Source organism: Flavobacterium sp. AC267 (genome assembly GCF_979258715.1).
In genome coordinates this window covers 634,002-691,672 of record NZ_OZ409875.1, presented here as the reverse complement: position 1 = coordinate 691,672, position 57,671 = coordinate 634,002, and the positions used below count along the sequence as shown (strand labels likewise).

Sequence of the window (57,671 nt, the reverse complement as noted above, 5' to 3'; positions counted from 1 at the left end):
TAAAAAGGAGAATACGATTCGACATAAAAAAGTCGGTTTTCTTCGGTCTCGAATTCAATTTGGTAAATAATACCACGAGGAATAATCAAATAATCACCATATTCAAATGGAATATTTCCTAACATGGTTCTTAACTTTCCTTTTCCTTTATGGATGAAAAGCATTTCATCGGCATCGGCATTTTTATAGAAATAGTTTCGAAGCGATTCTTTTGGAGCGGCCAAACCAATGATGCAGTCTTTATTGACCAGCATTGCTTTTCGGCTGTCCAAAAAGTCGTTTTCAGGTTTTAATTCAAAACCTTTAAATAATAATGATTTTATATTTTTTCCGATTGCAATTTTAGGCTCAACCGAATAAGAGTTTAAAATTTCTTTTACCTGCGTAGGTCTGTGTACGTGATAAGACAACGACGAATGTCCGTGAAAACCTTCGGTTCCAAACAATTGTTCGTAGTAAAAACCTCCGTTAGGTTTTTCAAATTGGGTGTGTCGCTTTTGCGGAAAGTCTCCGAGTTTGTGATATAATGGCATGGCTTTTCAATTAGATAATTTGTAAATTAGATAATTCGAAAATTTGAATTGTGTGAACAGATAATTTAATCATTTCTTTATTGAATGATTAAAATTATCTCAATTCGATAGCTTACTCAGGATTTCTCTTGATGAGGAATTGAAGATACTCTAATAAACCTGTCCATTTTGTTTTCATTATAACAAATGTCGTAATTTTTTCCGAGTAAAATTAAAAATTATATTAATTATAACTATAAGATATTTTAATTTTTTTGATATAATTTTTACATAGCAAAAAAATAGTACGATTTTATTGAATTATTCTTTGATAAAAGCCTAAAACAAAAATCCGATACTAAACCAAGTAAAGCTTTTTGACATTTCTGGAGACCACGATTGTTTTATTTCAATTGGGCCTATTATAGTTTCCAATCCGTAACCTACGGCATAACCTGTGTATTTTGGCATTGAGATCCAATCGACACCATTAAAAATGTCATTTCCTAAATTGGCAAAGTTGGCCGAAAGGTTAATATGATTTTTTCGGATTATTTCGTAATCCAGTGTAATTCCTGTTTTGATATAACTGTTTCCCGCAATACTTAAAAAGTCATAGCCATAGAAATAATTGAAATTATTTATTTTGCTGTAACCGTAACCTCCTAATATATAGTCAAAAAACGGAACACTGCTGTTTCCAAAAGTAAAACCTGCATCGGCATCAATTTTAAAAGTGGCTTTTGAAAATAATGTATTTACAAAAGAGATTTCAGCTTTTGCCATCGAAAATGGTTTGAAAGTATTCGTATAATCTGAAGATGCCAGATAGGTTTGTAAGTCTGTAGAGAAGTACAATCCTGAACTCGGATAATATTTATCATCAAAAGAGTCATATTTTAAATAAGCAAATGCACTAAAATAATTACTCTTGTCAATTATATTGTCTTCGTTAGAAAGTGTGGGCGAATTTATCTTTAGATATTTATATTCTAAACCACCGCCCATTAAGAACTTCTGTACAAAAATGGTTTGAAAATATGCTTGGTTATTGATATCCATAAAATCAACATTAATTAAATTAACAGTTGGATTATCATAAACGATATTGCTCAAACTTGTGGTTACATTTCGATTGAATTGATTTAATCTAGAACGGAAACCAAAACTGATATTAAAACCATTTTCTACATAATAGTTAAAATCATATCTGAAATTATCGCCAAGAATAATGTCCAGCGAAGTGACATCATTTTTTAAAAACGTTTTTTTATGAGTAAGATTTAATAAAATACCACTTTTATAAAGTCCGTCGTAATGAAGTCCCAGTTTCAAAAATGTTTGTGTTGGGTTTTCTTTTAAAACTAAATCTAAATCATCTTTTTCGCCGTCTGGTCGCAGGCAGTAGGAAATCGTACTAAAGTTTTGCGTAGCATTCAGGTTATTAATTCCGGTTTTTAGATCGCTATATGTAATCGTACTTCCTGGTTTAAAACGTAGTTTACCACGAATATATTCTTTAGTATAATTGTCTAATTTGTCGGTGTTTATTTTCTGAATTTCAAGTGTGTCTGTAGCAACTTTTAATTTTGGCTTTTTGTAAAAAGTAGTTTCATCTGTTAATGTTTTAATTTTTTCATAAACAGCAAAAGCGACTTCTTCACCTTTTCTAATTATCTCTTCGCCTTTATCAAATGAAATTACGCCATAATCACGAATGTCTGGTTTTATATAAACATCAGTGTCTTTTATTTTGTTTTTCATTTTGTCGATGGACTGCAGATTGGTGATTTGAACCAAAATACGAGTAGCATTTTTTAGACTTTTTCTTTTCATTAAATCGTCCTGAACGTCAACGCCAATAATAATATCTGCGCCAAGATTTCGAACTTCTTGTATCGGATAATTGTTTACAACGCCTCCGTCGACCAATAAATTTCCATCTATTTCTACAGGAGTAAATAGGGAAGGAAAAGCGACACTCGCCATCATAGCCTGAACAAGATTTCCTTTATTAAGTAAAACTTCTTCACCCGTTTCAATATTGGTTCCGATGCAAAGAAATGGAGTTGGCAGTTTATTGAAATCCCGAACATGACGCACGTTTCTAGTTAAACTGCTCAAAAGATTGTAGTTGTACATTCCTTTTGAAAGTGCTTCTGGAATGCCGACTCTAAAATTACTAAACGGTAAAATGATTGCATATAATTCGTCATTTTTTTTGCCGTAAAAGTTTTTTGACGAACGCGGAATATAATCGTTTATAAGTTCGTCGAAATTGGTTTTTTTGAAAATAGAATCAATTTGAGAAGCGTTGTAGCCAGACGCGTAAAGTCCGCCAATTACAGATCCCATACTGGTTCCGCCGATAAAATCAATTTTGATTCCGGCTTCTTCGAGAACTTTTAAAACACCAATGTGTGCAAAACCTTTGGCGCCGCCACCGCTTAAAACCAAACCAATTTTTGGTCTTTTCCCACTGTCTTTTTTAGTTTCTTGTGAAAATGATTTTTCTGGGAAAAGTAATAAAAGTGTAAAAAGTACCGATGCCACGCCCCAGATGGAAATGGAAAACCGCGAGAGGCAAAAGGTTATTTTTTCCTGCCAAAAAAGAGCGACCCAAGAAGCTCCTTTTTTTGGGATTGGAAAAAAATCCTTTTGACCGAGTGTTTGTAATGGACAGCTGGTTTAGGCGCATAAAAAATAACTAGTTGTTTTTGTAAAAGTCGGCATTTTTTTTGGCTTTTAATCGATTATCTTAATATGATTCTGATTTTGAAAGTACTAATTTTTTGTTGTGATTGTATTTCCAAATATCGGTATGTGTTCTCGCACCGCCTCTGCGACTTGAGCTTAGTGTTTTTTTAGTTTTGTCCACTTTTACATCGCAAAACATATCGCATTTCGGGTTGTAATTTGTGGGGAATTTTAACGGGTCAAATTGTTTGGTTTTTGGATTAAAAACAAAAATCTGATAAATCGTGTAAACTCCCATTCCGTCATCGGTATGGAAAGAAGCAAAATCGGTATAACCATCAAAGTTGTAATCGTTTATTTCTAAATGCGAATCTTTGCCGGTTATAGAAGCTTCGATATTGTTTATGATTTGAATTTTTCCCGTTTGGGTATTTTTTACTTCTAAACTTTCAAAATTATTAATGTGTTTTACCTCAAATCTGCTGTTGTCTTTCTGCGAAAAAGAAATCGTATTTTGACTATTTGAAATAGAAAAAACGAAGAACAAACAAATAGGTAAAAGATGCATTTTCAAGATCATAAGTTTTCTTTTGGATGATAGAAATTGACAATTTTTTTGGCTCTCGATAATCCAATAACGGCGACTATTTCAGTTTCTGATGCTAATTTCAATCTCTTAACACTTTTAAAATGCTGGATTAACGTAAGCATTGTTTTTTCGCCAATGCCGGGAATGCTTTCTACAGACGAATTGAGCGTCGCTTTGCTTCGTTTGTCTCGGTGAAAAGTAATACCAAAACGGTGCGCTTCGTTTCGCAACTGCTGAATCACTTTTAAAGTTTCGGATTTTTTATCGAGATATAACGGAATCGAATCGCCGGGATAAAAAAGTTCTTCGAGACGTTTTGCAATTCCGATAATGGCAATTTTACCACGTAAACCCAATTCGTCAATACTTTTTAATGCCGATGACAATTGTCCTTTTCCTCCGTCAATAATTATTAATTGCGGTAAAGGCTGGTTTTCATCCAATAATCTTTTGTAGCGTCGGTATACAATTTCGGTCATCGAAGCAAAATCGTCTGGACCTTCAACGGTTTTTACGTTAAAATGTCTGTAATCTTTTTTACTTGGTTTTCCATCTTTAAAAACTACGCAGGCCGCAACGGGATTTGTTCCCTGAATATTCGAGTTGTCAAAACATTCGATATGGCGAGGCTCAACAGGAAGACGCAAATCTTTCTGCATCTGTGCCATAATTCTTTTTACGTGACGATCTGGATCTACAATTTGTAATTGTTTCAATTGTTCAATGCGGTAGAATTTGGCATTTCGAATCGATAAATCTAAAATCTGTTTTTTATCTCCAAGTCGCGGAACGATTGTTTTAATGTTTTCGCCCAAATCCATTTCAAACGGAACAATGATTTCTTTTGATAATAAATTGAAACGTTCGCGAAGTTCTACAATCGCCAGTTCTAGTAGTTCTTCGTCGCTTTCGTCCAGTTTTTTCTTAATGTCTAAAGTATGCGAACGAATAATCGAACCGTGAGAAATCTGCAGGAAGTTAACGTAAGTCGCACTTTCATCGGAAACAATCGAGAAAACATCAATATTGGTAATTTTCGGATTGATGATCGTAGATTTCGATTGATAATTCTCTAAAACTTCAATTTTTTCTTTGATTTTCTGCGCTTCTTCAAATTGTAAATTCTGCGCATAAGTATTCATTAATTTCTTGAAATCCTTTAAACTTTCTTTAAAATTTCCTTTTAAGATTTCGCGAATGGCATTGACTTGTCTTTGGTATTCCTCGAGGGGTTCTAAACCTTCGCACGGCCCTTTGCAATTGCCAATATGATATTCCAGACAAACTTTAAATTTGCCAGAATCGATGTTTGATTTGCTTAAATCGTAATTACAGGTTCGAAGCGGGTACAATTCTTTGATTAAATCCAGAATTGTATACACCATTTTGAAATTGGTGTACGGGCCGTAATATTCAGATCCGTCCTTAACCATTCGTCGTGTTAAAAATATTCTCGAGAAAGGCTCTTTTTTGATGCAGATCCATGGATAGGTTTTATCATCGCGAAGCAGTACATTATAACGAGGCTGTAGCGTTTTAATTAAATTGTTTTCTAATAAAAGCGCATCGGTTTCTGTAGGAACAACAATGTGTTTTATCGTTACAATTTTTCGAACTAAAACATTTGTTTTCTTGGTATCGTGAACTTTATTAAAATAGGAGGAAACCCTTTTTTTTAAATTTTTGGCTTTTCCGACATACAAGATTTTTCCGTCTTTATCGTAATACTGATAAACACCCGGATTGTCTGGCAAAGTTAAAATTTGAAGATCTAAGGTCGGTTTTTGCATTCTATTGTTGTTTCTGGAGATGTTCGAGAAGCTTTTCAAAAACCATTCCGATTTCTAAATAAAGCTTAACATTGAATTAGTTTCAAATTTACGAAATCAAAAGAATAATTTCTATATTTAGATTTTATAATTCCAGATGAAAAATAGTACTCCATTGGTTATTTTTGGCGAATCGATTCTGCCGGGAGAACATAGAACCATAAACGTCGAAATTGCTCGATTACATACTACGACAAAACTGAATATCCCTGTTATTGTACGCCGTTCCAAGCTTGAAGGTCCAACGGTTTTGTTTTCGGCAGGAATTCACGGTGACGAAATAAACGGTGTAGAAGTTGTCCGCCAGCTTATCAGCAAAAAAATTAACAGGCCTACTCGAGGCACTATAATCTGCATTCCGGTAATTAATATGTATGGTTTTGTGAACAAATCGCGCGAGTTTCCAGACGGTCGTGACCTAAACCGCGTTTTTCCCGGAAGCAAAAAAAGGCTCGCTCGCCAGCCGATTTGCCTATCATATTGTTGAAGAAATTTTACCGATTTTAGATTATGCAGTCGATTTTCATGCCGGTGGCGCAAGCCGTTTCAACGCGCCTCAAATTAGAATTACCGAAAACAATCCCGATTTGAAAATTTTGGCAGATGTTTTTAATGCGCCATTTACTTTATATTCTAAAAATATAAATGGGTCTTTTAGAAATACTTCTGAAAAAGCCAATGTCAAAATGCTTCTCTTTGAAGGCGGAAAATCATTGGATATTAATAACGAAATTGCAAATGAAGGTGTTTTGGGTACAAAACGTTTACTGCATTATTTGAATATGCTTGATCCAAAACAATTGGTTGAGCCAGCGATGGAACCTTCTATTTATATCAAAAATTCGGTTTGGCTTCGCGCGAAGTGTTCGGGTTTGCTTTGCACGATTTTAATTTAGTCGGAAGATTTGTAACCAAAGGAACTATCTTGGCCATTATTACAGATCCGTTTGGTAAATTTGAACAAAAAGTAAAAGCACCTCATGATGGTTTTGTGATCAACGCCAATCATTCGCCCATTGTGTACGAAGGCGACGCAATTTATCATTTATCTAAAAGTAATCCTGAAAATGCCGACGAGTAAAAAAGAACTTCGAATTGAATATAAAAATTGCCGCAAAGCACTTTCTTTTGATGAAATAGAAGAAAAAAAGCCTGGTAATTGCAAACCAATTGATTCAGATGCCAATTTGGGATAAAATTTATTATCATGTTTTTCTTCCCATTGAAGAACATAAAGAAGTGAATACCGAATTTATCCTGCACTTACTTTCTGGAAAAGACAAAGAAATCCTAATTTCTAAAAGTGATTTTGACACCAGAAAAATGACACATTTTTTATTAACTGATAATACCAAAATCAAAAAAAACGAATACAATATTCCAGAACCTGTTGATGGAATTGAAGTGCCTTCTTCTAAAGTCGAAGTAGTTTTTGTGCCGCTTTTGGCTTTTGATGTTTTCGGAAACCGAATTGGTTACGGAAAAGGTTTTTACGATAAATTCCTTGCCGAATGTAAACCCGAAACCATCAAAATAGGTCTTTCGTTTTTTGAAGCCGTTAACCAGATTGATGATGTTTTTGAATCTGATATAAAATTAGATTTTTGCGTTACGCCTGATAAAATTTATCAATTTAAATAAAATTAATCCACAGATTAAAAGGATTAAAAAGATTCAAAAGATTAATCCATTTAATCTGTTATAATAAATCTTCATTAAAAACATTTAATAGTTTTTTTTAAATTGCAATACTGTAGAGACGCACAGCAGTGCGTCTACGCAACGTATGTTGACATGGTGAATGCGTTAAACATATTAATTTGAAGGAATGTATAAACGTTTGTGGATATGCTGGATGTTAGATGCACTGCAGTGCATCTCCACATTCAAACTGTTTGCAGAAAAAAACAAAAAAATATTTCCCCGCTGAATGCCTTTAAAATCAAGGTTTCTAATTTTATTTTCACGTAAGAAAAACATTTGTAAAATTCTTGGCATCGAATTTGAATGCTCGGAAATTGCAAATAATCAACTCTAGTACATCCGGAATGCTAGTTCTTATTTGAAAGCAAAAATCTATTACTAATTTTTAAAAAACTACTTTATGAGAAATCTTAATTTCTTTATGATGGCATTCCTTGTACTTACTATTTTCAGCTGTAAGAAAGCGTATGCACCAGACCAAAATTATGAAACAGTTGATTCTCTCTGCGACTGTCACAGATGCAGTTCAAGAGGAAATGTACATTGAACCAAACTCGGAAAGTTATGCCGGACTGGAAGAAAACCCTTTTGAATCTCCGCTTAAAGAACCACTTTCTACTTTTTCTATAGATGTTGATAATGCATCCTACACCAATATTCGAAGATTTATAAACGAAGCACAGAAAGTTCCTAAAGATGCCGTTCGTGTGGAGGAAATGATTAATTTCTTTAAATATAAATATCCAGAGCCTGACGGCCAGCATCCTTTTGCGATTAATACAGAATACAGCGATTGTCCGTGGAATACAAACAGCCGACTGCTAAAGATTGGTTTGCAGGGAAAGAACATTCCAATGGCAAATTTGCCGGCTACTAATCTTGTTTTCTTGGTAGATGTTTCGGGTTCGATGGATGAGCCAAATAAACTGCCTTTACTAAAAGAATCGATGAAGATTCTAGTAAATGAACTTCGCAGTACCGACAAAGTTTCTATTGTGGTCTATGCGGGTTCGGCGGGAGTTGTCTTAGAACCAACGTCAGGTGATAATAAAGACGAAATTATGGATGCTTTTGATGATTTGCATGCGGGCGGAAGCACGGCAGGAGGTGAAGGAATCGAATTGGCTTATAAATTAGCACAGCAAAATTTCATTAAAGAAGGAAATAATAGAATTGTGATAGCTACAGATGGTGACTTTAATGTGGGCTCTTCGACTGATGATGATATGATGAAACTAATTGAAGAGAAAAGAAAATCTGGTGTATTCTTAACAGTTTTAGGTTTCGGAATGGGCAACTACAAAGATTCTAAAATGGAAATTCTAGCTGATAAAGGAAATGGGAATTACGCGTACATCGATAATATTCAAGAAGCAAATCGTTTTTTGGGAAAAGAATTTAAAGGTTCCATGTTTGCGATTGCAAAAGATGTGAAAATTCAAATTGAGTTTAATCCAAAACACGTTCAAGCGTATCGATTGATTGGTTATGAAAACCGTAAACTAAATGCTGAAGATTTTAAAAACGATGCAATTGATGCGGGCGAATTAGGAAGCGGACATTCGGTTACAGCTTTGTATGAAATTATTCCTGCAGGGGTTGAAAGCAATTATGTTCCGTCGGATTTAAAATATACTAAAACCCAAAAAACAGATGCGAATTACAGCGACGAATTGGCAACAGTGAAATTTAGATATAAAAAACCTGATGGCGATAAAAGTCTTGAAATTGTAAATGTAATAGCAGATAGAAAAACAGATCTGCAGAATAGTTCTCCTGATTTCAAATTTGCCACGGCCGTTTCGTGGTTTGGATTAAAATTGCGCGATTCAAAATACATCAGCGAGCAGTTCGAGTTCAGACATCAAAAAATTAGCAAAGTCTGGTTTATATAACGATGAAGATGGTTATAGAGCTGAATTTGTCAGATTGGTTGATGCGGTAAATTAATTGAAATTCCAGTAATAAAAAAATCCCAAATTCCAAAACAATAATTGGAATTTGGGATTTTTTTATTTGCGGTTTTTTTAAAACTTTATTTCACTTCCTTAATTGTCGACGAATCAATCCAGCCTTGTGTTCCATCTGTTAATTCTACTTTTTTCCAGCCTCCAACAGTTTCAAGTACATAAACTTTTGCTCCTTCATGCAATAAAATAATACCGTTGGCAGATTTTTGAGGTTCGCCTCTAACTTGGCTTAACTCAGAAAAAACAATAGCGACACGATCGTTGTCAAAGTGATTTTTTTCAGACATCCCAGCAGAAATACTTAAACCCAAAGCAATCAAAAGGATAAACATTCCGACAAAATAGATTCTTTTTGAAAGCGTTGCCGTCGAAAAATAATAACCAATAAAACTCAGCAAAAACACAAATCCAATTGCAATAGCAATTTTTGCCCAAGTATTATAATCAAAAATAGAAGTGAAGTTCTGAATCAGTTTGGCAAAACCTACTTTAGGAACTTCTTTAATTTCGTCGATGGTCAGCTTTTTAGCAAACTTTAGATTGTTTAAAGTCTCAGGATCATTTGGTTTTAAAACCAGCGCTTTTTCATAATTATAAATCGAAGGCGCAACTTGATTTAGTTTATAATAACAGTTTCCAAGATTAAAATACAATTCAGCCGAATGTAATTTGTCTTCTTTGATGATGTTTTCGTACACCTGTGCGACTTCTTTATATTGTCCTTTTTGGTATAACGCATTTCCTGCTTCAAAACGGCCTTGCGCAAAGAAAACCTGCGATATGAATAAAAAGAGATATAGTATATTTTTCATTTTATTTCTTAAAAAGCCTAACAGGTTTTAATCCCGAGGCTTCGGGACTGTTAGGTTTGTTTTAAAGTTAAATTTAAACAATCTGTTTTTCTAATTCAGAAATAATCAAGACCGCTTTATCGTAATCCTGCTGAATCGAAGCGCTTGATGCTGGGGCATAACGTGCAAATTCGCAGTTTTCTGTCAAATCAATAAAATTCTGAACCGTTTCAGGATTTGCATTTCTCGAAAGCATGACTCTCTAATATTGTCTTTACTCATTTCGGAGGTTTCAATATGCAGTTTGGCTTTTAAGAAATTATGCATCGCTTTTTCTAAGGCAATATAGAAAGGCTCTTTGTTGTTAAGATGTTTTTTCGCCTGCGATAAATATTTCTTCGCCAGTTTATTATTCATTCTAATTCTGTTTCCAGTAACGTCACTATCCATAGCTTCTTTTTTCTTCTTAGCTAAGATAATAAGTGGAATGATGATAAATGGAGCGAATAATAAACCTAAATATAAATCAGATCCATAAAAATCGTTTTTAGCAATAGTAATTAAAGCTGTTTTAGATTTAATATTTTTGAATTGATCTGTTTGAGCAACTACATTTTTAGTCGCGGTTCCTGTATTTGCTTCAGCAGGAGTTGGTCCGTCTAAAACATCAACCATAATTTCTTTCGAAGTTATAGTTTTATAAGAACCTGTACTCAGGTCAAAATATGAAAACTGCATTGGTTTGATGGCATATTTTCCTTTGTACTGTGGAATGATAGTGTATTTATCTGTAATTCTTCCTGACATTCCAGTTAACGAAGTTGTTACTTTTTCGTCGTGAACAGGATCGTACATTTCTAATGCATTTGGCACAACTGGTTTTGGAAGTGTAAATAACTTCATATTTCCAGTTCCCTGTGCACTCACAATTAAATCAAGACTTTCGCCATTTTTAAGTGTTGTTTTTGAAGGCGTAACAGTAAAATTAAGTCTTCCAACAGCGCCCGTAAATCCTTCTGGTTTTGTGCTTTCAGGAAGCGGTCTTACATTTATTGTTTTAGCTCCTGCAGAAACTACTTTATTGTCCTCAGTAATAATCATCTGGCCAAACATATCACGACGATTTGTTGGTAATTGCACACCAATATCTAGTGAAAGGGGTTCAATTGTAAGTTTTCCAGCTTTTTGAGGATACAAAATAGCTTTCTTCAAAATAACAAAATAACATCTCTGACCTTGATAAGTTCCTTCTTCGATCGCTAATTGTTTTATGTCAATGTTCTGATTCCAGAAGTCATTGTATTTTGGTTTTGCCAATTCTTTAAAACCAGTTACACCAATGTTATTGAAATACAATTTATAAACAACCGTAATAGGTTCATTTAAGTACGGATTTGTTTTAGAAATTTCAGCAACCAAATTCAATAATTCATTTCCAGATCCAGGAGGTCTGTCATTAGGATCTCTTTCCTGAGCCACAGCATTTGTAACCGTAACTTTAATTGGAGATGTTTTATAAACTTGTCCGTTATATTCTATCGCGGCTTGTTTAATGAGAAGAGCACCTTTTCTTTCAGGTCGCAAGATATAAGAATAAATCTTTTGAAAAGAGCTTCGTCCATTTACCCAAGACTGACTGATTTGCTGACTTGGTCCGGCAACAAGTTTAAAACCATCAAAAGCAGGCTGTTCAAAGTTATCCCCATCAACATTCATGATGAAATCTATACGAACTCTTTCGTTTAGTCCAAGCGTGTTTTTGCTTACTCTGGCTTCAAATTGTACTTGAGCCATAAGTCCTTGAAAAGTGAGTAGAAATAGAATTAAATATCTTTTCATTAATTGTTTAGTCGTGTTTGCTGTTTAATCGTTTATTTACTTAACTGTTTAATCGTCTTATTTTTAATCATTAATTTGTTTAATCGACTATAATTGCATCAATTACACAAATTAACGATTAAACGATTGACCCAAAAAGCCTACCAGTCTTTTTTCTGTTTTCTTAGAGTCGCCTTTTACTTTCTGCGCGTTTACTTTATCTTGGATTTTCTTTTCTTCGTTGTTCACCGCATCTAATAAATTCTGGACACGTTCTTTTGAAATTCCTCCAGGTCGCGGTTTAGGTTCTCCTTTGTTGTCGGACTTATCGTCTTTCTTCGGATCATTTTTACCGTCTTTTTTGTCTTTGTCCTTATCGCCTTTGTCGTCTTTCTTATCCTTGTCTTTGTCTTTATTTTTATCCTTGTCCTTATCTTTATCTTTGTTTTTATCCTTGTCTTTATCTTTATTCTTGTCTTTGTTTTTATCGTTTTTAGGCGGATTTTCTTTTAGCTTTTGTTTTGCGTACGCATAGTTGTAACGCGTTTCTTCATCTGTCGGATCATTGCGTAATGCTTGTTTGTAAGCTTCTACAGCCTGAGTATAATCTTTCTCTTTCATAAAGACATTCCCAAGATTATGATACGCTTTGTGTTTTTCAGGTCTGGTTTTGGCGTTTTTTATCGCTTTCGCGTAAGCAAACTTCGCTTCTGAAATTTGATTTTGTCTGTAAATGGTGTTTCCTAAATTATATGGCGCTGTTGATTTTTTAGGAAATTTTGATTCCGAAATTCTATAGTTTGCCTCAGCATCAACAAATTTATTCTGTTTATATTCTTCATTGGCGACAGGCAATGATTTGTCTTTCTCTTGAGCAGAAACTGCAAAAGAAACCGTTAGTAAAATATAAAGAAGTAAATTTTTCATTCTTGTTTTTTATTTTTGTTTGCCACGAATCTCACTAATTGACACTAATTAGTTTTGTTTTTTTGTTTGAATTTCACAAAATAGCAATTTGTTTTTCATGTAAATTCGAGCAATTAGTGGCTGACTTTTTTTATTTCTTTTCGTTAAATAAATCCAATTCTTTGATCCAGCTTGTTTTTCTTTCTAATAAGAAAATATCCAGAAACAGTAGTAAAAATGCAAATCCGATAAACCACTGAAACTGCGATTGAAATTCGGCCATCTGTGTAGCTTCAAATTCCGTTTTTTGGATGTTGTTCAAAGCATTTTTTACATATTCTAAAACTTCTTTGGTGCTTCCGCCGTAAACGTAACCGCCTTTAGTAGCTTTTGCAATTGTTTTTAAACCTTCCTGATTTAATTTGGTTGTTACAGTTTGTCCGTTTTGATCTTTTTGGTAGCCTCGAACTACGCCATTTTCTTTTAATGGAATTGTTCCGCCTCGCTCTGTTCCAACACCAACCGTAATAATCTTCATTCCTAATTTATTAGCTTCTTCTGCGCCAGCAGTTGCGCCTTCAGAATGATCTTCTCCATCAGAAATCAGAATTAGTAATTTGCTGGTTTTGCTTTTTTCATCAAAATAAGTTGCAGATAATCGAATAGCTTCGTCTAAAGATGTTCCTTGTGACGAAACCATATCTGGACTCATACTCTGCAGAAACATTTTGGCAACGCTGTAGTCTGATGTTATTGGTAAAACGGGAAATGCACTTCCTGCGTATGCCACAATTCCGATTCGGTCACTTCCTAATTGGTTAATGATTTGAGAAACCAATTGTTTACTCTTATCCAAACGGCTTGGTGCAACGTCTTCGGCAAGCATACTTTTAGAAACATCGACTGCAAAAACAATATCTATACCTTCTCGTTTTACAGTTTCCATTTTAGTTCCGATCTTCGGATTAACCAGACCAATAATTAAGCAGGTAAGCGCCAAAAGAATCACCACTATTTTTAAAACAGGTTTAAAAACTGATTTCTCTGGGCTTAATCTTTTAACCATTTCCAGATCACCAAATTCGCGTTGTTTTCTTCTTTTCCAATACATATTGAAAAGGAAAACACACACCACAATTGGGAGTAAGAATAAAAGGTATAAATATTTTTTTTCGTCTAATTCCATATAATTTTTTAAATTCCAAAAACTAAATTCCAAATTCCAATTTTAGTGTTGTCTGAAATCTTAATTTTTAAATTTCAATATTTTTAATTTTAAATTCCAATCCCAATTGTTGTGGGATAAATTCCAAATTCCATTTTTTTTTTTAAATTTTACTATTCCGTTTTGGATTTTGGAATTTAAAAATTTGGAATTTTTTAATTTTGAAAAAATTAAATAAAGCTTCTGTAAACCGTATTTCTTAAACCAACTTCCAGTAATAATAAAAAGCCGGCAAATAAAACAAAAACTCTGTATTTTTCGTCGTAATCGTAGAATTTTAATTCCTCAATTTCTGTCGTTTCTAATTTGTTGATTGATTTGTATATTTCAGCTAATCTATCGTTACTTGTTGCTCTAAAATATGTTCCATCTGTTTTTTTGGCAATGCTTTTCATCAATCTTTCATCGATTTCAACTTTTTGCATTTTGAATAAAAAACCTCCGTTTGGTGCGTATGCGTATGGAGATTCTGCCATTCCGTTTGTTCCAAGACCAATCGTATAAACTTTGATTCCGTATTGTTTTGCAATATCTGCGGCAGTTTCCGGCTCGATAAATCCGGCATTGTTAACACCATCGGTAAGTAAAATAATCACACGGCTTTTTGCTTTGCTGTCTTTTAAACGATTTACTGCAGTTGCCAATCCCATTCCAATTCCTGTTCCGTCTTGCAGTACAGTATCATATTTAATGCCTTTAATAGCTTCAAGTATAATTGCTTTATCACTGGTAACTGGAGTTTTGGTATACGCTTCAGAAGCATATAAAACCAATCCGATTCTGTCGTTTGGCCTTTCTTCAACGAAGTCGCCTGCAACTCTTTTCAAAGCTTCCATACGGTTTGGCTTTAAATCTTTTGCCAGCATAGACCCAGAAACGTCAATTGCCATTACGATATCAATTCCTTTCGTTGTCTTAGTTTGATTGCTTATATCTACCGTTCTTGGTCGCGCCAATGCAATAATTAAAGAGCTTAGTGCTAAAGCTCTAAAAACATATAAGCATGGTCTTAATTTTATTAATAAAGATTCGCTGTTTTGAAAACCTGCGGTCGAGCTCATTTTTAAGGTAGCCGACTGTTGGTTGCGTTTCAATAAAAACCAAATTACAGCAATCGGAATTAAAAGAAACAACCAAAGAAATTCTGGATTTAAAAAAGTGATCTTACTCATTAGTTGTTTGCTCTTTGAAGTTCAACAGAATTTAATACTCGGGTTGTGATTTCATTAGCATAGGTATCGCCTTCTTCATGTAAAATCATGATTTGCTTGCAAACCTTGATCTTGTTTGAAAAGTAACAATTCATAATATGCTTTTGTACTCGTTTTAGTTGTTGGATTAAGGATAGACATTGTTCCGTAACCTTTAACTCCCTGAATACCTTCGTTTGTTTGAAAATCTTCTTGTTTTACAATAATATTTTGCGCTCCTTGAGCTTCCATTACTTTTAAAGATCCTTCCAGAGCTTTTGCTAAATCTATATCAGTTGGCTGTTTAAATTTGGCAGTAGAAACGGTGATATAGAAGTTGTCAATCATACTTCCGTATACAAAAAGTCGCATTTCTTTAATTAATGCCATCGTTTCTTTTGGAAGTACTTTTTCAGTATCCATTCTTTTTAAAACCTTTGGAGTTTCAATAAGAACCGCTGGATTTCCGTAAGCACTTTTTACCCATTCGCCTTCCAATAATTCTTTAGAAGGATGACCAATTAAATTGTCTTTCACGTAAGTGAAGCCTTTTGTAACCACAAAGTAAGTTGTAGTAGCCGTTAATAAAAACACAACAGTTGCAACTGCGTAACCAATTCGGGCATTACGTTTTTTACGAAGCTGTGCCTGAATTTGTTTTTGTTTTTGTGCTTCGTTCAACAATTGATCTTCGATATCCTCTGGTACTTCTGTTGGAATCGCATTGTCGAGTGTTAAAATTACCTTCTGGATTTTATTTCTATCCTCAGTAATTTCAAAATCAAGTGGCTTAGATTTAGCAAATTTTACCAAATCGGCCTGACGTAAAACACGTTCTAAATTTTCTACCGTTTCTGGAGTCAGCGTCATTTTTTTCTTGGTAGAAGCTGTTCTGATTGCTTGAATTAACTCAGAAGTAGTACTTTCCATTGCTGGAATATGAATGGCTTCTTCAATATAATTTCTAGCAATATCAGTTAATTCACTATAGTATTCTTTAATTTCTCCTTTTTGAACCAGTTCTTTTTGCTCTAAGTTGTTTAACAAACTTGTCGCTTTTTCGATAGGCGTTTTATAAACTTCTTCTTCGATTTTTTTCAGCTGGCGTTTTTTTAACGTACCAGTACACAAAAGCCCCGATTCCGATAATTACTAAAACAATTAAAACGTAAATCCACCAATTTCCTATTCCATCATCAACCGAAGAAATATCTTTGATGTCATACATTTTCTGCTGTAAAGTATCGACTTTTACGTTAGCTACTTCTACTTTAATAGAATCACTAAAGAAAGGCTTTTTATCAATTAAAATTTTGATGCTCGGAATCGTATAACGACCAGAATCAAACTGTGTTAATCCATATTTTTTGATTAATTCATAAGTTCCGTCTTTCTTAACTGTATCAACAGCATAAGATTGAATGACTTCTAAAGGGCCAATATTTTTAAGTTTTGGAAATTCAACTTTTGATGTTGAAGTCACAACCGTTTTAAGCGTCAGTTTGAACTCAGCACCAATTTTATTTTTGGTGGTATCAATACTTGTTTCTACTTGTTTCTGCTGTGCAAAAATCATAGTAGAAAAAAGTAATAAAAATATATAAAGTTTAAATTTCATTTGATTTATGATTGAAGATTAACGATTTTCGATTTTTGATTTTCCCCAGGATTGTCAATAGTTTTCTAAAATTGTAATCTTTAATTTTTATGAATTATTTTTTGATGTTTTAATGCTGGACACAAAAATGGAAATTAATTGATTTGCTTCTTCTTTTGCTTTCTCAATATTATTTAAATCTGTTGATAAATTTACTTTCTCTATTATTTTAATACAAACAAAAAGTTTCTCTTAATTCTTTCAATCAAAAATACTTATCTCGATTTGAAATAGCCTAACAGTTTAGTTACATAATTTTCGTCAACTCTGGTGTTGACAATTCCTGCTCCAGATTTACGAAATGTATCTTTAAAATAATTCACTTTATCTTGATAATGTTTCTCATAATTCAAGCGGACTGTTTTTGAACCAGTATCAACCAATTGTATTTTCCCAGTTTCAGCATCCAGCATTGGCACCATTCCTAAATTTGGAATTCTTTCTTCGCGGATATCATATACTCGAACACCTGTTATGTCATGTTTTTTAGAAGCAATTTTTAAAGTATGCTCATAAGAATCAGACATAAAATCGGAAATCATAAAAATAATGGCTTTCTTTTTTGGGTTCCAGATAAAAACTTCAAAGCTTGTGCAATGTCTGTTTTCTGGCTTTTTGGTTCAAATTCGATCAATTCACGAATAATGCGAAGTACGTGCGAGCGTCCTTTTTTTGGTGGAATATATAATTCTATTGTATCAGAAAATAATATTAAACCAATTTTGTCATTATTCTGTGTAGCCGAAAAAGCCATCGTTGCGAGCAATTTCGGTTACGATGTCTTTTTTAAATTGATTTTTAGAACCAAAAGATTCAGAACCCGAAATATCAACCATTAAAACCATAGTTAATTCGCGTTCTTCTTCAAATACTTTAACGTGAGCTTCATTGTAGCGTGCGGTCACATTCCAATCGATGTTACGAATATCATCTCCGTATTGGTATTGACGCACCTCGCTAAACGTCATTCCTCGTCCTTTAAATGAAGAGTGGTATTCTCCCGAAAAGATATGATTGCTCAATCTTTTGGTCTTGATTTCTATTTTCCGTACTTTTTTTAAAAGCTCTTTTGTATCCATTTCTTTAGTTTTCAGTCGCAGTTTTCAGTCGCAGTTATTGTAATGTGTTTACTGTGACTGAAAACTGAAAACTATTTTTAAGGTACCTCAATCTCGTTTACGATTTTGTTGATAATGTCTACAGAAGTAATATTTTCTGCTTCTGCTTCATAAGTGATTCCAACTCTGTGACGTAAAACATCATGCACAACTGCACGAACGTCTTCTGGAATTACGTAACCATGACGTTTGATAAAAGCATAACATTTTGCTTGCATTAGCCAAATTGATACTTCCACGAGGAGAAGCTCCAAAACTGATAAGCGGTTTTAAATCGGCTAATTTATATTTTTCTGGGTAACGCGTTGCGAAAATAATATCTAAGATGTATTTTTCAATTTTTTCGTCCATATAAACTTCACGAACTGCTTCTTGCGCACGTAGAATCTGGTCAACAGAAACTACTGGATTTACTTTTTCGTAAGATCCTTTTAGGTTTTGACGAATTACAAAACGCTCTTCGTCAATTTTTGGGTAGTCAATTACTGTTTTCAACATGAAACGGTCCACTTGTGCTTCAGGTAATTGGTATGTTCCTTCTTGCTCAACTGGATTTTGTGTCGCCAAAACTAAAAACGGACGATCTAATTTAAAAGTAGTGTCACCAATTGTAACTTGTTTTTCCTGCATCGCCTCTAATAATGCTGACTGAACCTTTGCCGGCGCACGGTTAATCTCATCGGCAAGTACGAAATTGGCGAAAATTGGTCCCTTTTTAATAGAGAATTCGTTTGCTTTAATATTGTAAATCATGGTTCCGACAACGTCAGCAGGTAATAAATCCGGCGTAAACTGGATACGGCTGAAAGAACCTTGAACCGCTTGAGATAATGTATTTATAGCCAAAGTTTTTGCAAGACCTGGAACTCCTTCCAGTAAAATATGCCCTTGTCCAAGCAGTCCAATTAATAAACGCTCGACCATATGTTTCTGGCCCACAATAACTTTGTTCATTTCCATTGTAAGAAGGTCTATAAAAGCACTTTCTCTTTCAATTTTTTCATTAATCGCTCTAATGTCTAAAGTCGTTGTATTTTCTTCCATATAAATATTTTTAAAAACCTTGATTTGTACGCCTGTTTTTTGAGAGTGCAAATTGAATATTTTTTAAGAAGTAAGATGTTAAAGAATGGTTAAAACTTCGACCAATGCCTTAATTTTAAGGACTAATTGTGAATCTATTTTTATATTTTTAAGAACTTTGATGATTATGTTTTATTAAAGCATAATTATTACCAAAAATAACGCATAACTATTATGAGCAAAACTGTCTTATCGCCTATAATTTCAGGCACTATGAATTGGGGAGTTTGGGATAAAAACCTTACAACTAAAGAAATGGAAAACATGATACAAGTGAGTATCGAAAACAAAATTACGACTTTTGATCACGCGGATATTTACGGATCGTATACGACCGAAGCCGATTTTGGAAAAGCATTTCACGCTAGTAAAATTGATCGTGAAAAATTACAATTAATTACCAAATGCGGTATTCAGATGATTGCTGAAAAACGCCCTGAAAACAAAATCAAACATTACAATTATTCGAAAGACTATATTGTTAAGTCGGTTGAAGAATCTTTGAAAAAATTAAAAACAGATTATGTAGATGTTTTTTTGTTACATAGGCCAAGCCCGTTAATGCAGGCAGATGAAATTGCAGAAGCTGTTGAGAAATTAAAAGGCGAAGGAAAAATTATTGATTTTGGGCTTTCCAATTTCACTAGTTCACAAACTGAATTAATTCGCCAGAAAACAGAGGTAAGTTATAATCAAGTACAATTTTCGGCTACACATTTTGAACCAATGTTAGATGGCGACTTAGATTATATGCAGACACACGGAATTCGTCCGTTATCATGGAATCCGCTTGGAACTGTTTTTAGAGAAGATACAAAGCAAACTCGTCGTTTGAAAAAATTATTTTCGACTTTATTAGAGAAATACCATTTAGGTGCGGACACACTTTTATTATCATGGATTTTAAAACATCCTGCAAAAATAATTCCAATTGCAGGTACTGTGAATGTTGCTAGAATTCAATCTTTATCAAAAGCAATTGAATTGGACATGGATACAGAAGATTGGTTTGCGATTTGGACAGAAAGTATGGGCGATGATGTGCCTTAATTTTTAGTGTTCAGTTTACAGTTTTTAGTATTCAGTTAAAACTATAATTTGCAAAAATAGAACGCAGATGAAGCGGATTTACTTCGTAAAAACGCAGATTTGCACAGATTTTTTTTAATTAGTAAGAGAAAAATCCGTAATTATCCGTGTCTTTACGAAGTAAATCCGTGTCATCCGCGTACCAAAACATAACCTAAAGATGAAAAAAACAGTTTTAATTACTGGCGCCACAAGCGGAATAGGAAAAGCGACCGCGCAGATAATGGCGAAAAATAACTATAAAATTATTCTCTGCGGCAGACGTAAAGATCGCTTAGAAGAACTAGAAAAAGAACTTTCGGCTTTTACAGAAGTACATTCTTTAGCTTTTGATGTTCGTGATAAAGAAGATGTTTTGCAAAAGATAAATGGTTTACCAAAAGATTTTGCAGTAATAGACGTTTTAATTAATAACGCTGGAAATGCTCATGGTTTAGATCCTATTCAAACGGGAGATGTAGACGATTGGGATGCGATGATTGATATTAATGTAAAAGGACTTTTATATGTTTCAAAAGCTGTAATTCCGCAGATGGTTGAAAGACAATCGGGGCATATTATTAATATTGGTTCGACTGCGGCAAAAGAAGTTTATCCGAATGGAAATGTGTATTGCGGAACAAAACATGCCGTTGATGCGATTACCGCTGGAATGCGAATCGATTTAAATCCGTTTGGAATCAGGGTTGGAGGCATTCATCCTGGAATGGTAGCGACTGAATTCAGCGAAGTTCGCTTTAAAGGAGATGTCGAAAGAGTCGCCAATGTTTACAAAGGATTTGATCCGCTTCAGGCAGAAGATATTGCTGATATTATTCATTTTGTGGTTTCAAGACCGTATCATGTAAATATTGCAGATTTGATGGTAATGAGTACGGCACAGGCGTCTTCGACGATCGTCAAGAAAAATATGTTATAAATTATTATAAAGACGCACAGTAGTGCGTCTTTTTTACGTTTTAAAGTTATGGAATGCAATTAAAATGATTACGAGTTTTTAATTAATGTAAATTAGTGCAATTAGCGACAAAAAAACTAGACTATGATCAATAAGCGCCTTTTGATAAAGAATTTACTTGCTCACAATGATGAAAGCAGTTTTTATGATAAAAAAAGGCAGTTGAATCTTCATTCCCGCGAAGGAAAAGGTAAGTTTTTAAAACACATTTGCGCGTTATCCAATTCCAATCCTAATAATAATTCTTATATCGTAGTTGGAGTAGAAGATCAGGATAATGAAATTGTAGGCGATGATTTTTTTGATGACAGCCGAATTCAGAATCTGGTAAATGCTTTTTTAGAAAATCCGCCTAAAATTCAATACGAAAATGTCCCTTTTCCAAATCTTCCCAAAGACAAAGTAATTGGTCTCGTTACTATAAAGCCGAAAAGTAAAGTTTCGTATTTTAAAAAAGGAATTCATACCATTCTTGCTAATAGTGTTTTTATAAGGCGTGGCAGTAATTCGATTCCGCTCGATAATAGCGAAGAAGTCGAAAAAAGCTATCAGAATACAGAAACCGTAATTGGCATAGAAAATAGTTCTCGAAACAGTATACAATATACTTTAGACGGCGTTATAGATTTTATGAATTTCAGGCATAAAGATATGTCTCCGAAATATTTTGTTTTCAAAGAATTGTTTGTAATCTGCTGGGCAGGAGTTCCAAAAACAATGCGGGATAAAACTTTCCTTTCTCGCGTAGACATTGAATTAATCAACGAACAAATTAAACTTTTTTATTCTGCGCAAGATGTTGTTACTATCGAATATAATGATGATACTTTTACCATTACAGAATATGTTCCTTTAGGTTTGAATGATAAAACAAGTTATTATCCGCTCGAAGAACAAACTATTCATTTCTTTGATAACGGTTATTATAAAATAGACCGACAAATACTTTTTCAATCGCCAGAATTTAATCGAAAAATGTTGTACCATATTTATAACGCCAATATGGCTTTGCTGGCGAAACTTCAAAAAGAAATTACTTTATCTGAGCGTGAATTAAAAGACTTAGAAAATCTGCCTTCGACTTTCATGATTTGTTATTTGAATGGATTTGAAGATGCCAGGCAAAAATTAATTGATGCAAAATTGCTTCTCAAACCTTATAAACATATTTATTCTTCTTTTAAAGAAGCATTGCGGATTTTGCGTAAGATGAAGTATGATGTTCAGTAAAGTTACAAAGGTTCAGAGGTTCAAAGCGACAAAGGTTTTTGTAGAGACGCACAGCAGTGCGTCTACATCCAGCATATCTGCAAACATTCTGTTGCAAAATGCGTATAAACCCCTTTTTTTATTGAAAATTCAAATATTTATTTACTTCACTATAAGGAAATAAAAGTTCTTTTGGGCCGTCTGCATAAGAAGCGGCTTCGTATGAGTTGTAATACAGAAGCAAACCTTGAGAGGTATAAAAAATATTTTGAGGCAGTTGGAATTTATCATTTTCAAACATCAAACCTGTTGCATTAATATTCGCGTTCTCTGGGATTTTATATTTTGCTCGGAATGTCTTTTCGGCGAAAGCCTTAAAATCTTTTTCGTTTTTAAATAATTGGTTATTGAAAACAGCCTTTCCAGTTTTCGGATTAAATAATAAAGAACGATAACCCTGATAACCATGCGCGCCTCCTGTAAAGGTATAATGATCCAGTTTGAGATTTAAAATCTGCTCCGATTGAAATTCGACATTACCAATTATTTTTGCTTCCCAGCCAAAAGTATCGTTTGGAAATTTCTCATGCATTTCGTCATAAGACACAATAAATGACTTAGACAATGATTTGTAGTCATTGACTTTTGTTGAATCTTCGCCAAAAAAAACAATCTCTTTTATTACGGAGAAAACTTTCTTGTTGATGCTGTCTGATATTACTTTAATATTTTTGGCAACTGGAACTTCTATTGTGATTTCCGGACATTCATTTTTGCACGGAATAGTAGATTTTTCTTCAAATGTTTCATTTTCAAATGAAAGCTCTTTTTTGCAACTTGTAAAAATCAAACACAAAAAGATTATAAATATGTAATTTTTCATATCAAAAAGTGTTAATTATATACAAAGGTAAGAAGTTGTGTCCCGATAAAATAAATTAAGCGGTAAATTTGTACAACAATTATAGATTTAAAACTTATAACTATATGAAATTTAATACAAAAGTTATACATGGAGGACAGCACCATGATCCATCTACAGGAGCAGTTATGCCGCCAGTATATCAAACTTCAACGTTTGTTCAAACCAGTCCAGGAAAGCCTTTAGGTGATTATGAATACAGCAGGGCATCAAACCCAACTCGTACCGCTTTAGAAGAAGCTTTGGCAAGTATAGAAAACGGAACTCGCGGATTAGCATTTTCATCTGGACTTGCCGCAACAGATTGTGTGTTAAGATCTTTTAAAGCTGGGGATGAAATTATTGCAATGGATGATTTATACGGAGGAACATATAGAATGTTTGCTCGTGTTTATAAAGATTCGGGAATTAAATTTCATTTTGTTGATATGACCAATATTGAAAAATTGAACAGTCTGATCAATGAAAACACTAAATTAATCTGGGTTGAAACGCCGACAAATCCGTTGATGAAATTGGCCGATATTCAGGAAATAGCAAAAATTACACAAGCAAAGAAAATTCTTCTTGCGGTAGACAATACTTTTGCAACACCATATTTACAGAAACCATTAGATTTAGGTGCAGATATCGTAATGCATTCGGCAACAAAATATTTAGGAGGACATTCTGATGTTATTGCAGGTGCTTTAATTGTAAAAGATGAAGCACTTGGAGAGCAATTGCATTTTCAGCAATTTGCAACTGGAGCGACACTTGGTCCAATGGACAGCTTTTTAGTTTTAAGAGGAATCAAAACTTTGGCTTTACGAGTACAAAGACATTGTGAAAATGGAGAAAAAGTAGTGGGATATTTGAATAATCATCCGAAAATAAAAACGGTTTATTATCCAGGTTTAGAAAGTCATCCATTTCATGAAATTGCTAAAAAGCAAATGAAAGCTTTTGGCGGAATGGTTTCTTTTGATTTTAAATCGGGTAAAAAGGAAGATTCTATTGCTTTCTTAGAGAAATTAAAAGTATTTACATTGGCAGAATCTCTTGGCGGCGTAGAATCATTAGCCAATCATCCGGCATTAATGACACACGCGTCAATTCCAGCAGATAAAAGAGCAGAAGTTGGTATTACTGATGATTTAGTTCGATTAAGCGTAGGAATTGAAGATGCTGACGATTTAATTGCCGATTTAGAACAGGCATTAGCTTAAAAGAAATTTCAAAATAAAAAATCCCAAATTCCAATTTTACTAAATTTTGGAATTTGGGATTTTCTTTATAGGGATTTTAAATATTTCTAGAATTCCAAATAATGTATATATCCAAAGTTAAACCAAACCTGCCAGTCATTAGATTTGTTTTCTGTGTAAAGATCCTTGTTTGGGTTCAATCCATCAATCCAATCTGAGCTATACATTTGAAAACGAGTTTCAAACATTAAATCACTCATTGTAGTTAATTTATAATGTACTCCAACTGCTTGCTGTTGCTGATAAAACTACACCAGATTCAGAAGAAAATCCATGTGCACGTCCGTCAGATGGAGTTAAGTATTTTCCTGGTGTAACATTAGGAAGAGTAATGTCTCCCAAACGAGATCCTACTTTAGTAGAATAATAACTTACCTGGAAACCTACACTTCCATACGGACTGAAACTACCAATTGTATTTTCGAAGTCGTGTATTTTCATGAAAGGAGAAAATTCTATTTGAGCTCCAAGACCCAGTATAGTAGAACTTGCATGCATGTTTTTTAATTCGTTGCGCAAATACTCCGTCTGGTTTGTATTCAACCCATTTTCCGAAATGTTTTAAAGTGGTTCTGCTAAAAGATAAATCTGATCTCACTTTAAAATGTTCAGTAAAGAAACTTTCTCTATTATTATTTGCCGAAAAGTTGATAAAGTGCATAACTCCGATGCCAAATCCAGAGTTTCCAGCATTTGTGTCAAAATTATTTCTTTCACCAAAATCAGACTGTAAAGTAACGGGTCCTGCGTATATTCCTATCTCTTGAGCTAGGCCTGCTTGCGCTGATGTAACAGTTGATATGCCTAACAAGGCAAATAATGTGATAAATAGGTGTTTAGACATTTTTTAGGGCTTACAAATCTCGGCAAATATATAAAAAACCTAATCGATTCAAAATATTAAAACGTTCTATTGAAAAATAAGTAGCAAAATACTTAATTTGATAACTTTTAAAGGGTAATTTGCGTGTAAACACCTACATGTAAAATGTGTTTTTTTGTATTGTTTGAAAAAAACACAAATCGATTCAAAAAAGTGAAAAATATAACAGCGAATCAGAATTTGATATATCTTTGTGTGTTAAAACGAAAACGTTTTCTTAAACTCAAAATTGGATCAGAAAACGGAAAAATTAAATCAAATTATCTGAAAATTTATTTCAAATATGGAACAAAAAATAAATGAATTTATGGCTCTTATTGAGTCAAAAAATCCAAACGAACCAGAGTTTCTTCAAGCGGTAAGAGAATTTGCAGAAACAGTTATTCCATTTATTGCTGAACGTAAAAAATACGATGGAAAAAATTTACTTTTAAGAATAGCCGAACCAGAGCGTTCTATAATTTTTAGAGTTCCGTGGGTAGATGATAACGGTGAAATTATTGTAAATAGAGGTTTTAGAATTCAAATGAACTCTGCTATCGGACCTTATAAAGGTGGAATTAGATTTCATCATTCGGTAAATTTATCTGTTTTGAAATTTTTGGCTTTCGAACAAGTATTTAAAAACAGTTTGACAACACTTCCTATGGGAGGTGGAAAAGGTGGTTCTGATTTTGATCCAGAAGGAAAATCTGATGGAGAAATTATGCGTTTCTGCCAGTCATTCATGACAGAATTATGCCGTCATATTGGTCCAGACCTTGACGTTCCTGCTGGAGATATTGGAGTTGGAGCAAGAGAAATTGGATATCTGTTTGGTCAATATAAAAGAATTAGAAATGAATTTACTGGAGTTTTAACTGGAAAAGGTTTGGCTTACGGAGGTTCATTAATTAGACCTGAAGCTACAGGATATGGAGTAGTTTATTTTACAGATCAAATGTTACGTACAATTGGTCATGAAGTAAAAGGTAAACGAGTTGCTATTTCTGGATTCGGAAATGTTGCATGGGGAGTGGCTTTAAAAGTAAATGAACTTGGAGGAAAAGTAGTTACAATTTCTGGCCCTGATGGTTATATTTATGATGAAGAAGGAATCTCTGGAGAAAAAATCGACCATATGGTTGAAATGAGAGCAACGGGCGATAACAGAGCCGAAAGATATTTAGAGAAATATCCAAATGCTGTTTTCCATAAAGGAAAAAGCCCTTGGGAAGTAAAAGTAGATATCGCGATTCCATGTGCTACTCAAAATGAATTAAACGGAGAGGATGCTCAAAAATTAATTGATAATGGTGTTTTATGTGTAACAGAAGTTGCAAATATGCCTTCTACATTAGATGCTATTAAACTTTTCTTAGATAATAAAGTGTTATTCGCTCCAGGAAAAGCGGCAAACGCAGGCGGTGTTGCGGCTTCTGGATTAGAAATGACTCAAAACTCTATCCGTTTAAACTGGACTAGCGAAGAAGTTGATTTACGTTTGAAAGATATTATGGTTGGAATTCACAACCAATGTAAAAAATACGGTGCAGAAGAAGATGGATATGTTAACTACGTAAAAGGAGCGAACATCGCCGGATTTGTTAAAGTTGCCGATGCTATGCTTGCGCAAGGTGTAGTTTAAAAATTTAATTGCAATGTTAAAATGCCTTCGATTGTCTTTATCAAGATAAATCGGAGGCATTTTTTATTTGCACCAAAATTAAATAATCTCGTTTGTAGTATATTTGTCTATTCGAATACATATATGATGAAGAAGATACTTTTCTGCTTTTTGTTTTTAGCACTAATTCAGTTTTGCCAGGCACAGAATAAATCGTCTTGGCAGGGGTATTTTTCATTTAATGAAATAAAGGATGTTTCGGAGTCTTCAACAACTATTTTTGCGGCTTCAGAAAATGCTTTGTTTTCAAAAAACACTACAACAAACATTTTAAAAACCACAACTACTGTCGATGGACTTTCTGGTCAGACTATTTCTGCAGTTTATTACAGCGAAGCATTCAAAAAAACAATAATCGGTTACGAAAATGGTTTAATAATTCTAGTCAATGAAACTGATGGAAGCATCTTAAAAAAAGTGGACATCATTAATAAACAGTCGCCAGCAAATATTAAAAAGATTAATCATTTTATGGAGCATAACGGTTTAGTCTATGTTTCTTGTGATTTCGGAATTGTACAGTTTAATTTGAATACTTCTCAATTTGGCGATACCTATTTTATTGGTGATAATGGAGCTGAAATTAGCGTAAAGCAAACCACTTATTTTAACGGATTTATTTTTGTTGCCACTTCAAACGGTATCAGAAAAGCGGATAGTACAAATGCTAATTTGATTGATTATAATCAATGGAGTGTTGTAAATACAGGAAATTGGTCTGCTGTTGAGGCTTTAGATACAGAATTGATCGCAGTAAATGATACAGGATATATTCATCGCTTTAATTCGAATACTTTTATAGGTTTTACACAATTACCGCAAGCGTACGCCGATATGAGGGCCAAGAATCATAATTTATTTGTTACCACAGCAAATACGGTTTATGTGTATAGCAATCAAATGATTTTAAATCGACAGATTACTAATTCTCAGGTTTTAGATAACACTTTGAATTTTAGTCGCGCAACTGCAGTTGGAGATCAGCTTTTTATTGGAACCAAAGAAAAAGGATTGTTTTTTTCTACTCTAAATACTGCAAGCATCTTTTCAAAATAATACGCCGTCAGGACCAGTACGAAATAATATTTTTTCTATAGATGTAACTCCAAATACTTTGTGGGCAGTTTATGGAGATTATGATACTTCTTATGATCCTTATCCTTTAGATAGTTACGGAATCAGCAGGTATAATACTTCGGGCTGGTTAAATATTCCATATTCTGAAGTTTATGATGCGAAATCAATTACCAGAATCCTTGTAAATCCAAACAACGAAAAACAAGTTTATGCCAGTTCATTTTTTTCTGGATTACTAAAGATTGAAAACGAAGTTCCTAATTTTTTATATAACGAAATAAACAGCGGTTTAGAATCTATTACAAATGCTGGTGCAGATTACATAGATGTGCGTGTAAATGCAAATGCCTTTGATAAAAACAGCAATCTTTGGATAACGAACAGCCGAATTAAAAACGGGCTGAAAGTTTTAAAAACAAATGGACAATGGGGAAGTTATTCTATGACTTCAATTTTTGATAATGCAGAAAATATCAGTTACTCAAGCATAGTTGTAGATCGAAACAATGTAAAATGGATTGGAACAAATAGAGATGGTGTTGTTGGTTTTAATGAAACAACTAATACATTTAAAAAAATGACTTTTGGTACCGATGTTGGGAATCTGCCAATTGCAGATATTAGAACGATAGCGCTGGATACAAAAAATCAGCTTTGGATTGGAACCACAAAAGGTTTAAGGGTTTTGTCTAATGTAGCAAACTTTCAATCGGACAGTCAGCTGAAAGCAAACGCAATAATTATTCAGGAAGATGATCTTGCGCAGGAATTACTTTATGAGCAGTTTATTACTTCAATTGCTGTTGATGGAGCAAACAATAAATGGATAGGAACGGCAGATTCTGGTGTTTTTATGGTTTCTCCAAATGGACAGGAAACCAAATATCATTTTACAATAAACAATTCTCCACTGCCAAGTAATTATGTAAACGATGTAAAAATAAACAGCAAAACCGGCGAAGTTTTTATTGTGACTAATAAAGGAATGGTTTCCTTTAACGGAATCGCAACTGGAGCAAATGACAATTTGAATAACGTTTATGTGTATCCAAATCCAGTTCGTCCAACTTATACAGGAACCGTAAAAGTTGCCGGATTAATAGATAAAGCCAATGTGAAAATCACAGATATCGAAGGAAATCTAGTTTATGAAATAACATCCTCGGGCGGAACAATAGAGTGGGATACAACGGCTTTTGGTAAATATAAAGTAGCTTCGGGTGTTTATATGGTGTTTATTTCGGCCCAAGACGGCGGTGAAACCAAAGTTAAAAAAGTAATGATTATTCGATAATATTCAGTCGCAGTCTCAGTTTTCGGTATTCAGTTTAAAAATGACATCAGATTTTAGTATTCAAAAAATCTAAAATCTAAAATCTAAAATCTAAAATTGTTAGTCAAAACCAAAGCAATAGTAATTTCATCTTTAAAATTTCAGGAGAAAAGCTTGATCGTAAAATGTTTTACGCTCTCAAGCGGATTGAAATCTTATTTTGTGCGCGATGCTTTCTCAAGTAAAAAAGCAAGTCAGAAGATTGCGTATTTTCAGCCTTTTTCGATTTTAGAAATTGAAGCCGTTCATAAAAATAAAGGCACGCTGGAAAACTTTAAAGAAATTAAAAGTGCAGTTCCTTTTCAAAGTATTCATACAGATATTATAAAGGGAACAATGGTAATGTTTCTTTCAGAAATGCTTCATTATTCTATTCAGGAAGAAGAAAAAAACGAACCGCTTTTTGTTTTTTTAGAAACGGCCTTAACGTGGCTGGATCATCATGATGAAATTTCTAATTTCCATTTAATCATGCTGTTGGAAATTACCAAATACCTTGGTTTTTATCCCGATCTTTCAGAAAGAGATCTGCCATTTTTTGAAATGAATGAAGGTGTTTTTACGCTTTTTCAAAATGGAACTGTACTCTCTGAGCATGAAACTGATTTATTTAAAAAATTATTGGATTTAAGATTTGATAATGATCAAAAAGTCTTTCATGTTTTAGAAAGACAAATACTGCTCAAAATCCTCATTGATTATTACAGTCTGCACTTAGACGGATTTAAAAAGCCTAAATCTTTAGATATTTTAAAAGAAGTTTTCTCTTAAATCATACAAAAGACCAATATTTATTGAAAAATCAATTATATATTTCCTGATATTAGTCTTTTTTCTGTCATCTTTTATCTATTTTCCTCAAAATTCCTTACTTTCGCACCTCGTTTAAGAAAAGGATAAAATGAGCACAAAATTTACTGAATACAAAGGACTTGACCTGCCAGTCTGCAGGCGTCTGAAGTTCTTGATTTTTGGAAGAAAGAAAATATATTTGAAAAGAGTGTAACAACTCGCGAAGGTGCTGAGCCTTTCGTATTTTTTGAAGGTCCGCCTTCAGCAAACGGATTACCAGGAATTCACCACGTAATGGCGCGTGCGATTAAAGATATTTTTTGCAGATATAAAACTCAAAAAGGTTTTCAAGTAAAAAGAAAAGCCGGTTGGGATACTCACGGTTTGCCTGTAGAATTGGGTACCGAAAAAGAATTAGGAATTACAAAAGAAGATATTGGAAAAACCATTTCCATCGAAGAATATAACGAAGCGTGTAAAAAAACCGTTATGCGTTATACGGATGTATGGAATGATTTGACTGAAAAAATGGGGTATTGGGTAGATATGGAAGATCCATATGTGACTTATAAACCAAAATACATGGAATCTGTTTGGTGGCTTTTAAAACAAATCTATGATAAAGGTTTGTTGTACAAAGGATACACGATTCAGCCGTATTCTCCAAAAGCAGGAACAGGATTGTCTTCTCATGAAGTAAATCAGCCGGGAGCTTACAGAGATGTTACGGATACTACGATTGTAGCGCAATTCAAAACTTTACCAGAAACTTTGCCAAGCTTTTTACAAGGTTTTGGAGATATTCACATTTTAGCTTGGACGACAACCCCTTGGACATTACCATCGAATACCGCTTTAACAGTTGGGCCAAAAATCGATTATGTTTTAGTGAAAACATTCAATCAATATACTTTTGAGCCAGTTAATGTTGTTTTGGCTAAAAACTTAGTTGGAAAACAATTCGGAAAAGGGTTTTTCTTAAGCGAAGACGATGCTGATTTTGACAATGTTAAAAACGGAGATAAAAAACTTCCGTACAAAATTTTAGCAGAAGCAAAAGGAGCTGATTTAGTTGAGATCCGTTACGAACAATTATTGCCTTATGTTTTACCATATCAAAATGCTGAAAATGCATTTAGAGTAATCGCAGGAGATTTCGTTACGACAGAAGACGGAACAGGAATTGTACATACAGCGCCTACTTTTGGTGCAGATGATGCTAAAGTAGCAAAAGAAGCAAAACCAGAAGTACCGCCAATGTTGGTTTTGGATGAAGAAGAAAATGCAGTTCCATTGGTTGATTTACAAGGAAAATTTACTGCTCACTTAGGTGATTTAGCAGGCAAATACGTTAAAAACGAATATTACGAGGCAGGGCAGGCACCAGAGAAATCTGTTGATGTTGAAATTGCAATTCGATTAAAAGAAGAAAATAAAGCCTTTAAGGTTGAGAAATACGTGCACAGTTACCCACACAGCTGGAGAACTGATGAGCCGTTATTATATTATCCACTAGATTCTTGGTTCATTAAAGTAACCGATGTAAAAGATAGAATGTTCGACCTGAACGAAACTATCAACTGGAAACCTAAATCTACTGGTGAGGGACGTTTTGGAAACTGGCTTAAAAATGCCAACGACTGGAATTTATCTCGTTCTAGATATTGGGGAATTCCGTTGCCAATCTGGAGAACAGAAGATAAAAAAGAAGAAATTCTTATCGGCTCTGTTGAAGAATTGTACAATGCTATTGAGAAATCTATCGAAGCTGGTTTTCAAAAAGAAAATCCGTTCAAAGGTTTCGAAATCGGAAACATGTCTGAATCAAATTATGATTTAATTGATTTGCACAAAAATGTAGTTGATCAAATTACTTTGGTTTCAGCTTCTGGCCAGCCAATGAAACGCGAAAGCGATTTAATTGACGTTTGGTTCGATTCTGGAGCGATGCCGTATGCACAATGGCATTATCCTTTTGAAAACAAAGATAAAATCGACGAGAATAAAGATTTTCCTGCGAATTTTATTGCAGAAGGAGTAGATCAAACTCGTGGATGGTTTTATACGTTACACGCTATCGGAACTTTGGTTTTTGATAAAGTAGCTTATAAAAACGTAGTTTCAAACGGTCTGGTTCTGGATAAAAACGGAATCAAAATGTCTAAGAGTAAAGGAAATACGATTGACCCGTTTAAAACTATTGAAGAATACGGTCCAGATGCCACACGCTGGTATATGATCATGAATGCAAATCCGTGGGACAACTTGAAATTTGACCTTGAAGGAATTGCTGAGGTGCGTCGTAAATTCTTTGGAACTTTATATAACACCTATTCATTCTTTTCGTTATATGCGAATATCGACGGATTCAAATACGCTGAAGCGGAAATTCCATTAAACGAAAGACCTGAAATTGATCAATGGATTATTTCTGAATTACATTCTTTAATCAAATTTGTTGATGAATGTTATGAAGATTACGAGCCGACAAAAGCAACAAGAGCCATTTCTGACTTCGTTCAGGAAAACTTAAGTAACTGGTACGTTCGTTTATGCCGCCGTCGTTTCTGGAAAGGGGAATATGCTAAAGATAAAATTGCGACTTACCAGACGCTTTATACTTGTTTGTTAACGATCAGTAAATTAAGCGCTCCTGTAGCTCCTTTTTTTATGGATAAATTGTACCGAGATTTAACAGCTTCTACGGGAACTGAGGATTTTGCTAGTGTTCACTTGGCTGAATTCCCAAAATTTGTCGAAAACTTTGTTAATAAAACGTTGGAAAGCAAAATGCAGAAGGCGCAGACGATCTCATCTTTGGTTTTATCATTGCGTAAAAAGGAGATGATTAAAGTACGACAACCTCTGCAAAAGGTAATGATTCCGGTACTTGACGAGAATCAGAGAGCTGAAATTGAAGCGATATCTGACCTTGTAAAAGCCGAAGTAAACGTTAAAGAAATTGAACTTTTAGACGATGCTTCAGGTATTTTGGTGAAGCAGATTAAGCCTAATTTTAAAGCTCTTGGACCACGTTTCGGGAAGGATATGGGGTTGATTTCTAAGGAAATACAAGCTTTTTCTGCAGATCAGATCAATCAGTTGGATAAGCAGGGAACGTTAGATATTGTTATTTCTGGAAATAATGTAACTTTATCATTAGAAGACGTCGAGATAACATCACAGGATATTGAAGGTTGGCTGGTTGCTAATTCAAACGGAATTACAGTTGCGCTTGATATTACAATATCTGAAGAATTAAAAAATGAAGGTATTGCGAGAGAGTTGGTAAACAGAATTCAGAATATCCGTAAAGATTCAGGATTTGAAGTTACTGATAAAATTAAAGTACAAATTAAAAGAGACGGTAATTTAGAAGAAGCCGTTTCAAAAAATGAAGACTATATTAAGTCTGAAACACTAACAGATGACTTGGTTTTTGTAGACGCTTTAGAAAACGGCACAGAAATTGAGTTTGATGATATTAAAACAATGATATTAATTTCAAAATAATTATAAAATGATAGATGAAATTACAAGGTACTCTGACGCAGATTTAGCAGAGTTCAAAGAGATAATCCAAGCAAAAATACAAAAAGCGCAGGCAGATCTTGATTTAATCAAGAGTGCTTATATGAACGATTTGAATAACGGAACAGACGATACTTCTCCAACCTTTAAAGCTTTTGAAGAAGGAAGTGAAACAATGTCTAAAGAAGCAAACTCTCAGTTGGCTATCAGACAAGAGAAATTCATTCGTGATTTAAAAAACGCGCTTTTCCGTGTTGAAAATAAAACATACGGTATTTGCAAAGTAACAGGTAAATTAATTGGCAAAGAAAGACTTAAAATCGTTCCTCATGCAACAATGAGTATCGAGGCTAAAAATTTGCAAAGATAAAATTCACTGAAATAAAAAAATAAGCGCTCCTTTTTAGGGGCGTTTTTGTTTTGTTTAATGTTTTAGAATTAGTCTAAGTAAGGACTTGTTTTTGATTTGAAAGAAATGGATTATTTTTTAAAGAAACACTTTCAAAACAAGGACTGATTTTTTGTAAGAATAAAAAAGGCAGTCGATTTGGGGTCACTGAAAGAAAAAAATAGAACCGTCTCGTTAAGAGACAGTTCTAAAATGGAGTAATTTTTTATGCTAGGTTTTTTTCAACTTCAGCTTTGTGCTTTCTTAGAATAGCTCTAGTCATACCTAGGTTTGCTTTTGAAGCATCTGCAAGCAAGGTAGATCATAAATTTTTTGTTCGGAGAAATATCGATAATGTGGATTTGATTCGATAAAGTAATCAAAATATCTTCGATGTCTTGGTTGAGGTTTAAGGCTTTTACCGCATTTAATTTGGCTTTTACAACTTCTAAATTATAAGTCAGCGCAAGTTCTGGGTCAAAACCTGGGTCGATTGTTAAATTTCCAAAGCTTAATCCAGATTCAATTTCTGTTACAGCGACAGCGATAAAGCCGTTTACGTTTGTTTTCATTTCATTTAAAAACACGTTTAAAAAATCATTACTCATAGTTTGTGGGTTTGTTTGTTAATAGATTTATGTTATTTCAGTAGGGAATTTTTGCTTAATTCAGCAGATACTTCTTCTGTTGAGCGCATCAGTAATGCAAGATTGCTTCCTTCTTTTGAGAAAGCAACAATAAAATTAGAGCCGCTAATTTTGTTTCCAACAATAACGCCTTCTGCACTTTTTAAATATAGTTGTTTTAATGAGCCTTTTTCTAAGTCAATTAAGAACTTTTCGCTCATTGATAAAATTGCGGCACTCATTGCGGCAATACTGTCTCCGTAGTCTAGGTTTAAGGAGGTGATTAGTTTTCCTTTTCCGTTTAAGATTAATGTCGCGGTCGATTTTGTGCTGACAAGAAAGTCATTTAAGGTAGTTGTAATTTCATTCATGATTTTGTAGGATTTTGGGAAGAATGTTAAATTCAGTTTATTTTGGTATTTGTTTGAGAAATTAATAGCGAATCATCCTAAACAAGTGTTAATTTTATTTAACAAATATAAATTAATTTATGTATCATTGTAATACCAAATCATTAATAATTTAAATTATTTACTGTAAAAAACTTACATTATGGCTAAAGTATTGAAATTCAAAGAAGTAAACTCTGACGTAGAGCGCAGAATGAAAGATTTTGAAAAACTGCGTATCAAGTTTAAAGCAGATGTAAAAAAGGGTGAAGCTAAAAAGCTTGTCGCCGGAAAAGAGAGCAAAGGAATATTCAAATCGATTTCAGATTTTTTCTCCGACAGTCCAAAAACACCCGCAAAAGTGCCTGTAAAAAAGTAAACTTTCATGGGTTTAGAGTGGCAGATAAACTTTCTGCAGTTTATTACAAAACAATTAACGTTCCATAAGGAGCGTTTTTTTTGATTTAATTGTTATTTTTGCCCATCAAAAAATCAGAAAATGTCATTACGAAAAGCGTACTTCCTTATATTTTTAGTTTTAATTGTTGATCAGCTTTCTAAAATCTATGTCAAAACAAATTTTATTCTTGGAGAAGAAGTAAAAGTGATGGGGGCTGAGTGGTTCAAAATTCATTTTATTGAAAATGAAGGTATGGCTTGGGGAACAAAAATACCTGGAGAATATGGAAAATTGATTTTAACCGTTTTTAGAATTTTTGCTGTTTTCGGAATTGGCTGGTGGCTTTCTGACTCCATAAAGAAGCGTCATTCAACATATTTGATAGTGGCTATTGCTTTAATCTTTGCTGGAGCGGCAGGAAATATTATTGACTCTGTTTTCTACGGAGTTATTTTTGATGACAGTACTCATAATTTGGCAACAATTTTTTCGCCAGTTCCATACGGAACTTGGTTTCATGGTTTAGTGGTGGATATGTTTTATTTTCCTATTTGGGAAGGAAATCTTCCAACTTGGCTTCCCTTTTTCGGTGGAAAACACTTTGCTTTTTTTAATGCTATTTTTAACGTTGCCGATATGGCAATTTCTACAGGCGTAGGTATACTTTTGGTTTTCAATAAAAGGGCGTTTCCAAAACATTAATTATTTTTAAAAATACTATATTAAAAATTCCAAATTCCAATATTTGTTTGCGATTAGTGCTTCAAAAATTGGAATTTGGAATTTTTCTTTATTGGGATTTAATATTTAATTGTGCTATTTTTACAATACTAAAACCAAACTTATGCAAAGTCCGTCTTTCTCTATTTATGATGCTTCTGCAGGATCAGGAAAGACTTATACTCTGGTAAAAGAATACCTGAAAATTATTCTTTCTTCTCCAAAAAACGATGCGTATCGAAATATTTTAGCCATAACTTTTACCAATAAAGCGGTTCATGAAATGAAAAGCCGTATTGTGGGAAGTTTGTCTGAATTTGCAAAAGATGATCCTTCTTCAAAAGCTTCAGATCTAATGGAGGATCTTTCGCGCGATACAGGGCTTTCAATTATCAAAATTAAAACCAAATCGCGACAGATTATTAAGCACTTAATTCATAATTATGCTCGCTTTTGATATTTCTACCATTGATAAATTTACCCATAAAGTTATTCGTGCTTTTGCACATGATTTAAATCTTCCAATGACTTTTGAGGTTACACTGGATACCGAGAATCTATTGGTTGAAGCTGTTGATGCTATTATTGCTCAAGCGGGAGAAGATGAAACATTGACAAAATTACTCATCGATTTTACAATGGAAAAAACCGATGATGATAAAAGCTGGGATGTTTCTCGTGAGATTCTGGATACGGGAAGATTGGTTTTGAATGAAAATAATCGAAATGAGATTTTGCATTTTCAAGACAAAAGCATTGAAGAGTTTGTTGAGATTAAACAAAAAATGCAGGCGCTTTGCAAAGAATTAGAATCTAAGAATGAAGCATTGGCTTCTAACGCAATTGAATTAATTGATAAAAACGGAATTGATTCAAAATCATTTTCCAGAGGAACATTTCCAAATCATTTAGAAAGTATTCGAGATGGAAAGTTTAATCCAAAGAATAAAACCTTTCATGAATTTGAGGATATTGCAATAAACAAAACGGCAAAAGACCGAGCGTTAATAGAAAATATTATTCCCGAACTGCTTCAAATTTTAAAGGAGGTTTATCAAAACTTTGAAAAAAGGGATTTTTATAAAGCCTTCTTAAAAAATATCACACGCTTTCATTGCTGAATACAGTAAGTAATGAGCTGGCAAAAATTCAATCGGAACAAAATATATTATCGATTTCAGAATTCAATGCTATTATTCACCGCGAAATTCAGAATCAGCCGGCGCCATTTATTTATGAGCGTTTAGGAGAGCGTTACCGTCATTTTTTTATTGATGAATTTCAGGATACTTCAGAAATGCAATGGCAGAACTTAATTCCTTTAATTGATAATTCGCTTTCGGGTTTAGATGATTTTGGAAATAAAGGAACGCTGATGATTGTGGGAGATCCAAAGCAGTCGATCTATCGCTGGCGCGGCGGAAAAGCAGAGCAGTTTATAGAATTAAGTAAAGATGTAAATCCGTTTAATAATCCAGATAAAGCAATCAAGCATTTAAATACAAATTATCGCAGTTTTAGCGAAGTTATTGATTTTAACAATGCTTTTTTTAAATTGATTTCCGCGGAATTTTCAAATGAAGATTATAAAGATTTGTATGAAAATCATAGTTTTCAAAATACAAATTCAAAAAAAGGCGGTTATGTAAATATTTCTTTTCTTCCAATTGTAGATAAAAATGAATTTCTTGATGAAGACGAGGTTGTAGAAAAATCGGATTTGTATGTTTTGGCGACTTTAAATACAATTCAGGAAGTGGTTAGGCAGGGTTTTGAATATAAAGATATTGTAGTTCTGACCCGAAAAAGAGATCAGGGAATTGCAATTGCGAATTATTTAACCGAACAGGGGATTCCGCTTTTGTCTTCGGAAACCTTGATGATTCAAAATGCGACAGAAGTTCGTTTGGTTATTCATTTACTTCGATACTTAAATAACAGTGCAAATTTAGAAGCGAAAGCTAATTTTTTGCATTTCTTGGCTTCAAATACAGATTTGAATATGCCTGTTCATGATTTTATTGCAAAAGGAATGAGTTGCAGGTTGGAAAAAGAATTCGAAGAGTGGCTTTTGACTTTTGATGTTTCTTTTTCATTTGAAGATGTTCGGAAAAAATCTTTATATGAAGCAGTTGAAATTATTATTTCGAAGTTTATTCTGCCTTCGGAAGGAAATGCTTATGTGCAGTTTTTTTTAGATATTGTTTTAGAACGAGATATTAGAAATCAATCTGGAGTCGCAGATTTTTTAGTTTTCTGGGATAAGAATGCTCATAAATTTAGTATTCCTTCTCCAGAAGGGAACAACGCAGTTCGAATTATGACCATTCATAAATCGAAAGGATTGGAATTTCCCGTTGTAATTATGCCTTTTGCTGACGAAGATTATAATCGAAAACCAAAAGATAAATTATGGCTCGACACTGAAGAAACCGATTTAGGAGTTCCAAAAGCACTGGTTGATAATAGCAATGTAGTTGAAAGTTTTGGTGAAAGTGCTTCGGCGGTTTTCAATTTAAAAAAACAAGAAGAATTATTAGATAATATAAATGTTTTGTATGTTGCTCTGACTCGCGCAGAAGAACAATTATATGTAATTTCTCAATCACTGAAAGCAAAAAACGATGGAGAATATCCAAATAATATGGCTTCCTTTTTTATTAAGTTTTTGATCAATGAAGGTGTTTACGATGAGGAGAAATTGAATTATGAATTCGGTGATAAAATGAGGCTTTCAAAAAATACAAAAACAGTCGATTTGGTAAAATCAATTCCAATTGTAAAAGAAGTCTTAGATCTTAAAAATATTAAAATTGCACAGCGCGAAGCCTTGATGTGGGGAACGCACCAGCAGGAAGCAATTTCTTACGGGAATATTGTTCATGAGATTTTGGCTTTTGTAAAAGACAAGTCAGATATTGATTTAGCGGTAACAAAAGCTCTCGAAAATGGATTGATAACCTACGACCAAGTTGATATGGTATTGCAGACCTTGCGTGAAATCGTAAATCATCCTGAATTGGCTCTTTGTTTTGATGGAAATCATACGGTTTTGAACGAGCAGACAATTGTGCAGAAAGAAGGAAGAATTTTAAAACCGGATAGAGTTGTGTTTTTAGAAAGCAAAGAAGCTTTTTTATTAGATTATAAAACAGGGGCTGTGAATAGTAAATATCAGCGACAAATTCAAGAATATCAAGATGCAATTGAAGATTTGGGATACAAAGTGTTAAAAAAGGCATTGGTGTATATCGGGTCGGAAATTGAAGTGGTAAATTTGTGAAAAAATTAATCAGATGTTAAAGAAATAACGAAGCTTTATTTTGGTTAAGTTGTTAATTTTTAACGTTTTAAATATGTAAAAAATGTACGGTAAAATTAAAGAACATCTGCAAAGTGAGTTGCAGACAATAGAAGAAAATGGAATTTTCAAAAAAGAACGAATTATTACATCACCTCAAGGTGCTGAGATTAAAATTTCAACTGGTGAAACAGTTTTAAATTTTTGTGCTAATAATTATTTAGGGCTTTCATCACATCCAGAAGTAGTTCAGGCGGCGAAAGATGCTATGGATACTCATGGTTTCGGAATGTCTTCTGTTCGTTTTATCTGTGGTACACAGGATATTCATAAAACATTAGAGCAAAAAATAGCTGATTTTTACGGTACAGAGGATACTATTTTATATGCGGTGGCTTTTGATGCAAACGGAGGTGTTTTTGAGCCATTACTTGGTGAAAATGATGCAATTATTTCGGATAGTTTAAATCATGCTTCTATTATTGACGGCGTTCGTCTTTGTAAAGCGGCACGTTATCGCTATGAGAATAACAATATGCAAGATTTAGAACAACAGTTGATTAAAGCTAATGAGGCTGGGACTCGTTTTAAATTAATTGTAACAGATGGTGTTTTTTCGATGGATGGATTGGTAGCGTAGCTTGATAAAATTTGTGATCTAGCAGATAAATATGATGCAATGGTAATGGTGGATGAATGCCATGCTTGCAGGATTTATTGGTGCTACAGGAAAAGGAACTCTTGAGGCAAAAGGAGTGATGGGAAGAGTTGATATTATCACAGGAACTCTTGGTAAAGCTTTAGGCGGTGCAATGGGAGGATATACTACAGCAAAGAAAGAGATAATTGAGTTGCTTCGTCAAAGATCAAGACCATATTTGTTTTCAAATTCTTTAGCGCCTGCAATTGTTGGGGCTTCAATTAAAGTTTTTGAATTATTAGAAAAAGATACCACATTACGCGATAAATTAGAGTGGAATACCAACTATTTTAAAGATGGAATGAAAAAGGCTGGTTTTGACATTATAGATGGAGATTCTGCAATTGTTCCTGTTATGTTATATGACGCAAAATTGTCACAAACTATGGCAGATGAGCTTTTGAAACAAGGAATTTATGTTATTGGTTTCTTTTTTCCAGTTGTGCCGAAGGAAAAGGCCAGAATACGCGTACAGCTGTCTGCGGCGCATGAAAAAGAACACTTGGATAAGGCGATTAATGCCTTCACAGTTGTCGGTAAAATGTTAAAAGTTATATAATTACCACTTTGGTCAAATTTTTGTAGGTTTTTTTTAACATTTCATTTTGTATTTAAAAAATTTGGTGTTACTTTTGCTTGTAATTAACTAAATTGTAATTAAAAAAATTAAGTATGAAACATCTTAACAAACTTTTAGTTGCTGTGTTGATGGCGATGGGTTTAAGTTCTCACGCACAAGACAGTAACAATCCATGGGCGATCTCTTTCGGGGTTAATGCTGTGGATACAAGAACTAGTTCTGGAGCTGGTAGTGGTTTCTTTGACCAACACTTTTCTCAAGCATTTGACGCAAAAGACAACTGGAATATTCTTCCATCTCTATCTTACATTGGTGTAAATAGATATGTAGGTAGCGGTTTTTCTGTTGGTTTACAAGGATCTGTAAACAAAATTGATAAAGCTGTTTATTTTAGACCAACTGTCGCTGGACATGATGGTAGAGGTAATGTGGTAACTAATCCTGGTGATTTAATGTATTATGGAATTGATGCTACTATTAAATATAGTTTCCAGGAATTAATCAAATCTAAAGTAATCGATCCTTCGTTATCTGTTGGTGGAGGTTATACTTTCTTAGGAGACGATAGTTTTGGTACAGTTAACCCAGGTGCAGGTATTACTTTTTGGTTTACTGACGCTATTGGTTTAGAACTTGCAACTAGATACAAATGGGCTGTTGCAGCTGGTTCTGGAGATAATCCAGGAAGAAATGACTACAATGGAGAAATTGATACTCCATCTCATTTCCAACACACTTTAGGTCTTGTTTTCAAATTCGGAGGTAAAGATACTGACGGAGACGGAATCTATGACAAAGACGATGCTTGTCCAGATGTTGCTGGTTTAAAACAATTCAACGGATGTCCTGATACTGACGGTGACGGAATCGTTGATGCTTCTGACGCTTGTCCAGATGTATTCGGTTTAGCGACTTTAAACGGTTGTCCTGATACTGACGGAGACGGAATTGCTGATAAAGATGATGCTTGTCCAGATGTTGCTGGTTTAGTCGCTTTAAAAGGTTGTCCTGATACTGATGGAGACGGAATCGCTGATAAAGACGATAAATGTCCTACAGTTGCTGGTCCTAAAGAAAACGGTGGTTGCCCATTCTTAGATGCTGATAAAGATGGTGTTGCTGATAAAGATGATGACTGTCCAACAGTTTATGGTCCTGCAAGTAACAGAGGATGTCCAGAAGTAACTTCTGAAGCATTAGAAGATCTTAAAGTTCAAGCTAGAGCAATCTACTTCAACTCAGGAAAAGCTACTTTCAAATCAGGAGACAAAGAAACTCCAGCAAGATTAGACGCTATTAAAGAAATCCTTAAAAACTATCCAAACGCGAAATTCAGCATTGAAGGTCACACAGATAGCGATGGTTCTGATAAATTGAACCAAAAACTTTCTGAAGATAGAGTCATGCTGTTATGAACGCTTTGATCGAAAGAGGAGTAAATGTTGATAACTTAGTATCTAAAGGTTTTGGTGAGTCTCAACCAGTTGCAAGCAACAAAACTGCTGCAGGTAAAGCTCAAAACAGAAGAACAGAAATTAGACACATTGGTTCTAAATACCAAGGTAAAATCTAATTTACTTTCTAAATAAAAAGGAAAAGCCATTCTTAATTGAATGGCTTTTTTTATTTTTATACTATGATAAATACTTCTTTTCTTCAAAAAATTGCTGGTGTCGTAATTCAAGATTATGCGGAGAAACTGTCTCAAATAACTATAATTCTGCCTAACAAAAGAGCTAAAGTTTTTTTGATTGATGCTCTTAAAAAGGAAACTGATAAAACTATTATTGCTCCTGAAATTACTAGTATTGAAGATTTTGTGCAAGACGTCGCGTCCATACGTTCTATAGATTCAATTGAACTTTTATTTGAATTCTATGAAGTTTATTTATCGATTACCGAAAAAAAGAATCAGCAGTCATTTGAGTTATTTGCTAACTGGGCAAAAACACTCTTGCAGGATTTTAATGAAATTGATCGTTATCTTTTAGATCCTTCGCATGTTTTATCCTATCTGAAAGATATTGAGGATATAAAAAAATGGGGACTGGAAGTAGATCAAAAAACAAAACTTCTAGAAAATTATATTGATTTCTGGAAATTACTTCCCTTGTATTATGATTCCCTCTATAATCATTTGTTGTTTAAATCTATAGGTTATCAGGGGTTGGTGTATAGAGAAGCTGTAAATAATTTGAATCATTTCTCAAATACAATTGGCAATCGTATTTTTATTTTTGCAGGGTTTAATGCTCTTAACGGCCGCAGAGGAAAAAATAGTACAGCATTTATTAGCTTTAGATCAGGCTAAAATTTATTGGGATGCTGACCAAACATTCCTGAATGATCCTTATCATGATGCCGGACTTTTTTTAAGACGTTTTAAAGAGAGTTGGAAACATTACAAATCAAATGTTTTTGAATGGATTGTGGATGATTTTTCACAGTCAAAAAATATTCAGATTATTGGAACTCCTAAAACAATTGGGCAGGCAAAATTAACGGGAAGTATAATTGAAAATTTAATTGATCAAGACCCTGGCACATCTTTAGATAAAGTAGCCGTCGTACTTGGTGAAGAGAATTTATTAGTTCCGGTTCTATATTCGCTTCCTTCGTCTGTTGGATTTTTGAATATCACGATGGGATATTCGGGAAAAAATAATCCATCTCAAATTTTGGTTGCTAAGTTATTTAAAATGCATACTAATGCACTTTCTCGTAAAGGAGGTAGTTATGTTTTTTATTATAAAGATGTGCTGGATGTTTTAACGCATCCTTTAGTTGAGCCTTATGCAAATGCTCAGTCGTTAGTAAAAATTATTAAAGAGAATAATTATACTTTTATTACGCATTATAAAATTTTGGAACTTCATTCCAATCCCTCTTCTTTTTTTGATCTCTTATTTGAAAAATGGGAAAGTGGTTCTGTTGCTGTTTTAAAGAATATTTCGGCTTTGCTTATTGCTATTAAAGAACATTTTAGCAACGATAATGAACAAGAGAAAATTGCAAAGGCATTTGTTTATGGGGTTTTTAAAGTAATTAATAAACTTATAAATTACTATTCAAAACACAGCCATATCGATAATATTGACACACTTCATGCCATTTATAAACAGATTATAGATCTTGCCGAAGTATCTTTTGAAGGTGAGCCGTTAAGAGGCTTGCAGATTATGGGGGTTTTGGAAAGCCGTGTTTTAGATTTTGAAACCGTTATTATAACGTCAATGAATGAAGGCAAATTCCCTGCTGGAAAATCTCAGAATTCTTTTATCCCGTATGATGTAAAACGCGAATTAGGTCTTCCTACTTTTAAGGAAAAAGATGCGATTTATACGTATCACTTTTATCATTTACTGCAAAGGGCAAAGAATATTTATCTAATTTATAATACTGAAAACGACGGATTAGATGCGGGTGAAAGAAGCCGTTTCATCACCCAATTAGAAGTAGAAAAACAAAGAAGGCATAATGTTACTTTTGATATTTATAATCCACTGCTTCCAAATACCGCTTACGAACCTATTTCTGTTACGAAATCGGAAGCAGTTATGGAGCGTTTGAAAGAAATAGCCGCAACAGGTTTTTCTCCGTCGGCATTAACGAGTTACATTCGGAATCCGATTGATTTTTATTTTCAAAAAATACTGCGAATCCGTGAAGTGGAAGAAGTGGAAGAAAATATCGCTTTAAATACTTTAGGAACTATTATCCACGAAACTTTGAAAGCTTTATACGAGCCTTTTATTGGGAAATTTATTGCTGAAAATGATCTCTTAAATTGTTTTAAATTATTGGATGATGAAGTTTTAAAGCAATTTAAATTAGTTTACAAAGAGGGAGAAATCAAGAAGGGAAGAAATCTTTTGGCTTTTGAAGTCGCGAAACGAAATGTTGCCAATTTCTTAAGAATGGAACTAGAATCCATAAAAAATGATGAGGCGATTCAGATCATTGCTTTGGAACAGACTTTTGAACGTGAATTTGTTCATCCGAAACTGCCTTTTCCGGTTTTGATTAAAGGAAATGTCGATCGTATTGAGCGACGTGACGGGAAAATTAGAATTATCGACTATAAGACGGGAAAAGTAGAAAAAGCGAGTGTAGTGCTGAAAACATGGAATGGTTTAACGCAGGAGCTTAAAAACGATAAAATTATCCAAGTATTGGCGTATGCATATATGTTTGAGAAAGAAGCTGGAAGTCTGCCAATTGAAGTGGGGATTATTTCATTTAAAAATTTAAAATCCGGTTTCCTGCCTTTTGGGTTTAAAGAAGAGAAAGAGTTAAATACAACCGTAACACCCGAAATATTAAATTCTTATCTAGATGAAATTGCTAATTTGTTAGCCGAAATTTTTGATCTTTGCTATCCCTTTCGAGGAAAAAATATAAATTGCTTTATCAGAAAATTTCAGAACATATTCGAATTCTATAAGACAACTTTAATTATAAATTTAGTTGTTTCTGTTCTTGCGTTGTTTTTGGGAAGCGTTAATTATTTTTTTATTTGTGTTCGCTACAATTGGTTTTTTGTCAAGTCTTGGCTTTAAAGAATTATACCGTAAAAACGAATATTGGTTTTATGCTAATAACGGAATTTCAAAAAACAAACTTATTTTTTATAGCTTTTTAATGAATGCTTTTGTTGTTATTCTGGCGCGAATTGTATTAATCTTTATTCAAAAAATATATTGAAAAAACATATTCTCGAGATTAGCGGTATTCAAAAGAAGTTTAAAGATAGGCTTATACTTTCAGATATTTACTTGAAAATTGAAACAGGTAATATAGTGGGTTTGCTAGGACATAACGGTTCTGGTAAATCAACTTTACTAAAAATTGCATGCGGTAATTTAGCGGCTTTAGACAAAAGCATATTTATTGATGGAATTTCAAAAAATAATTCTTCAGATTGGGTAAATGAAATTAGTTATCTGTGTCAAGATCAATTTGTTCCAAATCATTTGTCCGTATCAAGGACAATCATATTATCAATCGATAAACAAAAAACAACTCTTTTTTGTGAAGATGGTTTTCTCAAACCTCTTTTAAAAGAAAAAATTAAGAATCTATCGTTTGGAGAATTGCGTTATCTTCAAGTAAAATTGATTCTTTTTAATACTTCTAAATTTGTTCTTCTGGACGAACCTTTTAGTGGATTGTCTCCAAAAATGACTGAAATTATATCGAAGTTAATTAAAGAAAATTCCGAAGAAAAAGGAATTATTATAACAGATCATCAATATGAAAATGTTATGAAAATTTCAACAGGTTTGTTATTGTTGAAAGAAGGCAAGTTGCATAAAATCAATGGAAAAGACGAACTTATACAAAAAGGTTATCTGACAAGTTCGTCTCTTCAATAGGTTTTTTTAACTGAATATTTTTTTGAAGAAACCTTTCTTGGCCTTATCTCCAGAATTTGTAGTATTGATGTTTCCGTTTTCAATACGAAATCTTCTAAATTTCTCCAGTTTTACATTTAGGTCAAAGCGTAATTCGTCAACAGTTTTCATTTGAATAAATTTTTTACAAATCTATATAAAAACTTTTGGGTAATGCAACAATCTAGAAATGTTAATTTTAGATTTGAATTTTATGAAGCGAAATGTTATGATTTTAGAATTATATGTTTTTTTCTGTTAATTTTTTTTAAATATTTCATCCAAAAAAAGACGATTAATTAAGCGATAAACAAAAGTGATTCAGGACGTTATCTGTCTCTTTTTTTTAACAAGTGTTTATCGTGCAATTGTTAATATTGAAATATCTTTGACCCTTCCAAAACATGACAAATAAAGAATATGATTGATTTACAAACACTAGTAGAAGAGACTGGAGCAGAGTCTGGATTGAGTTTTAATATTGATGGAATCTTAAACGAGTCGGTTAATTTAGAATACGACGGAAATGTTGCGACAATGATCGGAATGATCTTGAAAATGTGCCTCGAAATGTCTGAAGACGTTAACAACGGAGATCTTAAACAAGTAATGATTAAGAATAATGACGGAATTGTAGTGGCAAGCAAAGATCAAGATGATAATTGTATTGCGCCGCTTTCTAAAGATTTAAGCAAAATGGGACTATTACTTCGTAAAATGGATTCTATTTTTAATAATTAATTTAAAACCAACATTTAATAAACATGTCAGATTTTTTACAAAATTTTCAAAACGATTTAAAAGAGAATGTTAACGGATTTATCGCTGTTTCAGTAACTGAGGTTGAGACAGGAATGTCTTACTGCTCACTAACTGTAAATCCTGATTTTGATCCAGAATTAGCATCTGCTTACAATTTAGAAGTAGTTAAAGCTAAACTAAACGCAATTAAAGCTTTAGGATTAGACCAAAAAATCAATGATATCTTAATTACATTAACAGATCAGATCCATATTATTGATGTTTCTGAAGACGGAAGATATTTTATCTATTTGGCTGTAGATTCTACAAAAGCAAATCTTGGTTTAACAAGAGCTACTTTGTCTAAATACAAAAAAGATATTACTTCAAAGTTATAATAACATTTGCCCCCCAAAAATGAGAAAAAGGCTATTTCAACCTCGGTTAGAAACGGCCTTTTTTGGTTTTTATGATTTAATTTTTAAGCGAAGAAATCTAATAATATAAGTTTCAAAGCTTCTTTGTTTTCGATGTGGCTCATATGTCCGTCTTCAAAAGAAACTAATTCGGCTGTAGTGTCTTTAATTTGCGCAAGATTTTCTTCGTAATTTAAAACAGGATCTTTTTTGCCTAAAATCAATAAAAGCGGAAATCTATTTTCTTTTAAAAGCCATTCTCTGTCTTTTCGTATTTTCATTCCTTCAAGCGAAGCCACAATTCCCTGCAAAGGCGTTTTTAAAGCCTGCTCTTTTACTTTTTCGATTTCGGCGACTAAACGTGTTCTATTGTTTTCGCTGAATAAATTAGCAATTGCAAGACTTACAAAGCTTATGTAATTTTGTTTTACTGCTTTTATAGCGCGGGTTCTATTTAGTTTTTTTTCTTCGTTATCCTCTTTAGAGGTTGAATTCTGTAAAACTAACTTTTGAATTTTCTGCGGATATAATTCGGCGAAAGCCAAACCAACATAACCACCCATGGAATGCCCGACAATTATAGCTTTTTCTATTTTTAAATGTTCCAAAACTTCATTAACAGCATTGGCATTTTCTTCCATTTCGTGAACATAACCTAAAGAATCAGATTCGCCGTGGCCCAATAAATCGATTGTTACAACGCGATATTGTTCTGAAAGAAGAGCAACATATTCTGTCCACATTGTTTTGTTTTCCAAAAAGCCGTGAAGCGACACAACTGCATTTCCTTTTCCTGAATCTGTAAAAGAGATCTTGGTGTTTTTATAGAGAATATTTTCCAAAATAATGTTTTTAAAGTGTGACTGCAAAGATAACAAAAGGCAAAAGCATATAAAAAGTATACGTTCATTCGAGTTAAAGAAAAAGTTTATTCAGTTCAAATTTAAAAGAACAAACATTGCTTATAACCTTCAAAAATAAACGGCTCTCATTTCTGAAAGCCGTTTTGATTCTATAATCTTTTCTATTCTTTATTCATTCATCAAAGTTTCGATCTCGTCAACTTCAACTGGAATGTTTCTCATTAAGTTAAAAGGCTCTCCTTTTTCCTGAACCACAACATTATCTTCCAAACGAATTCCGAATTTTTCACCTGGAATATAAATTCCTGGCTCAACGGTAAACACCATATTTGGTTTCATTGGCTCGTGAAGCAACCCGTAATCGTGCGTGTCCAATCCCATGTGGTGAGACGTTCCGTGCATGAAATATTTTTTATAAGCAGGCCATTCTGGATTTTCGTTCTGAACATCGGCTTTGTCTAATAAACCTAAACCAAGCAATTCAGAAGTCATAATTTTACCCACTTCAATATGATATTGTTTCCAAAGTGTTCCTGGAGTCAGCATTTTTGTAGCTTCGTTTTTTACATTCAAAACTGCTTTGTAAACCGCTTTTTGACGATCAGAGAATTTTCCAGAAACGGGAATCGTTCTTGTCATATCGCTTGAATAATTAGCATATTCTGTCGCAACGTCTAACAAAATCAAATCGCCGGCTTTACATTGCTGATTGTTTTCGATGTAATGTAAAACATTCGCGTTGTTTCCAGAAGCAATAATTGGCGTGTAAGCAAAACCTTTAGAACGGTTACGAATGAATTCGTGAGCCAATTCAGCTTCGATTTCATATTCCGTAACATTTGGTTTTACAAACGAAAGCAATCTGCGGAAACCTTTCTCCGTGATATCACAAGCATGCTGAATCAAATCGATTTCTTCGCTTTCTTTTACAGAACGAATGCGCTGTAAAATAGGGTTACTTTTCGCCACATTATGCGCTGGGTAACGCTCTTTCCACCATTTTACAAAACGAGCTTCGCGAGTTTCCGTTTCAACGCTTGCGCGGTAATGTTCGTTGGTGTTAATGTACATCGTATCGGCGTATGTCATCATTTCGTTCAAAACTTTATGAAAATCCTGTAACCAATAAACCGTTCTAATTCCAGAAACCTGAAAAGCACGTTCTTTAGTTAGTTTTTCACCTTCCCAAACCGCAATATGATCGTTAGTTTCTCTCAAGAAAAGAATTTCTCTTTGGTTTTCGTAAGGCGCATCTGGAAACAAAAGCAAAACGCTTTCTTCCTGATCTACACCACTCAGGTAAAAAATATCTCTGTGTTGTGCAAACGGTAAAGTACTGTCGGCACTAATTGGGTAAATGTCATTAGAGTTGAAAACGGCAACACTGTTAGGTTTCATTTCTGCCGTGAATTTTCTGCGATTTTTTACAAAAAGAGCGCTGTTTATTTGATGATATTTCATAATTATTTCGTTTTTGAACTTCGAATTTCAAAATTACTAATTTTTGAAGAAGTGACGTATAACAGATTTATTAAAGTTTTCTTATTTGTTTTGAGTTTTGCCACGAAGGCACTAAGGCACAAAGTTTTTTTTTAACGCAAAGTACGCAATCCCGATAGCTATCGGGATTCGCAAAGAACGTAATGAATTGAAAAAGAGAAGAAAGAACACAAAGTTTGCATCCTGCTTTGTCCTCCTGAGCGAAGTCGAAGGATAAGCGCAAAGTTTTTCCACAATCTTGTCATCTCGACGAAGGAGAGATCACACTCGAAACTCTAGAAAGATTGGCAACTTTGTCTCACGCAGATTTAGCAGATTTGGCAGATTTTTCTTTTTCAAATTTTCGGTTAAACACAATCTTGTCATCTCGACGAAGGAGAGATCTTCGCAACTAACTCGACAAAGATTGAGAAAATCTCAGCGACTTAAAATCTTATCACTTCTCCAAAATAGTTGTTTTCTATTTTTCGGCTTCAATCAATTTTTAATAAAGTTTTTTTGTTTTCTTCAAAAATAAAAATACAATTTTTCTGACTATCGAATTGGTTTTGAATTGAGAATTGTGTAATCTTGATGAAGCAATGTTTTAAAGAAATTATATGACCAACAAAGAAAAAATAATCCAAAATTATATAGAAGGGTATAATCAATTTGATATCAATAAAATGATTGTCGATTTTAATGAATCGATCATTTTTGAGAATGTTCAAAATGGCGAAATTAACATGACTTTGAATGGAATAGATGAGTTTAAAGCTCAAGCCGAAAAAGCCAAAGAATATTTTTCAAAAAGAAAACAAACCATCCAGTCATTCAATCACGATTCAAATGCTGTAACAATTGAGATCGATTATTATGCAGTTTTAGCAATAGATTTTCCAAACGGACTAAAAGCTGGTCAACAACTCAATTTAAAAGGAAAATCTGTTTTTGAATTTTCAGATAATAAAATTGTAAAGCTGACGGATATTAGTTAGAGTCATAATAAGTTTACGATTATAAATAAAGATATATTTCAATTGCCCCCAGTTTTAACTGGGGGTAAATATTTACAAAGTTAATCGGCTTTAGCCAAAATGAGTTTTTAGGCTAAAGCCATTATTTTGAAGTTTTTTAACCTCCAGCTAAAGCTGGAGGCAATTAATTCATTTTGTGATTTTTTTTTCAAAGTTTTAAACGTGAAAAAAGATTCGATAGATTTATTTTCAAACCAATGACAATAGAAAAAGCCAAAATAACCGACAACGAAATCCTTACAACAATAACCAAAAAGTCAAAAGCATATTGGGGATATTCGGCAGAGCAAATGCTAAAATGGGATAAAAATTTAACCATTTCTCAAGATTATATTGCAGAACATAACGTGTTCAAATTAATTGATAATGATTTAATTGTAGGTTACTATTCGTATATTTTTGAAAATGAAAAGATTGTAGAATTGGACAATTTATTTATCTTGCCCGAATATATTGGTCGCGGATTGGGGAAATATTTACTTGTAGATTTCTTAAACCGAATGGAAGAAGAAAAAATAGAAAAAGTAAGACTCAATTCAGAACCAAATGCAGAGAACTTTTACTCTAAAATGGGATTTGTGAAAATTGGAGAGTTCGAAACTTCCATAAAAAACCGTTTCATGCCCATTATGGAAATGAAACTATAAAATCTAACTAGAACAAGTGAAACAGCTCAATATATCTATAAAATTTAATCTAATAGTTGGTTTGCTAATTGGTGTATGGATTTTCATTTTCGCTTTTATCATAAAACCTTTTGACGACGGAACTTTAAATTTTCGTTCCTGGCTTTTAATTAGTCTTGGCTTTAGTTTGCTGGCATTCTTTTGTTATGTGATTTTGAGTTTTGTACAAAAAATAATGTACAATAGAATCTCAAAATGGAATCTCGGTTTAGAAACAGCCAGTGTTATTTTCTTTTTTGCAATCTATTTGTTTGGGATTTATGCGTTTTATAAAAGTCCAATTTTAGGCGGAGGTTATAGCTTTACAGAGTTCTTCTCAATAATTTTTGTTAAAGTTGCTTTGATTTTAGCTCCCGTCATTATTTTAGCAAGACGATATTTAATCAAATTGATTCCAATAAAAGATGATGTTCTCACATTTATAGGAGAAAACAAATTAGATATTTTAAAAATCAAAAAAGCTGATTTGGTTTGTATTTCCAATGCTCAAAATTATGTAGAGATTTTTTATTTGGAAAACGAAAAACTGCATTCCAAATTGCTTCGTTCTTCGCTCAAAAAAGTTCAAGACGATTTTGCTTTTCTACTGCAAATTCATCGTTCTCATTTAATAAATCCAATGCATTTTAAATCTTGGCGGAATTCAAGTACCATTATTTTAACTCAAATAGAACTTCCCGTTTCTAAGAATTATAAAGAAGATGTATTGACTTTGTAATTTCGTACCTAAAACAATAGGTTTCGTACCAAAGTCAATGATACTGGTATTTGCAGGAGTTTTTCGTTTTAGTTTTGTTTCAATCAATTTTAAAATTATTATGAAAACAAAACACTTTTGCCTCATCGGGCTTTTATTTTTCACTGCGAGTTATGTATTATTTTCTAAAGTTTTACCCGAATTTCAACAGCCGATCGACTTTGCACATTGGTTCAATTTAATAGGAGCTTGTTTCTTCTTGTCGTTTAATGATGTCTTTCCTAAAAACAAATTGAATACCGCGACTTCAATACTAACAATTTTAGGTGTTATAGCCCACATCGGACTTTGTACGATCGATTTTATCATGACAAGTTATAGTAATAATGATTTTGCCAGAGAACAATTAAGTCAACAAATTAGCAATACGCCATCGATTTTATATCCGTTTGTTATTGTTGGTCCGTCTTTGCTTTTTCTAGGATTGTCAATTCATGCTTTAAATTTTATTAAAACTAATACAACAAGTGTTATAATGGTGATTCTTGGTGCTCTGTCAACAGGTTTCTCCTTTTTTATAATGAAAGATGGACTTTATATGTTGTTGAGCTGTATTCTTTTTTGTTTTGGATTGGGTTTTCTGCTTTTTAGAAATCAACAAACTTTAAAATAACTTTTCTAGAAAATGAAGTTGTTGATTTAATTTGTATTTTCGTTTGAAAGAAATAGTATACAATCAAAGCAAATTGAATAAGCACTTAAAATACCTAATCGCACTGTTTCTGGCTTTTGTCGTGATTGCGGGTGATGGTACTTTAGTTTCTCAATCCAAATCAGCATCTTATTACCAATCTTCGGTTGTAGTTTTAAGGAGAGAATTGAATCTTAAAAGTACTCGTTTCTATAAATTTGGTCAGGTTTATTCTTGCAGTAAAACAAGGTTTTCAATTGTTTTGAATTTTCTTAAATTCGAAAATGTTTTTACTTTTCAAATTAAGGAACTACTTAAACAGCAAGATCTACTGCATCAAAAACTTACTTCATTTATAAATCAATCTGTTTTTATAAATGAAATAATCATTTCAAATCACTTCAGTAAAAGTTTATACAACGCTTAAGGAAATATATTTCTAGGCACAGATGATGTAATAATGTCTAATCATTTATCATTTTCAAAATGTATAAACAAAATAATAAAACACGTTTAGAGCAATCTAAGCGACCGCTTCATTGGATAAAAAGAAAACTAATAGTAATTATAACCGCCTTCATGCTCGGGATGTCAAACGGAATGAATGTGCATGATGAAGTGCTTAAAGGAAATCAGAACTACACGGAACAGCATAAAAAAAGATTAATTTCGTTGCTGTTTAACCGCCAAGTTCGCTAAGGTTTTTTCTGTGCATTTTCTTAAAAAAGTTCGCAAAGCTTTGGATTGATTGCTTTACGCTGTGAACTTTGTCAAAGTTTAAAACTTTGACAAAGGTTTTTAACACAATCTTGTCATTCTAAAGGAGGAACGAAGAATCATACTCGAAACTCGACAAATATTGGCGATTCTCTTTGCGGAATTCCTAGTGTGATTCTTCGTTCAGAATGACAAATAAAAAAACCGAAGCAAAATACTTCGGTTTTCTATTGGAATTTGGAATTTCTTTATTGGAATTTAAAAATTTAATCAACCCATTTATAATATCTAGCCCCAATTAAAACAGGAATTTCTTTTTCAATTCGGTCTAGAACCCATTCGTTTTTTGGAGTTCTCACACTTTGTTTTTGTTCTTTTTTATGAAGACTTTCATAAGTATTGAAATCAATTTCTACGCTTTCAGCTAAATTTTCAAAAAGTTTGACATTTGCCAAAGCCGATTTCCATTCGGGTTGAATTGTTCCTTCAAAAACTTTCGATTTCGATCCGCTTCCGTAAGCTAAAAAACCGAATTTAGTTTCTGAAATTTCTCTGTTTGTGTCATAAAAATGAGCCAAAGTAGATAACAATCCCATGAAAATAGATCCAGTATAAAGGTTTCCAATTAAAGAAGAGGCTAATTCAGCAGGTTGTAATTTCTCAGTTACAAAACTTCTGTAATCATCAGATTTTGCCACTTCCTTAATTTTAGTCTGATAATCTGCAGGAGCAATATTGTCAGCAATAATGTTCTCGGCGCTGTCTAATGCATAGATTTCAGATAACATTCTGCGTCCTTGAAAAGAATAAGGCAAATGCATCACGATACTGTGCCAAGTATTGTAAAGAGTTTCGGTTGTGTTTTTTAATTTTTTGAATGAAAAATAAGCATTACGCGTACGATCCATATAACATTGATTTGAATATTGACCATCAAAAACCGGCTGGTCTTTATGGATTTCAATTTCGGCTTCTAAATTATCAAACCAAGAATCGTTGTTATTGTTTTTTGTGATGTCACCTTTAGAAATAGTTCTGTACGGTTTAAAGAAATCAAAAACACCTTTTGTGCTTGTTGCCCAATCATTATCAAAAGCGATAATTTTTGGATCTGCTGTAATCAACATTGCCACTGCACCGGCACCTTGCGTATATTCTCCACCAGAATTTAAATCGTATTTTGCAAAATCTGTTGTAACGACAATTGCTTTTTTAGTTGGATTTAATTTTACAAAATCAAGACAGTTTTGCAAAGCGTCAACACCGCCAATACAGGCAAAAGTGAAATCAACAACATCACATTCGGCTAAAGAATCTTCACCAAACTTTTGCTCCATTAAGTTAATTAAATAGGAAGCAATTGGTTTCGAGCTGTCGATCTTGCTTTCAGTACCAACATAGATTCGGTTTATTTCGTTAAGGTTGATTTTGTTATCAGTGATAAGTTTCGTTAAAGCGTTTGCTCCAAAAACCACAGCGTCTTGGTGAACGTCTGGAAAAGTCATTTTTAGTAATCCGAGACCTTTTTCTAATTTTTCGGGTTCAATATTTCTGGTCTCGCCAAAGTTTTTATGGGTAAATGTATGTTTGCTACATCAAAAGAAATAGCATCAATTCCTGTTTTCATTCTTATTTTTTTGAGTCGCTAAAGGTAAAACTATGTTGTGGAATGACAATTTTTTACTTAGACAAAATTTATAGGCAGAGACACTTTTGAAGAAAATAAATCAAAACTTTGAATAAAATAACAATATGATAAATTTTTGGTAATCCCGTACGTATTGAAATTGAAGCAAAACGGCTCTAAAGCAATTTTTTATACTAAATTATTTATTATTAAAAGCAAGCTTGTACGTAAAAATACTTATACGTAGTCTATTTTAAAATCATTATAAATAACAGCGAAATGGTTGTAGTTCTTTTGTAATTGCGTTATTTTTGTCTAATTTTTTAAAACAAACTACTTAAACACTTATGGCACAATCTGCACTATTGAATGCTTCCATCTTAAAGAAAGTAGCTATGGCTCTTTCGGGAATATTCTTAATCACGTTTTTAGCGTCGCATGTTTCCTTAAATTTCATTTCTATTATTAGTGAAGACGTTTTTAATGAAGCTTCTCACTTTATGGGATACAATCCGCTAATACAATATGTAATGCGACCAGTTTTGGCATTCGGGGTAATTTTCCATTTCATAATGGGATTTGTACTTACGGCTCAAAACAGCGCGGCAAGACCAATTGCATATGCAAAATACAATGGAGCGGCAAATGCTTCTTGGAGTTCTAGAAATATGATTATTTCTGGATTGGTTATTTTAGCATTCTTAGGATTGCATTTTTATGATTTTTGGTTTCCTGAAGTTAACTATAAATATATAGCAGGAGAGGTACCAAATGCTACAAGGTATTATGGAGAGTTAGTTCACAAATTTCACGATCCAATTCGTACAGCATTGTACTGTGTGTCTTTTGTCCTTTTAGGATTCCACTTATGGCACGGGTTTGCATCTTCTCTTCAATCTGTAGGGATGCACAATAAATATTCAAGATTTTTAGCAAAAGTAGGTTACGGGTTCGCAGTTGTTGTTCCTCGTTGCTTTCGTAATTATCGCATTATTTCATCATTTCAATAATTAATATCAATTATAATGGCATTAGATTCAAAAATTCCAAATGGTCCTATAGCGGATAAATGGACAAATTATAAAGATCATATTAATTTAGTAAATCCTGCTAACAAGCGTAATTTAGATATTATTGTAGTTGGTACAGGTTTGGCTGGAGGTTCTGCTTCTTGCTACTCTGGCTGAGTTAGGATATAACGTAAAAGCATTTTGTTTCCAAGATTCTCCTCGTCGTGCGCACTCTATTGCGGCACAAGGGGGTATCAACGCGACAAAAAATTATAAAGGTGACGGTGACTCAGTTTACAGATTGTTCTACGATACTGTAAAAGGGGGTGACTACCGTGCACGTGAGGCAAACGTTCACCGTTTGGCTGAAGTTTCTGCTAATATTATTGACCAATGTGTGGCTCAAGGGGTGCCATTGGCTCGTGAATATGGCGGACTTTTAGATAACCGTTCTTTTGGAGGAACTTTGGTTTCTCGTACATTTTATGCACAAGGACAAACTGGACAACAGTTATTGTTAGGAGCTTATTCTGCAATGAACCGTCAAATTGGTCGTGGAAAAATTAAAATGTACAACCGTCACGAAATGCTTGACATTGTAATCGTTGATGGAAAAGCGAGAGGTATTATCGCTCGTAACTTAATCACTGGAGAATTAGAAAGACATTCTGCTCACGCGGTAGTAGTTGGTTCTGGAGGATACGGAAACGTATTTTTCCTTTCAACAAATGCTATGGGAAGTAATGCAACAGCGACTTGGAAAATTCATAAAAAAGGAGCGTTTTTCGCAAATCCTTGCTACACACAAATTCACCCAACATGTATTCCGGTTTCAGGAGATCACCAGTCAAAACTGACTTTGATGTCTGAATCTTTGCGTAATGACGGTCGTATTTGGGTTCCTGCAAAATTAGAAGATGCTCAGGCAATTCGTGAAGGAAAGAAAAAAGCAACTGATTTAGCTGAAGCAGATAGAGATTATTTCTTAGAAAGAAGATATCCTGCATTTGGTAACTTAGTTCCTCGTGACGTTGCGTCTCGTGCGGCTAAAGAAAGATGTGATGCTGGTTTTGGAGTTAACAAAACAGGTGAAGCAGTTTACTTAGATTTCGCGCGAGCAATTAAACGTTACGGAACTGAAGATGCTTACGTAAAAGGTTTAGATGATAAAGATCTTGCTTTGGTAACTAAATTAGAGTCGCAATCGTGAAAAGTAAATACGGAAACTTATTCCAAATGTATTACAAAATCGTCGATGAAGATCCTTATACAACACCAATGATGATTTACCCAGCGGTTCACTACACAATGGGTGGAACTTGGGTTGATTATAACTTGATGACTACAATTCCTGGATGTTTCTCTATTGGAGAATCTAACTTCTCTGATCACGGAGCAAACAGACTTGGAGCTT

The 57,671-nt window shown here is 33.6% G+C and carries 35 protein-coding genes and 16 pseudogenes (2 of these 51 cut by a window edge); 31 read left to right on the top strand and 20 right to left on the bottom strand.

What is annotated here, in order from left to right:
* The 4 genes from ACZZ95_RS03745 to uvrC form a co-directional block, all read right to left on the bottom strand.
* Nucleotides 1–533, bottom strand: the 5' end (the start) of a protein-coding gene (locus tag ACZZ95_RS03745; protein WP_463468063.1) for a homogentisate 1,2-dioxygenase. Its footprint begins 625 nt before the window's first position; only the first 533 of its 1,158 coding nucleotides appear in the window; it begins with the start codon at nt 531–533; the stop codon falls past the left edge of the window.
* A 318-nt stretch (nt 534–851) separates the two neighbouring features.
* Complete coding sequence (locus ACZZ95_RS03740; RefSeq protein WP_463468062.1) at nt 852–3,065, bottom strand: patatin-like phospholipase family protein; 2,214 nt, start codon at nt 3,063–3,065, stop codon at nt 852–854.
* 205 nt (nt 3,066–3,270) lie between these two features.
* On the bottom strand, nt 3,271–3,789 hold the full coding sequence (locus ACZZ95_RS03735; RefSeq protein ID WP_463468061.1) for an XAC2610-related protein: 519 nt from the start codon (nt 3,787–3,789) through the stop codon (nt 3,271–3,273).
* A complete protein-coding gene (gene uvrC, locus ACZZ95_RS03730) occupies nt 3,786–5,588 on the bottom strand; it encodes an excinuclease ABC subunit UvrC (protein ID WP_463468060.1) in 1,803 nt (600 codons plus the stop codon). The genes ACZZ95_RS03735 and uvrC overlap by 4 nt, the downstream gene beginning before the upstream one ends.
* 136 nt (nt 5,589–5,724) lie before the next feature.
* Here uvrC and ACZZ95_RS03725 point away from each other — a divergent pair.
* The 3 pseudogenes from ACZZ95_RS03725 to ACZZ95_RS03715 form a co-directional block, all read left to right on the top strand.
* Nucleotides 5,725–6,708: pseudogene (locus ACZZ95_RS03725) on the top strand (succinylglutamate desuccinylase/aspartoacylase family protein).
* Nucleotides 6,695–7,268 (top strand): annotated as a pseudogene (locus tag ACZZ95_RS03720) (5-formyltetrahydrofolate cyclo-ligase). Before ACZZ95_RS03725 ends, ACZZ95_RS03720 begins: the two co-directional pseudogenes overlap by 14 nt.
* Before the next feature lie 608 nt (nt 7,269–7,876).
* Nucleotides 7,877–9,281: pseudogene (locus tag ACZZ95_RS03715) on the top strand (vWA domain-containing protein); the annotation flags it as partial.
* Nucleotides 9,282–9,366: 85 nt separating this feature from the next.
* Here the strand turns inward: ACZZ95_RS03715 and ACZZ95_RS03710 are convergent.
* From ACZZ95_RS03710 to ACZZ95_RS03675, 8 genes and pseudogenes are all read right to left on the bottom strand, one after another.
* Complete coding sequence (locus ACZZ95_RS03710; RefSeq protein ID WP_463468059.1) at nt 9,367–10,113, bottom strand: tetratricopeptide repeat protein; 747 nt, start codon at nt 10,111–10,113, stop codon at nt 9,367–9,369.
* Between the two features lie 73 nt (nt 10,114–10,186).
* Nucleotides 10,187–11,931 (bottom strand): annotated as a pseudogene (locus tag ACZZ95_RS03705) (BatD family protein).
* A 111-nt stretch (nt 11,932–12,042) separates the two neighbouring features.
* Complete coding sequence (locus ACZZ95_RS03700; RefSeq protein ID WP_463468058.1) at nt 12,043–12,837, bottom strand: tetratricopeptide repeat protein; 795 nt, start codon at nt 12,835–12,837, stop codon at nt 12,043–12,045.
* A gap of 130 nt (nt 12,838–12,967) precedes the next feature.
* The gene (locus ACZZ95_RS03695; protein WP_463468057.1) at nt 12,968–14,002 is read right to left on the bottom strand and encodes a vWA domain-containing protein; all 1,035 of its coding nucleotides are present in this window, start codon (nt 14,000–14,002) and stop codon (nt 12,968–12,970) included.
* A gap of 209 nt (nt 14,003–14,211) precedes the next feature.
* Complete coding sequence (locus ACZZ95_RS03690; RefSeq protein ID WP_463468056.1) at nt 14,212–15,213, bottom strand: vWA domain-containing protein; 1,002 nt, start codon at nt 15,211–15,213, stop codon at nt 14,212–14,214.
* A pseudogene (locus tag ACZZ95_RS03685) lies at nt 15,213–16,849 on the bottom strand (hypothetical protein). Before ACZZ95_RS03685 ends, ACZZ95_RS03690 begins: the two are co-directional and overlap by 1 nt.
* A gap of 254 nt (nt 16,850–17,103) precedes the next feature.
* A pseudogene (locus ACZZ95_RS03680) lies at nt 17,104–17,967 on the bottom strand (DUF58 domain-containing protein).
* Nucleotides 17,968–18,044: 77 nt separating this feature from the next.
* Nucleotides 18,045–19,050: pseudogene (locus tag ACZZ95_RS03675) on the bottom strand (AAA family ATPase).
* Nucleotides 19,051–19,263: 213 nt separating this feature from the next.
* On the opposite strand from ACZZ95_RS03675, the gene ACZZ95_RS03670 reads away from it, so the two are divergent.
* From ACZZ95_RS03670 to ACZZ95_RS03660, 3 genes are all read left to right on the top strand, one after another.
* Nucleotides 19,264–20,139 (top strand): aldo/keto reductase, encoded by an 876-nt coding sequence (locus ACZZ95_RS03670; protein ID WP_463468055.1) that lies wholly within the window; start codon nt 19,264–19,266, stop codon nt 20,137–20,139.
* A gap of 199 nt (nt 20,140–20,338) precedes the next feature.
* The gene (locus ACZZ95_RS03665) at nt 20,339–21,097 is read left to right on the top strand and encodes an SDR family NAD(P)-dependent oxidoreductase (RefSeq protein WP_463468054.1); all 759 of its coding nucleotides are present in this window, start codon (nt 20,339–20,341) and stop codon (nt 21,095–21,097) included.
* A gap of 123 nt (nt 21,098–21,220) precedes the next feature.
* Nucleotides 21,221–22,366 (top strand): DUF5929 domain-containing protein, encoded by a 1,146-nt coding sequence (locus ACZZ95_RS03660; RefSeq protein WP_463468053.1) that lies wholly within the window; start codon nt 21,221–21,223, stop codon nt 22,364–22,366.
* A 118-nt stretch (nt 22,367–22,484) separates the two neighbouring features.
* Here the strand turns inward: ACZZ95_RS03660 and ACZZ95_RS03655 are convergent, their stop codons facing one another.
* Nucleotides 22,485–23,228: a DUF3298 and DUF4163 domain-containing protein gene (locus ACZZ95_RS03655; RefSeq protein ID WP_463468052.1), complete on the bottom strand. Its 744-nt coding sequence runs from the start codon at nt 23,226–23,228 to the stop codon at nt 22,485–22,487.
* A 104-nt stretch (nt 23,229–23,332) separates the two neighbouring features.
* Between ACZZ95_RS03655 and ACZZ95_RS03650 the strand changes: the two genes are divergently transcribed.
* Nucleotides 23,333–24,475: a cystathionine gamma-synthase gene (locus tag ACZZ95_RS03650; RefSeq protein WP_463468051.1), complete on the top strand. Its 1,143-nt coding sequence runs from the start codon at nt 23,333–23,335 to the stop codon at nt 24,473–24,475.
* A gap of 86 nt (nt 24,476–24,561) precedes the next feature.
* Here the strand turns inward: ACZZ95_RS03650 and ACZZ95_RS03645 are convergent.
* Nucleotides 24,562–25,358 (bottom strand): annotated as a pseudogene (locus ACZZ95_RS03645) (THC0290_0291 family protein).
* 322 nt (nt 25,359–25,680) lie between these two features.
* Between ACZZ95_RS03645 and gdhA the strand changes: the two are divergent.
* From gdhA to ACZZ95_RS03615, 6 genes and pseudogenes are all read left to right on the top strand, one after another.
* Nucleotides 25,681–27,024, top strand: a complete 1,344-nt coding sequence (gene gdhA, locus ACZZ95_RS03640; RefSeq protein ID WP_463468050.1) for an NADP-specific glutamate dehydrogenase — start codon at nt 25,681–25,683, stop codon at nt 27,022–27,024.
* 123 nt (nt 27,025–27,147) lie between these two features.
* On the top strand, nt 27,148–28,119 hold the full coding sequence (gene porZ / locus ACZZ95_RS03635; protein ID WP_463468049.1) for a type IX secretion system anionic LPS delivery protein PorZ: 972 nt from the start codon (nt 27,148–27,150) through the stop codon (nt 28,117–28,119).
* A complete protein-coding gene (porZ, locus tag ACZZ95_RS03630; RefSeq protein ID WP_463471618.1) occupies nt 28,094–29,434 on the top strand; it encodes a type IX secretion system anionic LPS delivery protein PorZ in 1,341 nt (446 codons plus the stop codon). Before porZ (ACZZ95_RS03635) ends, porZ (ACZZ95_RS03630) begins: the two co-directional genes overlap by 26 nt.
* A 96-nt stretch (nt 29,435–29,530) precedes the next feature.
* Complete coding sequence (recO, locus tag ACZZ95_RS03625; protein ID WP_463468048.1) at nt 29,531–30,244, top strand: DNA repair protein RecO; 714 nt, start codon at nt 29,531–29,533, stop codon at nt 30,242–30,244.
* A 130-nt stretch (nt 30,245–30,374) separates the two neighbouring features.
* A pseudogene (gene ileS / locus ACZZ95_RS03620) lies at nt 30,375–33,778 on the top strand (isoleucine--tRNA ligase).
* 7 nt (nt 33,779–33,785) lie between these two features.
* Complete coding sequence (locus tag ACZZ95_RS03615; RefSeq protein ID WP_095953902.1) at nt 33,786–34,166, top strand: TraR/DksA family transcriptional regulator; 381 nt, start codon at nt 33,786–33,788, stop codon at nt 34,164–34,166.
* A gap of 244 nt (nt 34,167–34,410) precedes the next feature.
* Here ACZZ95_RS03615 and ACZZ95_RS03610 read toward each other — a convergent pair.
* Nucleotides 34,411–34,792: pseudogene (locus tag ACZZ95_RS03610) on the bottom strand (hypothetical protein).
* 32 nt (nt 34,793–34,824) lie between these two features.
* Complete coding sequence (locus tag ACZZ95_RS03605) at nt 34,825–35,181, bottom strand: roadblock/LC7 domain-containing protein (RefSeq protein WP_463468047.1); 357 nt, start codon at nt 35,179–35,181, stop codon at nt 34,825–34,827.
* A gap of 181 nt (nt 35,182–35,362) precedes the next feature.
* On the opposite strand from ACZZ95_RS03605, the gene ACZZ95_RS03600 reads away from it, so the two are divergent.
* The 8 genes and pseudogenes from ACZZ95_RS03600 to ACZZ95_RS03565 all read left to right on the top strand — a co-directional run bounded on the left by ACZZ95_RS03600 (nt 35,363) and on the right by ACZZ95_RS03565 (nt 46,275).
* Nucleotides 35,363–35,578: a hypothetical protein gene (locus ACZZ95_RS03600; RefSeq protein WP_463468046.1), complete on the top strand. Its 216-nt coding sequence runs from the start codon at nt 35,363–35,365 to the stop codon at nt 35,576–35,578.
* A gap of 120 nt (nt 35,579–35,698) precedes the next feature.
* A complete protein-coding gene (locus tag ACZZ95_RS03595; protein WP_095953905.1) occupies nt 35,699–36,301 on the top strand; it encodes a lipoprotein signal peptidase in 603 nt (200 codons plus the stop codon).
* 142 nt (nt 36,302–36,443) lie between these two features.
* Nucleotides 36,444–39,602, top strand: a pseudogene (locus ACZZ95_RS03590) (UvrD-helicase domain-containing protein).
* 82 nt (nt 39,603–39,684) lie between these two features.
* Nucleotides 39,685–40,879 (top strand): annotated as a pseudogene (kbl, locus tag ACZZ95_RS03585) (glycine C-acetyltransferase).
* Between the two features lie 113 nt (nt 40,880–40,992).
* A pseudogene (locus ACZZ95_RS03580) lies at nt 40,993–42,473 on the top strand (OmpA family protein).
* A gap of 63 nt (nt 42,474–42,536) precedes the next feature.
* Nucleotides 42,537–43,211 (top strand): hypothetical protein, encoded by a 675-nt coding sequence (locus ACZZ95_RS03575; protein ID WP_463468045.1) that lies wholly within the window; start codon nt 42,537–42,539, stop codon nt 43,209–43,211.
* Entirely contained in the window at nt 43,150–45,459 is a 2,310-nt protein-coding gene (locus ACZZ95_RS03570) for a PD-(D/E)XK nuclease family protein (RefSeq protein WP_463468044.1), read from the top strand. Before ACZZ95_RS03575 ends, ACZZ95_RS03570 begins: the two co-directional genes overlap by 62 nt.
* 141 nt (nt 45,460–45,600) lie before the next feature.
* Complete coding sequence (locus ACZZ95_RS03565) at nt 45,601–46,275, top strand: ATP-binding cassette domain-containing protein (protein WP_463468043.1); 675 nt, start codon at nt 45,601–45,603, stop codon at nt 46,273–46,275.
* Nucleotides 46,276–46,281: 6 nt separating this feature from the next.
* On the opposite strand, the gene ACZZ95_RS03560 is transcribed toward ACZZ95_RS03565, so the two are convergent.
* Nucleotides 46,282–46,425 (bottom strand): hypothetical protein, encoded by a 144-nt coding sequence (locus ACZZ95_RS03560; RefSeq protein ID WP_463468042.1) that lies wholly within the window; start codon nt 46,423–46,425, stop codon nt 46,282–46,284.
* 288 nt (nt 46,426–46,713) lie between these two features.
* Between ACZZ95_RS03560 and ACZZ95_RS03555 the strand changes: the two genes are divergently transcribed.
* Nucleotides 46,714–47,034, top strand: a complete 321-nt coding sequence (locus ACZZ95_RS03555; protein ID WP_463468041.1) for a hypothetical protein — start codon at nt 46,714–46,716, stop codon at nt 47,032–47,034.
* A gap of 23 nt (nt 47,035–47,057) precedes the next feature.
* Nucleotides 47,058–47,432, top strand: a complete 375-nt coding sequence (locus ACZZ95_RS03550; RefSeq protein WP_095953913.1) for a hypothetical protein — start codon at nt 47,058–47,060, stop codon at nt 47,430–47,432.
* 83 nt (nt 47,433–47,515) lie between these two features.
* Here ACZZ95_RS03550 and ACZZ95_RS03545 read toward each other — a convergent pair whose 3' ends face one another.
* Complete coding sequence (locus ACZZ95_RS03545; protein WP_463468040.1) at nt 47,516–48,292, bottom strand: alpha/beta fold hydrolase; 777 nt, start codon at nt 48,290–48,292, stop codon at nt 47,516–47,518.
* Nucleotides 48,293–48,481: 189 nt separating this feature from the next.
* Nucleotides 48,482–49,774, bottom strand: a complete 1,293-nt coding sequence (locus ACZZ95_RS03540) for an aminopeptidase P family protein (protein WP_463468039.1) — start codon at nt 49,772–49,774, stop codon at nt 48,482–48,484.
* A gap of 638 nt (nt 49,775–50,412) precedes the next feature.
* On the opposite strand from ACZZ95_RS03540, the gene ACZZ95_RS03535 reads away from it, so the two are divergent.
* The 6 genes from ACZZ95_RS03535 to ACZZ95_RS03510 all read left to right on the top strand — a co-directional run bounded on the left by ACZZ95_RS03535 (nt 50,413) and on the right by ACZZ95_RS03510 (nt 53,602).
* On the top strand, nt 50,413–50,790 hold the full coding sequence (locus tag ACZZ95_RS03535) for a nuclear transport factor 2 family protein (RefSeq protein WP_463468038.1): 378 nt from the start codon (nt 50,413–50,415) through the stop codon (nt 50,788–50,790).
* A 236-nt stretch (nt 50,791–51,026) separates the two neighbouring features.
* Nucleotides 51,027–51,476, top strand: a complete 450-nt coding sequence (locus ACZZ95_RS03530) for a GNAT family N-acetyltransferase (protein WP_463468037.1) — start codon at nt 51,027–51,029, stop codon at nt 51,474–51,476.
* A 16-nt stretch (nt 51,477–51,492) separates the two neighbouring features.
* Nucleotides 51,493–52,233 (top strand): LytTR family transcriptional regulator DNA-binding domain-containing protein, encoded by a 741-nt coding sequence (locus ACZZ95_RS03525; protein ID WP_463468036.1) that lies wholly within the window; start codon nt 51,493–51,495, stop codon nt 52,231–52,233.
* Nucleotides 52,234–52,333: 100 nt separating this feature from the next.
* A complete protein-coding gene (locus tag ACZZ95_RS03520; protein WP_463468035.1) occupies nt 52,334–52,885 on the top strand; it encodes a hypothetical protein in 552 nt (183 codons plus the stop codon).
* A gap of 43 nt (nt 52,886–52,928) precedes the next feature.
* Entirely contained in the window at nt 52,929–53,330 is a 402-nt protein-coding gene (locus ACZZ95_RS03515) for a hypothetical protein (RefSeq protein ID WP_463468034.1), read from the top strand.
* A 59-nt stretch (nt 53,331–53,389) separates the two neighbouring features.
* Nucleotides 53,390–53,602 carry a hypothetical protein gene (locus ACZZ95_RS03510; protein WP_463468033.1) on the top strand — a complete coding sequence of 71 codons (213 nt, stop codon included), beginning with the start codon at nt 53,390–53,392 and terminating at the stop codon, nt 53,600–53,602.
* Nucleotides 53,603–53,886: 284 nt separating this feature from the next.
* Here the strand turns inward: ACZZ95_RS03510 and ACZZ95_RS03505 are convergent.
* A pseudogene (locus ACZZ95_RS03505) lies at nt 53,887–55,247 on the bottom strand (hydroxymethylglutaryl-CoA synthase family protein).
* A gap of 347 nt (nt 55,248–55,594) precedes the next feature.
* On the opposite strand from ACZZ95_RS03505, the pseudogene ACZZ95_RS03500 reads away from it, so the two are divergent.
* Both ACZZ95_RS03500 and ACZZ95_RS03495 read left to right on the top strand, forming a co-directional pair.
* Nucleotides 55,595–56,261 (top strand): annotated as a pseudogene (locus ACZZ95_RS03500) (succinate dehydrogenase cytochrome b subunit).
* A gap of 11 nt (nt 56,262–56,272) precedes the next feature.
* Nucleotides 56,273–57,671: pseudogene (locus ACZZ95_RS03495) on the top strand (fumarate reductase/succinate dehydrogenase flavoprotein subunit); it runs 602 nt beyond the window's last position.

What these genes read in the sequence shown, in the direction of transcription:
- ACZZ95_RS03735 (WP_463468061.1), bottom strand. Translation starts at nt 3,789, where the DNA reads ATGATCTTGAAAATGCATCTTTTACCTATTTGTTTGTTCTTCGTTTTT.
- uvrC (WP_463468060.1), bottom strand. Translation starts at nt 5,588, where the DNA reads ATGCAAAAACCGACCTTAGATCTTCAAATTTTAACTTTGCCAGACAAT.
- ACZZ95_RS03710 (WP_463468059.1), bottom strand. Translation starts at nt 10,113, where the DNA reads ATGAAAAATATACTATATCTCTTTTTATTCATATCGCAGGTTTTCTTT.
- ACZZ95_RS03700 (WP_463468058.1), bottom strand. Translation starts at nt 12,837, where the DNA reads ATGAAAAATTTACTTCTTTATATTTTACTAACGGTTTCTTTTGCAGTT.
- ACZZ95_RS03695 (WP_463468057.1), bottom strand. Translation starts at nt 14,002, where the DNA reads ATGGAATTAGACGAAAAAAAATATTTATACCTTTTATTCTTACTCCCA.
- ACZZ95_RS03690 (WP_463468056.1), bottom strand. Translation starts at nt 15,213, where the DNA reads ATGAGTAAGATCACTTTTTTAAATCCAGAATTTCTTTGGTTGTTTCTT.
- ACZZ95_RS03670 (WP_463468055.1), top strand. Translation starts at nt 19,264, where the DNA reads ATGAGCAAAACTGTCTTATCGCCTATAATTTCAGGCACTATGAATTGG.
- ACZZ95_RS03665 (WP_463468054.1), top strand. Translation starts at nt 20,339, where the DNA reads ATGAAAAAAACAGTTTTAATTACTGGCGCCACAAGCGGAATAGGAAAA.
- ACZZ95_RS03660 (WP_463468053.1), top strand. Translation starts at nt 21,221, where the DNA reads ATGATCAATAAGCGCCTTTTGATAAAGAATTTACTTGCTCACAATGAT.
- ACZZ95_RS03655 (WP_463468052.1), bottom strand. Translation starts at nt 23,228, where the DNA reads ATGAAAAATTACATATTTATAATCTTTTTGTGTTTGATTTTTACAAGT.
- ACZZ95_RS03650 (WP_463468051.1), top strand. Translation starts at nt 23,333, where the DNA reads ATGAAATTTAATACAAAAGTTATACATGGAGGACAGCACCATGATCCA.
- gdhA (WP_463468050.1), top strand. Translation starts at nt 25,681, where the DNA reads ATGGAACAAAAAATAAATGAATTTATGGCTCTTATTGAGTCAAAAAAT.
- porZ (WP_463468049.1), top strand. Translation starts at nt 27,148, where the DNA reads ATGATGAAGAAGATACTTTTCTGCTTTTTGTTTTTAGCACTAATTCAG.
- ACZZ95_RS03615 (WP_095953902.1), top strand. Translation starts at nt 33,786, where the DNA reads ATGATAGATGAAATTACAAGGTACTCTGACGCAGATTTAGCAGAGTTC.
- ACZZ95_RS03605 (WP_463468047.1), bottom strand. Translation starts at nt 35,181, where the DNA reads ATGAATGAAATTACAACTACCTTAAATGACTTTCTTGTCAGCACAAAA.
- ACZZ95_RS03600 (WP_463468046.1), top strand. Translation starts at nt 35,363, where the DNA reads ATGGCTAAAGTATTGAAATTCAAAGAAGTAAACTCTGACGTAGAGCGC.
- ACZZ95_RS03595 (WP_095953905.1), top strand. Translation starts at nt 35,699, where the DNA reads ATGTCATTACGAAAAGCGTACTTCCTTATATTTTTAGTTTTAATTGTT.
- ACZZ95_RS03575 (WP_463468045.1), top strand. Translation starts at nt 42,537, where the DNA reads ATGATAAATACTTCTTTTCTTCAAAAAATTGCTGGTGTCGTAATTCAA.
- ACZZ95_RS03570 (WP_463468044.1), top strand. Translation starts at nt 43,150, where the DNA reads ATGCTCTTAACGGCCGCAGAGGAAAAAATAGTACAGCATTTATTAGCT.
- ACZZ95_RS03560 (WP_463468042.1), bottom strand. Translation starts at nt 46,425, where the DNA reads ATGAAAACTGTTGACGAATTACGCTTTGACCTAAATGTAAAACTGGAG.
- ACZZ95_RS03555 (WP_463468041.1), top strand. Translation starts at nt 46,714, where the DNA reads ATGATTGATTTACAAACACTAGTAGAAGAGACTGGAGCAGAGTCTGGA.
- ACZZ95_RS03550 (WP_095953913.1), top strand. Translation starts at nt 47,058, where the DNA reads ATGTCAGATTTTTTACAAAATTTTCAAAACGATTTAAAAGAGAATGTT.
- ACZZ95_RS03540 (WP_463468039.1), bottom strand. Translation starts at nt 49,774, where the DNA reads ATGAAATATCATCAAATAAACAGCGCTCTTTTTGTAAAAAATCGCAGA.
- ACZZ95_RS03535 (WP_463468038.1), top strand. Translation starts at nt 50,413, where the DNA reads ATGACCAACAAAGAAAAAATAATCCAAAATTATATAGAAGGGTATAAT.
- ACZZ95_RS03530 (WP_463468037.1), top strand. Translation starts at nt 51,027, where the DNA reads ATGACAATAGAAAAAGCCAAAATAACCGACAACGAAATCCTTACAACA.
- ACZZ95_RS03520 (WP_463468035.1), top strand. Translation starts at nt 52,334, where the DNA reads ATGAAAACAAAACACTTTTGCCTCATCGGGCTTTTATTTTTCACTGCG.
- ACZZ95_RS03510 (WP_463468033.1), top strand. Translation starts at nt 53,390, where the DNA reads ATGTATAAACAAAATAATAAAACACGTTTAGAGCAATCTAAGCGACCG.